Raw genomic sequence first — 57671 nt, forward strand, 5'->3', positions numbered from 1 at the left:
CGCGCAGTGCCTTGGCGTCGTCAGCCGCCTGCAATTCCTCAACGATGAGGCCGGGAATGATGGCCTGCGCCTTGCTGACGGGCATGCCGAGCCGCAGGCCCACTGCCGTTGCGGCTGCATCCTGCGCTGCAATGACGCGTCGGCTTCCCTGTCTGGCAATCATCACGACTGGCCTATCAAGCGCTGGCGCTTGTTTGCCAAGCGCCCTGCGGTATCGATCCGTCGACCATGTCGGCAGGTAGAGCGAGACGACCCTTTGCATCACAGGCTTCCACTTCAAAATCGGCACATTCGCCACCACGACAGCGCAAAAGCTCCAGAAACCAGCGCGCCCGCCCTACTCCCTGCACGGGTAACGGCGTGGAGGGCCGCACGGAAATACGCCAGCGGGTCACGGCAGCGGTCGGCTGCCCAAACTCCACGGCACCGGATGGATGACGCCAGCGGCGAATGGCAAGGCCTACGACACCGGAGGCTTCCGCCGCCAGTTGCAGACGCCGGGACGTGTTCATCGGCAGCTTCGAGATCTCTCCCACCACGGCCCCGAAGCCGTTGCAGCGCAGGCCTTCCTCGAAACAATCCAGCACGCCCTTCTCATCGCGACACTCCACGATGATCAGCCGGTTTTGCGACAGGCCTGCCTGCGTCAAGGCAGGCATGAACAGATCAGGCCGCGTCACGCACCACAGGATTTTGCCTTTCACACGCGCAGCGATGCCTGCCGAAAACAGGGCCGATGCTGCACCATCCACCGCGCCATTGCCGCCGCCGCTGACCTCATGCAGGCTGCCAAGCTTCAAACCGCCGCCCGGCAGATGGTCATCAAGGGCGGGAACACCGAAGGGCAGAATCTCCTGGTGGCGGGCCGGGCCTTGCGTGATCCGCTCCAGCCTTTCCCGCAATTCTTCCACAACAAGCTGTTCGGCGCGTTTATGCATGACACAGATTTCTACAGAGCATTGACGCTGAAAAACTAATTGTTCACTTTTTGTTCCTTTTTCGGCAAAGAGTCAACAACCGCTATGATTCATTTGTGGAGAAGGAAGACGAGCTACATCCTGTGAGGATCAGGACCGGTAATGGGGCGCATGTTGACGCCGGGGAATGCACGGGCACTGACCATCGCATGTTGAGGCAATGTCAGCTTGCCCGCTGCATAATAAAGCAGGAACGAGCCAATCTGATAGGCGAATATGATGTCGATTTCCACAAAGGACCGCACCACGAAGAGCGCGCATAGCGCGCACAATATGAGCCCTTGCGGATCATCTCTTTTCACAAGAATGGACCGCAAGTGACCGAGCAATGTGCCGTAAAGCACCATTGCCAGCAGGATCATTCCAACAAAGCCGTTTTCGACAACCGTTTCGATATAGGTGTTGTGAAAGTGAAAGCCTGTGCGTGTGGTGATGAAGAAATCCTCCCAGAGGCGCTCAGCATCGTAAAAGCCCATGACCCAGAAGCCTTGATATCCAACGCCCAGAATGGGAGAGGCCTTGGCCGCTTCGATACCCTGCTGCCACAGATAGGTACGACCTGTCAGCGTGGAATCCTTGCCGAAAATACCGAGCACAGCATCCAGCAAACCGAATTGCAACGACGCCACGACAACGAGGCCGCCAACACCCACCAGCGCCAGAAAGATCATCTTTCGGTTGGCGGGAGACAGCATGTTCATGGGCAGGAAGCCGATGATCATTGCCACAACCGCAGCCGTGGTAATGACAGACGTGGCCGATTGCGACGCAAGCAGGCAATAGGCCGAAAGCAAGCCAGCCATGCCGGCTACACCGAGCCAAAACACATCACGCTGCCGCAACACCAAAACTGAAGATGCCGCAAAGATGACCCCGAGAGAGGCATAGAAACCGAGCTGGTTTTTGGAAGAAAATGCACCGACGAAACTCACGGTACCATCCAAAGCGTCGAACAGATAAAGCCCGAACAGCAACGAATATAAGAGAACAACGATGATGCCGATCAGCGCGCCGCGCGTCAGTGTCCTTATCGAAATTACGCGCATGGCAATCAGCGCGCAGACGATGTGCGTCATGTACTGAATGGAGGCGCGCAGGGTGACAGACATGGCGTCCGACCAGAAGCTGGAAAGGATTGCCAGAATTCCAAAAGCAAGAATCCAGAGATATTTGAAGTAATTTCCAAGGACCCGACGATAATCCACGACAACAAGCGGCAGCCACACGCCATAATAGGCGAGCACCGAGATCATACCGAACTTGGATGAATAGGCGAAGACAAAGAACGACAGCGCTACCGCCGCCGTTCCGTAAAGACCATTTCTATCCGGATCGATCAGAGCCGACTTGGCAATCCGCATGCTTTGGCCTCACTGCATCAGAATTTCTGATGACACCTTTATCACGTCGCCGGGCTGGATGGACGTCGTTTCATCGGCCTTGATTTCCTTGGCCTTGCCCTCTTCCTCACGCACGATGATGTAGGTGATGGTTGCCGACTTGCCCGATGGATCAAAGCGGATGGCTTCCGCAGATTGCGCCAGCGCTTCGGAAATCAGTTCACGGCTTGTGCCCAGTTGCAGGTTCAGTTTCTGCAATTCGGCTTCCGTGTCCTGCAATTCCTTGGAGCGCTGAGCGACCCAATCATTGCGCAGATTGATCTCGTCCTGTGTGGCCTTGTTGATGTCCTGCTTGGCGCGGAGCGAAGACGTATCGATATCGAGAAGTGTGGACTCCACCTCGGCGGCGCGCTCCTCCGCGGAAATGCGACGCTGGGCAAGGGCAAGACCCTGTTCGTTCAGGCGATTGACCTTCTCGCGGTCCTCATTGGCCAACTGCAGCTGGCGGTTCTGCGTTTCCGATTTCTTCTGCAGGGATTCGACTTCCGTTTCCAGAAGTTGGCGCAGATCGGTTAGGGCCTTCAACTGAAGCGTATAGCGCTCGGTGCGGGATTTCATAAGAGCGGTTTCGCTTTCCAGAAGCGCATCGATGTTGACGATCTTTTCGAGCGCAGGTGTCTTCTTGATTTCCGTGTCGCCGCGAACCTCGGCCTGAAGCCGCGCCTGCCTTGCCAGAAGGCGACCACGCTGGTCGTCGTAAACGGCGGCATCGCCCCGTGCGTTGATGAAATCACGGGCAAAGCGCTGTCCTGCATCCGACCGGCGCAAACCACCGGACAGGCTGACAGCCTTCAAGACGGTAAGATTGGGTGCGTAGGGATATTCGCCAGGCTGCTGCACATCGCCCGTGAGAAATACAGGGCGGAATTGAGAGACCTCGACGGACGCAGATGGAAGATTGCGAAGCGCGAACTTGCTTTGCAACTGCGCTCCGATCTGCTCACCGACTTCACCTGTGGTCTTACCGGCCACATCCAGTTGCCCGATAAAGGGCAGAGACAGGAAACCGGAAGCGCCGACCGAATAATCCCCGTTGATCGCTTCCCAGTTTCGGATGGTACCATCGGCGGGCTGCCATTCGGCGACGCGTATGCGAAGCTTGTCTGCAGTGCCGAGACGGTATTGATTGTCTTGAGAGAAGGCTTGGAACGGGCTTGCTGCGAAGAGGGAGGCAGCAACGATAAGCGCAGGGAACTTGCGCCAGGCAACATTCAAGGAAAATCCGGCGGCACTGCCAACCATATTGAACTCCATATTTACGACCGCATACACACGGTCGGATACGACCAGCCTTGAAGCTGGTCGCAATTGCCACTCATGAGTAGCCGCAATAATTTAATGCTGCAAAAACGCCAGAGAACGGAAATGGTTCAATAGCTGCCGCGTGACATGCACACAGCGGGAATGGTTTTGAAGATAATGGAAACATCCTGCATCATCGACCAGTTACGCACATAATGCGTATCGAAGTCGACGCGTTCCTTGTAGGACACGTCATTGCGACCACTGATCTGCCAAAGACCCGTCAGGCCTGGGCGCGTGCTGAGATAATAGGAAGCAGCATTCTCATAGTAATTCAGCTCTTCGTCGACCACCGGACGGGGACCAACGACACTCATCTCACCACGAATGATGTTGATGAGCTGCGGAAGTTCATCGAGGCTGAGCTTGCGCAGAACATTGCCGATCGCCGTTACGCGGGGATCGTCCTTGAGTTTGCGCGTCGCTTTCCATTCCTCTGCAGCTTCAGGATTGGCTGCAAGGTACTGTCGCAGCACTTCATCGCCATTCGTCACCATCGTGCGGAACTTTAGGCAATGGAATGTGCGTCCATTGTGTCCGACGCGGCGATGCCCATAAAAGGCAGGGCCGCGGTCAGAGAATTTCACCAAAGCCATGATCATAAGAAAGATCGGGCTGAGTATGAGGAGTGCTAGCAGGGCTGACGAAACGTCAAAGCTGCGTTTAGCGATTCCTCCGATCGGAAAGCTCATATCAAATTCATCTGAGCTACTAAGCGGCGAAACAGCCGATCGAGTCGCGGACTTCATAGAGAGGACTCCATTTATGTTTTGCGATGGTCGGTACCCGTTGGGCGCGTCAATTCGAGTTAGATCATTCCGTAAGGCTGTGACGAGAATTTGGTGCTTTTAAATTTTTTATGAGGCACTGCGCCTTAGTCTTGCCCTCAGGCATTTCCGAAAATACTCACAAAAGAACGGTCAATAATATTAAAATACCGATAAACAACAACGCCACGTGGCAGATCTTGCGGCTTACCCGCAAAGACGGTGTTTCCTTATGTATTAAAGGGCCGCCTACATTTCATTTATTCTTATAGCTTGCTCCAATACGGCAAAATTCGAGATGAATCCGCAACGAAGACCAAGCTTAAAAGCAAAAACAGCTATTGTGCACCGCAATAAAATTGCGGCGACGCACACTCAAAAAGACACTGAATGTCTCTAAATTTATGAAGAAAAATTCATCTTGTTTGCAAATGATCACAAAAACGGGTTCAAAGTCGACGCAATCGTGACGCAATTAAGGCAAAAGAATGGCAAAACGCATTTGCCTAGCTGTCAATTATGTTCGGCGAGTTCTCATAAGAAGATATAATCGATTCAGCTAGTGACGATTGCGTGATTCTGTAATCATTTTTCTGTGGCCCCTAAAAATGCAATCAAGGTTGGCATCAACAGCCATTCCGACATAGCATGTCAAAACCAGCTCGATTTGCGCCAAATCTAACGCAGGGAAGAGCCGGTAATTGATAGCCGAGATCGCTGGGAGAGCGGTCGAGGAAGTGCCTGAAACCGGAGGAGCTGTTTCATGTTCAGCAGCGCCATGAGCTTCGAGCTTGGCGAAGACGTCGGCGCATTGCGCGAAACGGTTCATCGCTGGGCGCAGGACCGGGTGAAGCCTATTGCGGCAGAGATTGATCGCACAAACGCCTTTCCACCATCGCTGTGGTCTGAAATGGGGTCACTCGGACTTTTGGGGATCACAGTTCCGGAACTCTATGGCGGTGCCGATATGGGATATTTGGCCCACACAGTCGCCGTGGAGGAAATTGCCCGCGCCTCGGCCTCCGTCAGCCTCAGTTATGGTGCCCACTCCAACCTGTGCGTCAACCAGATCAAGCTTAATGGAACAGACGCACAAAAAAGCAGATATTTGCCAAAGCTGATTACCGGCGAGCATGTTGGCGCTTTGGCGATGTCTGAAGCCGGTGCCGGATCCGATGTCGTGTCCATGTCCCTGCGAGCAGAAAAGCGTACGGATCACTACCGGCTGAACGGTACCAAATACTGGATTACCAACGGACCGGACGCGGATACATTGGTTGTCTATGCCAAGACCGATCCTTCAGCAGCAGCAAAGGGCATCACTGCTTTCATTATCGAAAGGACGATGAAAGGTTTTTCCAGCGGCCCACACTTCGACAAGCTTGGCATGCGCGGTTCCAACACCGCAGAACTGATCTTCACCGACGTCGAGGTGCCACTGGAAAATGTTCTCGGTGACGAGAATCGTGGGGTGCGGGTTTTGATGTCAGGTCTCGACTATGAACGTGTTGTTCTGTCAGGCATTGGCACGGGTATCATGGCCGCCTGTCTTGACGAAGTGATGCCCTATGTGAAATCCCGGAAACAGTTCGGTCAGAGCATCGGAAGTTTCCAACTGATGCAGGGCAAGATCGCCGACATGTATACGGCGCTCAACACCGCACGGGCGTATCTTTACGAGGTCGCACGCGCCTGCGACCGGGGACGGATCACCCGGCAGGATGCCGCCGCCTGTGTCCTCTACGCGTCAGAGCAGGCAATGATCGTCGCACATCAAGCCGTCCAGGCGATGGGTGGCACCGGCTTCATGAACGAAACACCGGTCAGCCGTCTCTTCAGGGACGCGAAGCTGATGGAAATCGGCGCGGGAACCTCGGAAATCCGCCGTATGCTCATCGGTCGTGAACTGCTGGAGAGCCAGTCTCCATGAGTATTTTGAAATCCTCCGTCCTCACCAGCAGTGAAACCTTTGAGACAAACCGACAGGCTCACTTGACCGCACTTGCCGACATCGAAAACGCCGTCGGTCTCGCCATGGCCGGTGGTGGACAGACAGCGCGGGAGCGCCATCTGGCTCGCGGCAAGCTGTTGCCCCGTGACCGCGTCGCACGTCTACTCGACTCCGCATCGGCGTTCCTTGAAATCGGCACAACGGCGGCTCACGGGCTCTATGATGATGCCGTTCCGGGCGCAGGACTGATTACAGGCATAGGTAGGGTCAGCGGACAGGACTGCATGATCGTGTGCAACGATGCGACAGTGAAGGGTGGCACATATTTTCCGCTGACCGTTAAAAAGCATCTTCGTGCTCAGGAGATCGCACAGGAAAACCGGCTGCCCTGTATCTATCTGGTGGATAGCGGCGGCGCAAACCTGCCAAATCAGGATGAGGTTTTCCCAGACCGGGATCATTTTGGCCGCATATTTTATAATCAGGCCCAGATGAGTGCCTCGGGCATAGCCCAGATCGCGGTGGTCATGGGGTCGTGTACGGCGGGTGGGGCCTATGTGCCAGCGATGTCGGATGTTACCATTATCGTGCGCAATCAAGGCACGATTTTCCTCGCAGGACCACCACTGGTGAAGGCTGCAACAGGCGAGGTCGTCTCTGCCGAGGACCTCGGTGGCGGCGACGTCCATACCCGGTTGTCCGGCGTCGCGGACTATCTTGCTGAAGACGACGATCATGCTCTGGCGCTTGCCCGACAGGCAGTGGCAGGGCTCAACCGCAGGAAACCGCAAACGGTGGCCTGGCAACCCGCGGAGGAGCCGATCTATGCCCCCGAGGAAATCCTCGGCATCGTTCCGGCCAGCTTGCGGACACCCTACGACATTCGCGAAGTCATTGCCCGCGTCGTCGATGGATCGCGGTTCGACGAATTCAAGGCGCTCTTTGGTGAAACCCTTGTGACCGGCTTTGCCCATATCATGGGCTGCCCGGTGGGTATCGTCGCCAATAATGGCATTCTCTTCAGCGAGGCGGCGCAAAAAGGCGCGCATTTCATCGAACTATGCTCGCAAAGGCACATTCCGCTCATCTTCTTGCAAAACATCACCGGCTTCATGGTCGGGCAGAAATATGAAAATGAGGGGATTGCTCGCCACGGCGCAAAACTGGTGACGGCGGTGGCAACCACAGCCGTGCCGAAAATCACCATGCTTGTCGGCGGCTCCTTCGGAGCGGGCAATTACGGCATGGCGGGCCGTGCCTTTTCACCGCGCTTCCTCTGGACGTGGCCGAACAGTCGGATTTCCGTCATGGGCGGCGAGCAGGCCGCAGGCGTTCTGGCAACGGTGAAACGCGAAGGCATGGAGCGTGCCGGAAAAAGCTGGGCCCAAGACGAAGAAGCCGCATTCAAACGCCCAACCATTGAGATGTTCGAACGCCAGAGTCACCCGCTATATGCCTCAGCCCGCCTTTGGGACGATGGTATCATCGATCCGCGAAAGACGCGCGAGGTCCTGGCTCTCAGCCTCTCCGTCGCGTTGAATGCCCCCATCCCACAAACCCGCTTCGGCCTATTCCGGATGTAAGGAGAAGCGATGTTCACGAAAATTCTGATCGCCAATCGCGGAGAAATAACCTGTCGGGTCATTGTGACAGCGCGACGCATGGGGATCAAGACCGTCGCAGTCTATTCCGATGCGGATGCCGGTGCCCTCCATGTACAGATGGCGGATGAAGCCGTGCGGATCGGACCGCCTGCCGTCGCCGAAAGCTATCTTAACGGAACCGCCATCATCGATGCGGCCCTGAAAACCGGTGCGCAGGCCATTCATCCCGGCTACGGTTTCCTGTCTGAAAACCCTGAATTCGTCGAGGCCGTCGAAAAAGCCGGGCTCGTCTTCATCGGCCCGCCACCGGACGCGATCCGCGCCATGGGTCTGAAGGACTTCGCAAAGGCACGGATGGAAAGCGCCGGGGTTCCAGTCGTGCCGGGATATCATGGCCCCGTACAGGATGCCGACTTTCTCGCGGAACAGGCCCGAAAGATCGGCTATCCGGTGCTGATCAAGGCCCGAGCCGGCGGCGGTGGCAAAGGCATGCGGCTGGTGGAAAAACCGGATGATTTCGCGAGCGCACTTGAAAGCGCACAGCGCGAGGGCACCAAAAGCTTTGGTGATGCAGCCGTTCTGGTGGAAAAATACGTCGCCTCGCCTCGCCACATCGAAATGCAAATCTTCGCTGACAACGCGGGACATGTCGTTCATCTGTTCGAGCGCGATTGCTCGCTCCAACGCCGCCATCAAAAGGTTATCGAAGAAGCACCGGCCCCCGGCATGACGCAGGAGATGCGCCATGTGATGGGCGAGGCGGCAATCGAGGCGGCCCGGGCAATCGGATATCGAGGCGCTGGCACCATCGAATTCATTGCCGATAGCAGCCGCGGTCTGCGCCCTGATGGCTTCTGGTTCATGGAAATGAACACGCGTCTGCAGGTGGAGCATCCCGTTTCGGAAGCGATTACCGGGCTGGACTTCGTGGAGCTACAATTGCGTGTCGCAGCGGGTGAACCGCTTCCATTCACCCAGCAAGATCTTTCAATTACCGGCCACGCTTTCGAAGCACGTCTCTACGCCGAAGACCCCGCAACCGGATTTTTACCTGCAACGGGAAAGCTGGACCATCTAAAATTCCCCGAGGCTGCAAAATTCGAGCAAGCGTCCCTTCGTATCGACAGCGGCGTCAGGGCCGGGGACACCATCACACCTTGGTACGATCCGATGATCGCCAAAGTTATCGTACACGGGCAAGACCGGGAGGATGCCCTGCATAAACTGGCGGATGCTTTGACATCTGTTGAGATTGCAGGGACCGTTACCAATCTGACCTTTCTCGCCGCGCTTTCACGCCATGACGGTTTTAGACGTGGTCAGATCGATACGGGTCTCATCGGCCGCGACCTGACGCAGTTGCTCGAGCAACCACCCGCCCCGGCCTTCGGCGCCGTCGTGGCTGCCATGATGTTTGGCGAAATGTTCGACAGCCCTACAGGGCGGGATCCGTTCGATCTTACGAAGGGCTTTCGACTGTGGGGGCCAGCCGAGCTGCATGTCACTTTGAATTCCGTGAATGGTAGAGAGGCCGTCGATTTGATGATCAATGGGGCCATGGTCGAAACCGCTGACGGCGCGACATATCGCATCACGAAGAATGGTGATGACATAACGATCGACGAAAATGGATACCGACAAAGGCTTCGCGCTGTCCGCATCGATGAAGCAGTTCACCTGTTTATCGATGGCCATGTATTTTCCTGGACCCGACCGGATGCCCTTACCCGGATCGACGAGACCCATGTCGGGAGCGACACCGTCGCCGCACCCATGCCGGGGCTCGTTGCCAAGCTTTTCGTATCTCGAGGGCAGGCGGTGAGCAAAGGCGATGCCCTGCTGGTGCTGGAGGCCATGAAAATGGAGCATGCCCTGAGCGCACCGCGCGACGGTGTCGTGCAAGAGATTAATGTCGCAGCCGGACAACAGGTGGCCCATGGCGATACGCTGATAGCTCTTGAGACTGACCATGGCTGAGAGCGTCATGATCTTCGAAGTCGGACCGCGTGATGGCCTTCAGAACGAAAGACACTGATCGACCTCGCCGCCGTCGCAAATTTCGCCCGACAGATTACGCGGAGCTCCCATGACCTATGAGACATTGAATGTTACGCGTGACGAACGCGGAGTCGTGACGCTGGAGCTCAACCGGCCCGATAAACGAAACGCCATGACCGCGACCATGATCGCCGAGCTCAACGATTTCGCCAAGGTCATCCATTCGGACGAGAGGATTCGCGCTGTTATTCTGTCCGGGCGTGGCGACATGTTTTGCGCAGGCGGCGATCTTTCTTGGATGATGGCACAGATTGAGGCCGACCGGCCCAAGCGCATGCAAGAGGCCCGCATGCTCGCCGAAATGCTGCGTGCAATGAACGAACTGCCCGTACCGCTGATCGCTAAAATTCATGGCGCGGCCTTCGGGGGCGGCGTAGGGCTAACCTGCATTTGTGATGTCGCCATTGCGAGCGAGAATACGAGGTTTGGATTTACGGAAACAAAACTCGGGATCATCCCGGCCACAATCGGCCCCTACGTCATTGCCCGAATCGGCGAAGGTGCAGCCCGCCAGGTCTTCATGTCCGCAAGAGTTTTTCAGGCAGACGAAGCTGCACGCCTCGGGCTGATCAAAATAGCATGCCCAGGGCCGGAGCTGGATGCCACCGTCGAAGCGGAGGTCGCCCCCTATCTTGGTGTCGCTCCCGGAGCGGTCGGTCGGACAAAAAATCTAATTCGGATGCTGTCGGGAAAAATCGATGATGCCACGATCGAAGCGTCTATTCGTGCACTCGCGGACGCATGGGACACCGACGAAGCCAGGGAAGGCATCTCGGCATTTCTGGAAAAACGAAAGCCGCAATGGGCAGATAAGGAGTAAATGTTTGCGCGAGCGCTGCTGAGCGCGAAACGGCCGCCACGGTCAGTCCATGGCGGCCTGTTCTGTTACGCGGCACGGCGCTCGTGGCGGCCTTCTTCAATTTCTTCGACGATCTTCGCCACGAAGGCATCCAGATCGTCTGGCGAGCGTGAGGTGACGATACCCTTGTCAGTCACGACCTTTTCGTCCTTCCAGATGCCTCCGGCGTTCTTTACGTCGGTCTTGATGGAGCCGTAGGATGTGACCTGACGACCCTTTACAGCGTCAGCCTCGATCAGCAACCAGGGCGCATGACAGATTGCAGCAACGACCTTGCCGGATTTCACGAATTCCTTGACAACGCGCATAGCGTCATCGTTGGCGCGAAGGACGTCTGGATTGATCTGACCGCCTGGAAGGACCAGGGCATCGAAGTCTTCGATGCGAACATCCTTTGCAAGGAGATCGACGCCGATGGCATCGCCCCAATTCTTCTCGTCCCAGCTCATGATCTCGCCTTCTTCCAGCGAGGCAATCCTTACCACTGCGCCCTTTTCCTTCAGTTGCTCATAGGGCACGCGCAATTCAGACCGTTCATAGCCGTCCGTTGCAAGAATAACGATTTTAGCAGCGTTGATAGCTGTCATGGCTTTCTCCTTTGCTTTGTATATTGGGGTAGAAGCTTAGTTTTCCTCGTCGGAGTTCACCGACGGGAGGAAGAACTCGACGTCATCGCGGCGGGCTTTGTCGAGGACTTCGATTTTTTCCTGCCAGAAACGTTCCGCTTCCTGCGGCTCGTTTTCATATTGACGAACGAAGGTCTTGTTGTCGTCGATCATGACCTGACGGGTGCCGCCAAGGAGCATGTATTCTTCCGCAAGCTTTCGCGTTTCGGTCTTTTCCATATCTCTTCTCCATGGGCGGGAGTTTCAATCTATCGGAGAGCACCGGATGGGTAAGAAGCTCGTCTGCCGTTTCGTTGGCCATCAGAAGAAAACGGAAAAATCCTGATGTTCTTCAGCGCCATCATATCCGTTTGACACGGCGGCTCTCCTGCCAAGTGAACGTAGCCCTTGGACAATGGTTCCTGAAAAATAGAACTCGCAAAGAACGGAACGATTACGTACCAAGAGATTGGATTTGGTCTAGGAGACGCTCAGTCGACAGGAGAGCGCTGCCGGTTGCCACCACCATTTGCGGCAGAACCAGCCACTCCAGCATCCAGGCCGCACCGGATCGCTCCTGCTCATGAACCATGGATTGGTGCAATGCCGAGACCTGCACCGCGTTGAAACGGGCCAGTGTCACCAGAGTTTCCGCCGCGACCGGATTTTGCTTGTGCGGCATTGCGGACGAACCGCCTCCCCCCGACAGCTTTATCTCCGTGCCTACCTGTGCAAGCAGGGCGATATCCTGCCCGATTTTCCCGAGAGATCCTGTGATCAGAGAAAGGATATTACCGAACTCCGCAATATTGTCTCGCTGGCTGTGCCATTGTTGTGCATCGGTCAACTCCAGACGGCGCGCCAGTTCTGCCCGGACATCTGCGCCTTTGCCGCCAAGTTTTTCAAGTGATCCTGCGGCACCTCCGAACTGCACTGCAAAGCCGGTCTGCGTAAAGGCCGACAGCCGCGCGCGATGACGGATCAGCGGCTGTTGCCAGCTTGCCAGCCGATCCGCAACAGTGATCGGAATAGCCGCCTGCATGCGCGTATGTCCCATCAGACTGCGCGTTCCATCCCGCGCTTCCATAGTGTCCAACTGGGAAATGCAGGTTGACAGTCGCGTGAGGACAATATCGGTAGCGGCCTTGAGACGAAGCATGAGGCTGGTATCAATCACGTCCTGGCTGGTCGCCCCAAAATGGACGCTGCTGGCCGCTTCCCCGCCGATAGCCGCTCTCAATTGCCGGATAAGTTCCGGAATCACCACACCATCCTGCGCCACGCCGCGCCGTAGCGCGTCATAATCCACCGACACAGCTGCGATCCCCGCGACGATGGCCTTCGAAACATCTTGTGAGATGATCCCGACATCGCTCTGGGCCTGTGCGAGCGCTCTCTCAAATCGAAGCATCGCTGCCATATCGGTCTCGACCGAAAACAGCGTCGCAAGATCCGCATCACCGAAGAGTCCACCGAGATAAGGATGTTCGAATGGGGTAAGGCTCATAACAGTCTCAAATATCGAAGAAGACGGTTTCTTTTTCGCCCTGAAGGTGGATGTCGAAGCGATAAACGTTCCCTTCCTCTTTCTTCGCGATCAATGTTGCAAGACGCGTCTTGTGTTCTACGCGGGCAAGCACGGGGTCGGCGGCGTTGGCAGCCTCCTCTTCCGGGAAATACATGCGTGTATGCAGCCCGATATTGATACCACGTGCTACGATCCAGAACGTGATGTGCGGTGCCATCGGGCGACCGTCATTAAAAGGAACGACGCCTGGCTTGATCGTCTCGAAGGTAAACTCACCGGTGTCCATATCGCCCGGCGACCGGCCCCAGCCTGAAAAGTTCGGATCTGCCGTGCCCCGTGTTTCGCTGGGGCTGTTATAGAGACCGGCGGCATCCGCCTGCCAGACTTCAATCAAAGCGTCCTTGAGCGCATTTCCGCCGCCATCGTAGACAGTCCCGCGAATGGTAATGCGCTCGCCCTTGGTGCGGTCATTATAGAGTGCGCCAGAGCCTAGGTCTTCGGAGAAGACACCCTTGATGCCTGCGAAATTGGGGGTGCAGCCAATATGAACATAGGGGCCTGCGGTCTGTGACGCGCTTTCCTTGAAGTAATGTAGCGGTTGGACCATGTCAGTTGCCCTCCATGCGGTTCTCGAACAGGGTGGAACGACGCCCGCGTAGTACGATATCGAATTTGTAGGCGCGCATGTCCATAGGAATGGCCGAGGTCATGTCGAGTGCGGCAACGAGCCCCTCGATGGCGGTCTTGTCGGGAATGGTCTTCACGATGGGACACTGCCATATCATCGGGTCACCCTCGAAATACATCTGCGTGATGAGGCGCTGCGAGAAACCGTGACCAAAGATGGAAAAATGGATATGGGCTGGACGCCAGTCATTGACGCCATTGGGCCAGGGATAGGCACCTGGCTGGATCGTCTTGAACCAGTAATAGCCGTCAGCATCGGTAATGGTGCGTCCCACGCCGCCGAAATTCGGGTCGATCGGTGCCAGATAGGTCTCCTTTTTGTGAAGGTATCGTCCGCCGGCATTGGCCTGCCAGAACTCCACGAGAGCACCGTCGACGCCTCTGCCACGCTCATCGAGCACGCGACCATGCACCAGAATGCGAGGTCCGATGGGCGATTCACCGGGGCGGGCATAGTTGAGGATGAGATCGTTATCGAGCGGGTTCAACATGCCGTGGCCGAACACCGGGCCGGTTATCTCGCTTCTGGTGCCATCAAGCGAAATCAGCGCGCGCTGCGGAGAACGCAGGATCGACGTCTTGTAGCCTGGTGCATAGGCTGGTGGATGAATGCTGCGGTCTCTGGCGAAAAACGGTCCGGTTTCGGGCGGTCTGTTGGTCATTTCTCTTCCTCCTCACGCAAAGAACCAGCCTGCATCTCGGCAAGCGCAGTCTTGGCAATCTTGAAAGCATGATTGGCGGCGGGAACACCAGCATAAATCGCGACATGCATCAGTGCCTCGCGAATATCCTCCGGTGTGGCTCCGGTGTTGGCTGTGGCGCGCACATGCATGGCGACTTCCTCGTCATGCCCGAGCGCGGCCAGCAAAGCGATCGTGACCATGGAGCGCTCCCTTTTGCTCCAGTGCGACCCCGACCAGACATTTCCCCAGGCTGATTCCGTAATCAGACGCTGAAAAGGTTCATCGAACGGCGTGGCCGCAGCCTGGGCGCGATCAACATGACCGTCACCCAAAACCTTGCGGCGCGTCTTCATGCCCTCATCAAATCTGTTGGACTTTTCGGCATCGGCCATGGTCAAAACTCCGGCAGCGAGGTCAGGAAAGCACGCGCCACCAGTGCGTAGGCAGCAGGTTGCTCGATACAGGGAATGTGGCCGCAATGGTCGATGATCGCGAGGCGACTATCGGGAATGAGCGCGGACAGCGAGCCGACGAGGTCCGGCGGCGTCGAAGCATCGCTATCACCGGCAACACAAAGTGTGGGCACAGCAATAGTTTTCGCGGCCTCAGAAAAATCGGCATCCCGGATGGCGGCGCACGTCGCCGCGTAACCGTTTCTGTCCTGACGCGCCAGCATGGTGCGCGCACCGAGATAGGCGCCATTGTCAGAACGCCTGAAAGCAGGGGTGAACCACCGCTCCATGACGCCGTCGACAAGCGGCGCGATACCATCTCGTTGAATATGATCGATGCGGTCGTTCCACATGTCGGCATTGCCGATCTTGTGTGCGGTGTTGCTGAGAATAAGGGCTTGGACCCGGTCGGGACGACGCGCATAAAGCCCCTGCGCGATCAACCCACCGACCGACAGGCCCCAGACAACAGCCTTGCTGATCGAGAGATGATCCAGAAGCTGTAAAACATCGTCGACGTGGTCATCGATCGAATAGGGCGTAGTACCGGCATCGGAAAGTCCATGCCCGCGCTTGTCGTGACGAATGTAGGCATAAACATCGCCAAGCTCTGCCATCACCGAATCCCAGATGCGGAAATCGGTACCGAGAGAATTGATGAATACGATGACCGGCTTTCCCTTTGCCAGACCCCGCGCTTCATAATGGATCGCCCGAGAACCGGACAACAGAAACTGCATGCGACACTCCTCCTGCGCAGGATATTGCAAGATCGAAACAGTTAAGTAAAATGAGTTTACTGACCATAATTCATAACCGTTAGATTATATTTCATGATCGACGCCCGCATAAAATTCCGCCATATCCAGACTTTCGTGGAGATCGCACGCCAGAAAAGTGTGGTTCGCGCTGCTGCCATTCTGCGTGTCAGCCAGCCAGCCGTAACGAAAACGGTGCGAGAGCTGGAGGACGTTTTGGGCGTCACCCTTTTCGAGCGAGACGGGCGCGGCATCAGGCTTAGTCGCTCTGGGGAGATATTCCTGAAGCACGCGGGTGCAACCATGACAGCGCTTCGGCAAGCCGTCGATTCCGTTTCACCTGACGCCGCAAGAATTGGTACACCGGTGCGTATCGGCGCGCTGCCTACGGTTTCCGTCAGCATCATGCCAGAGGCCATGGCCAGCTTCCTCCTCGAGAATACCGGCAGCACGGTCAAGATCGTGACCGGAGAGAATGCGGTCCTGCTGGAACAATTGCGCGTCGGCGATCTCGATCTGGTCGTGGGACGACTGGCAACACCGGACAAGATGACCGGATTTTTCTTCGAGCATCTCTACTCAGAAAAAGTCCGTTTCGTCGTGCGCGCCGGTCACCCCTTGCTTACCGAAAGCACCAGCATTTTCGAGCGGCTTCACGAGTTTCCCGTCCTGACGCCAACGCGAAATTCGGTGATCGGACCGGTGGTCGATCAGTTTCTGCTGGCACATGGCGTTGCTCCCCTTCCCACCCGCATCGAAACGGTTTCGGATGCCTTTGGCCGTGCGTTCTTGCGTACGAGCAACGCGATATGGATCATTTCGGAAGGCGTCGTGGTTGCCGATATCGCTGACGGGGTATTGGCCGTCCTGCCTCTCGACACTACAGACACCAGCGGCCCTGTGGGATTGACCATGCGTGCCGATACGCAACCGTCATTACCACTTTCGCTCTTGATGCAGGCCATTCGCGAGACGGCGGCCACGCTTTCCGCATCTCGGAACTGACGTGGAACGGCTCAATACGGCAAGCCGACGTAATTTTCAGCAAGCGCAGTGGATGCGGCACGCGATTGGACGAGGTAATCGAGCTCGGCCTCCTGAATTTTCTGGCCGAAATCACCTGTATCAGGGAAACGATGCATCATCGTCGTCATCCACCATGAAAAGCGAACGGCCTTCCAGACACGCGCCAGAGCGCGCACGGAATAGCCATCCAGTCCGCTTTGGGAATTATCATTGTAATGTTCGATCAGAGCTTCGCTCAGATAGTAGACGTCACTCGCAGCCAGATTGAGACCTTTTGCGCCGGTTGGCGGCACGATGTGGGCCGCGTCTCCCGCCAGAAACAAACGGCCAAATCGCATCGGTTCGGCGACGAAAGAGCGAAGCGGCGCAATCGACTTTTCAAATGACGGGGCTGTCGCCATGGCCTGTGCATGGTGCGCAGGCAACCGAAGACGAAGCTCGTCCCAAAAACGGTCGTCACTCCAGTTCTCGACCTTCTCATCCAGTGAGCACTGGATGTAATAGCGGCTTCGGGTTGCCGACCTCATGGAGCAGAGAGCAAAGCCGCGGGGATGGTTTGCGTAGATGAGTTCGTGATGAACGGGCGCAACCTCGGCAAGAATACCGAGCCAACCGAAGGGATAGACCCGCTCAAACTCCTTGATCGCCCCTTTGGGGATAGCCTTTCTGCTGGCACCGTGAAAGCCGTCGCAACCGGCGATGAAGTCGCAGTCTATGCGATGCGTCGTGCCGTCCTTGTCAAAGGTGACATAAGGACGATCACCGCTGAAGTCGTGCGGTTCGACATTTTTGGCATCATAAATCGTGATCGCCCCGGACCGCTCTCGCTCATTCATGAGGTCATGGGTGACTTCGGTCTGTCCGTAGACGACTACCCGCTTGCCGCCGGTCAGATCATGCAGGTCGATACGGTGATTTCGCCCGTCGAAGGCGAGAGAAAAGCCGTCGTGCGGCAGGCCCTCTCTCTGAAGCCGCTGCGCAACGCCCATCTGTTTCAGGAGATTGACCGTTCCTTCTTCCAACACGCCGGCGCGGACGCGACCGAGGATGTAATCTTTTGCAACACGATCCAGAATCACACTGTCGATACCGGCATTGGACAATATCTGCCCCAGCAACAGTCCGGATGGGCCGGAGCCGATGATGACGACCTGCGTGTGCATTGTTTCCTCCTGCGTTTTCTCCCATTTCAAAATTGACACTTCGCAATCCATGATCAATGGACTTTATGCAACGCAGATTGCACTATCCGACCATAACAGTGACTGAGGAACAGATGCAGAAACCAGTCGAGGACCAGCTTTATGGGGAAGTTCGAACCACCCAAAGGGCGTTCCGCTTTCATTGTGAAACTCTTTTTTCCCGCAGCAGCCTGCATCGCTTCGAGATCGAGACGCACAGACATGAAAGCTTCCTGCAAATTCTGTGCTTCTCCGGTGGAGATGGAGACGCAACGCTGAACGGCAATGTCGTCGCGATAAGGCCCCCGGCTATCGTCATCGCCCCGCCAGGTTTCGAGCACGGCTTTCGCTTTTCAAAGGATATCGCCGGGATCATCATCACGCTGATTCCATCCGCGCTACCAGCGGCAGCACAGGCGGCGGCACGTCAATATCTAAAGCGGCCTACGCTGCTACCGCTGGCTGGAGAGGTTACACAACGGGCCATTCTGGAGTGCTGTGCGACAATCTGGAACGAGTACTCCAACACGTACCCCGGACGTGATGCCATGATGGAAGGGCAAATCACGACGCTGATCGTCCAGCTGTCTCGGCTCATCCAGCAGAAGGAAGGCGATGGGCTTGCCGACAGGAACGAAAGCCGGTTCGAACGGCTTCTAAGCCTGATTGCGCGGCATATTCGCGAGCATCGAAATGCCCAATTCTATGCTCAACAACTCGGAATGTCGCAGACCCACCTCAACCGGTTGGTGCGCCTGCAATGCGGCACTAGCCTGCAACGGTTGATCGCACAGCGCCAGCTCGAAATTGCCAAACAGGAGTTACTGTTTACGGTGTCGACTGTTCAGATGGTCGCCTCAGGGTTGGGCTTTCATGACCCGGCTTATTTTTCCCGCTTTTTTCTGCGGGAAACGGGCATGACACCCCGCGCTTGGCGAATGGCAGAGCAGCAGCGGCTTGCAGCTTCGTCTACGAAGGATCGTCAGACGAGCATTCTGCCAAGTTCCGACTGAACTGAAAGAAGAGATGGGAGAAAGCGCTCCACGACATCGTCCATGGGTGCCGCCGATGCGGGTAGGCCCACATTCAGGGCGGCCACGACCTGCCCGCGTATATTGATGAGCGGCACCGCTATTGAACGCAGGCCCATTTCTACCTCCTGGTCGATCACGGCATAGCCGCGTTCGCTGCTCTCAACCAGTTCCGCCAATAGCGCATCGATATCCGTCATGGTCAGAGGCGTCCGCGATCGCAGATCGGAGCGCTCAAGAGTAGCGCGCCTGTCCGGCACATTCAGCGCGGCAAGCAGGACGCGCCCCATTGAGGTACAATAGGCAGGCAAGCGAGAACCAGGCATGAGTGAAATGGACATGACACGCCGCTGGGAGGCCCGGGCCACATAGACGATTTCCGTTTCATCCAGAATGGAGACAGAGGTGCTATGGCCAATGTCTTCGGAAAGCTTGTCCAACACCGGTTGGACGATGCGCGGCAGGGGCATAGTGGCAAGGCAGCCGGTGCCAAGTCGCAAAACCTTAGGCGTGACGGTGAAATATTTTCCGTCATAGGCAGCGTAACCAAGCTCGTTCAGCGTCAGCAAACACCGCCTGGTCGTCGCACGATCAAGGCCCGCAATATCGGCGGCCTGCGAGATCGACAGGCGCGGGTGTTCAGCGCTGAAAGCTTCGACCACCCTCAGACCTTTCGCAAGACCGCTCATCAAATCCCGCTCACCAACCATAAATCACCCACTATTTTGTGCGATATACGAACAAAAATCATATAACGCACAAATTCATTGCAGTCGAGATGGTGCTCGCTCTAACTTCGGATAAGCGTATCAGCGAATTCGGACCTCAGGAGCTGTTTGCATGGACAAGACAATCAGAAGCGCTGCCGATGCGGTTTCCGGCATTGGAGACGGCGCCACAGTGATGATCGGCGGATTTGGCGGATCAGGTGCGCCAATCGAGTTGATCCACGCACTGATCGACAAGGGGGCGAAGAACCTGACCGTTATCAATAACAATGCCGGAAACGGACGCATCGGCATTGCTGCGATGATTGATGCCGGGTTGGTTCGAAAGATGATCTGTTCTTTCCCACGATCGTCTGATCCACGGGCATTTACGGACCGGTATCTGGCAGGCGAGATCGAGCTGGAGCTCGTGCCACAGGGTACGCTTGCCGAACGGATCAGAGCAGGCGGAGCAGGCATTCCCGCATTCTACACGCCGACGGCCTATGGTACCGAACTGGCCGAAGGTAAGCCGATCGCTCAGTTCGATGGACGTCATTACGTGCAGGAGCGCTGGTTGAAGGCCGACTTCGCTATTGTGAAAGCTCATCTGGGCGACACCCACGGCAACCTGACCTACAGCAAGGCCGGTCGTAACTTCAATCCGCTGATGTGCATGGCGGCGACGACAACGATCGCGCAGGTATCCCAACTTTTGCCTGCTGGCGGGATTGACCCGGAGCTGGTCGTCACACCGGGCATATTCGTCGATGGTGTCGTTCAGATCGACAATCCACAACAGGAAGAAGTCTTGATCCGCGCAGGAGTGGTATACGCATGACCGAAGATCACGCTCTCGATACGTTTGAAGAGATCAAGCTTTCCAATGCCCAGATTGCATGGCGGGCAGCACAGGACATTGCGGACGGGGCCTACGTCAACCTCGGCATCGGCTTTCCCGAAATGGTGGCGCGTTACCAGCCGCCAGGACGGGAAGCCATTTTCCACACAGAGAACGGCATCCTGAATTTCGGCGAATCTCCTGCAGAAGGCGAAGAAGACTGGGACCTCATCAATGCGGGCAAGAAGGCGGTCACGCTGAAACCCGGCGCTGCGTTCTTTCACCATGCAGACAGCTTTGCCATGGTGCGCGGCGGGCATCTGGATGTCGCCATTCTCGGTGCCTATCAGGTCGCGCAAAACGGCGATCTGGCCAACTGGCGAGTCGGTTCCAAAGGTGTGCCCGCCGTTGGTGGAGCCATGGATCTCGTCCACGGTGCAAAACAGGTTTTCGTCATTACCGAACATGTCACCAAGAAGGGCGAACCCAAGCTCGTTGAAAAATGTGCTTTCCCCCTCACCGGCGTGGCCTGCATCACCCGTATCTATACCAGTCACGCAGTGGTGGATGTGAAGGACGGCCATTTCGTCCTGCGTGAAAAGTTGGCCGGCATGAGCTTTGACGATCTGCAGGCAATGACTGGCGCAAAGCTTCACACCGACGGCCCCGTCGCCGATCTCGTTGCTCCCGAATTGTAAGGTTCCGAACATGACAGACGTTTTCATTTGCGATTACATCCGCACTCCGATTGGCCGTTTTGGCGGTGCACTCTCATCCGTGCGCGCAGACGACCTCGGTGCAATCCCCCTGAAAGCCCTGATGCAGCGAAACCAGACGATCGACTGGGAAGCGGTCGACGACGTTATTTTCGGCTGCGCCAATCAGGCCGGAGAAGACAACCGCAACGTGGCGCGCATGTCGCTTCTTCTGGCAGGATTGCCGGTCTCTGTGACAGGCACCACCATCAACCGTCTCTGCGGCTCTGGCATGGACGCGGTTATCACCGCGGCCCGCGCAATCAAGGCAGGCGAAGCCGATTTGATGATCGCTGGCGGGGTCGAAAGCATGAGCCGCGCACCATTTGTCATGCCGAAGGCCGAAACGGCCTTTTCCAGAGCTGCTGAAATCTACGACACGACCATCGGCTGGCGTTTCGTAAACCCCGTCATGAAGTCCCTGTACGGCGTCGATTCGATGCCGGAGACGGGTGACAACGTTGCGATTGACTACGAGGTCTCCCGCGATGCGCAGGACGCATTCGCAGTGCGCAGCCAGCAGAAGGCGGCACAGGCGCAAGCCAACGGTCGGCTTTCCAGGGAAATTACTCCCGTCACCATTCCGCAGCGCAAGGGTGACGCCATCGTCGTCGACAAGGATGAGCATCCGCGAGAAACGAGCCTCGAGGCGCTTGCAAAACTGAAGCCCGTCAACCGCATGGAAGGCGCGACCGTTACTGCCGGAAACGCCTCCGGCGTCAATGACGGTGCCGCCGCGTTGATCATCGCGTCAGCAGCTGCAGTGAAGAAATATGGTTTAACCCCAATTGCCCGCATTATTGGCGGCGCAACGGCTGGAGTTCCGCCGCGTGTGATGGGCATCGGTCCGGCCCCGGCATCGCAAAAGCTTCTGACCCGGCTGGGCTGGAAACAGGAAGAGCTCGATGTCATCGAGCTCAACGAGGCATTCGCGTCGCAGGGGCTGGCGACACTGCGGCAACTCGGCATCGCAGACGACGATCCCCGCGCGAATATGAATGGCGGTGCCATAGCGCTTGGGCATCCGCTGGGAATGAGCGGTGCACGCATTGCCGGGACTGCGGCACTCGAACTTTCACTGTCGGGAAAGAGCAAGGCGCTGGCGACGATGTGCATCGGAGTGGGCCAGGGCATCGCAATCGCGCTGGAAGGGGCCTGATGGTTTCAGGCTAACAACGGCCCTGCCCGGCGCTATTCGATAGGCGTCGGGTGGGCAAGTGCCTTCTTCAACATGTCACTCATCGGCAGGTCGATGTTGATACCAAGTCCCGGCGCTGAAGTTTCGAACCACCGATGGTAAATTTCAGACATCTCAGGACTTTTGTAGATTTCCGTCAAAGCTTCGTTGACAGCTGAAACGAAGGGCTTGTCGTTCACGCGCATCATGAAGCCAAATGGCTGTGCATCGGTAAGTTTATCGGTAGAGATGCTGTATTCCGCAGGATCTTTTGTACGCGCGATCATGGTGCCGAGCAAGACCTCATCCATGGCAAAGGCGGATACACGCCCATCAGTGACCATATCGAAAGCCGCCTGCAAGCTGTCTACGGGGATAACGGAGACGTTGAGTTTCTTCGTCCGGTTTGCCTCGGTTATGTCGCTTACATTGACGGTGCCGAGAGCAACGCTGACAGAGCGTCCCTTTAGATCATTGAGCGTCTTGAGATTGTTCTTGGCCAGAGACACATAGCGTGTTGCACTATAAAAATGACTGACTGAGAAAGCAGCGCTTTTTCTGCGCTCTGCAGTGTTGGTGCTGGCGTTACATTCGATGTCCATCTCGCCGCTATTCAGCAACTGGACGCGATTGCTGGGCGTGCGGGGTACCAGCACAACTTCCACTGCTGGCATTTCAAGCCGGAGCCTGAGCTTTTCAGCAAGCCGATTACACAAATCGATGGAATAGCCTATTACTTGACCGTCTGACGCCGTAAAGGAGAAGGGTGCCGTAACACCGTATCCAACACGAATCTTGCCCGTTTCCTTGATCCGTTCGAGGGTTGGCTGCGTGAAATCCTCCGCGACAGCGTCCGACGCGACCGGAGCTATCGCAGCCAGAACGGCAAAGAGCGTTTGGACCATGCGGCTCATTGCAGATACTCCTTGGGTTCGCGAAAGGCCGCCTGTAGTTCCTGCGACATCGGCAGATTGAAGTTGCGGCCATCTTGCGGCAGGGGCGACATGAACCATTTGTCATAGATACGGTTGATGTCGCCGCTGACGAAAAGCTGGCGCAGCGCATCGTTGACGACGGTGCGGAAAGGTTCATCGCCCTTGCGCATGAGAATACCATAGGGTTCCGGCGGCCCGAAGGTTTCCGACGAAACCATATAGTCATCCGGTGACTTGGAAAACGCCACCTGCGCCGCCAGCAGGACACCATCCATAACGAATGCCGTTGCCTTGTTGTTTTCAACGAAGGCAAAGCCATCCGAGTTCTGACGCGCCAGCATAACCGAGATATTGAGGTTGTCGGTGCGATTGATGGTTTGCAATTGCTCGATATTGACCGTGCCAGTCGTGGACGCAACGGTGCGTCCTGCCAAATCCTTGATGTTCTTCACCCCACTGGATTTTTTCGCAACGAAACGGGTGGCTGTGATGAAATGTGGATAGGAAAAGGAGACCTGTTCCCGCCGTTCGGCATTATTGGTGGTCGCGCTGCATTCCAGGTCGATCTTGCCAGACTTGACCAACAGGAAACGAGTGGCCGGGGTTGCGACAACGTAGTTGATGTTGATCTTATCCAGGCTGAGCGTCTGCCGGACATGTTCAGCGATATCCTCGCACAGTTCGACCGAGTAGCCTATCGCCTGGCCCTCGACCGACTTGTAGGCGAAGGGAACCTCGTCTTCCCGGTAACCGATCGAGATCGTCTTAGTCCGCGCAATCTTGTCCAGCGTGCCGCTTTCCTGCGCCAGCGCCACAGACACGCCGTTGCCCATCAGCGGCAACAGGGCAAGGGATAAAAACGCACCGCGAAACGCAGTGCTGAATACGCTTTTACTCACACATCGATACTGAGGATTTCGCATTTCACGCTCCTAGCGATGACACCTTCCGGGGATACAAATTTGAATAAATGCGCTGAATGTCTTCGATTTTGGCAGGCCGACCGAGATGATACCCCTGCCCTGACGTGCAACCCGACAGGCGCACGAATTCCATCTGGTATTCGTTTTCGATGCCTTCCGCAGTGGTTTCAAGTCGTAGACTTTTTGCCAGTTGCAGGAGGTTCGTCACGACGGCCCGGCTCTCTGCATGATGCTCGACATTCATGATGAAGCTGCGGTCGATCTTTATCTTTGTGATGGGCAGGGTCAGAAGATAGCTGATGCCGGAGTAGCCTGTGCCGAAGTCATCGAGCGCGATGCGGATACCCAGGTCGCGTAGCTCTTCCAGCATTTCACGGCATTCGAGCGAGCATATCTGCGCGCTTTCCGTCAATTCCAGTTCAAGCCGCCTTGCCGGGATGCCGCAGGCAGCCAGAGACGCCTTGACCTTTTGGGCGAAATTGCCCTGCTGAAGTTGCAGTGGCGACACGTTGATCGCGATGAAAGAATCTGCTGGCAGCCTTGCGGCACCGGCACAAGCAGCTTTCATGACCCAGTCGCCGATCGCAACGATCTGCCCGGTCTTTTCAGCAACGGGAATGAAATCCGCAGGCGATACCCAGCCGAGCTTGGGATGTCGCCACCGCAGCAAGGCCTCGAAACCGACCGGGGCCGAACTCATGACGGAGAAAATCGGCTGATAATGCAGTTCGAATTCATGGTTGCGCAGAGCAGCGTCAAGGTCGTGCTGGAGGACATGACCCCGCTCGCCTGACATTTCCATGCCTTCCTTGAAAAAGCGGAACGTGCCTCGGCCTTCGGATTTCGCGGCGTAAAGCGCGATATCCGCTTTTTTCAAGAGCTCCGATATATCGACACCCTTGGACGTTTCGGTACAGATGCCGATGCTGGTACCGACAGAAATTTCCTTGCCCAGCAGCATGAAAGGACGCGTAGCGGAACGGATGATGTTGGAGGCGAGCTTGCTGGCTTCGACCAAAGCGTCCTTGCGTACCATCTGAAGGATAGCAAATTCGTCGCCCCCGAAGCGGGCGGCAACATCGCCTGGCCTCATCAGCAACGACAGTCTTTCTGCAAAGGAGACCAGAAGCGCGTCACCGCTGGCATGGCCCAGTCCGTCATTGATGGATTTGAAACGATCAAGGTCCAGCAGCATGATATTGAAGCGCTGGCCTTCTTCCGCCATCCGAACAAGAGCCTCGTCAAGCTTCTTTCCAAAAAACGCCCGGTTGGGAAGCCCGGTCAGAGGGTCATGGTGCGCGAGATGCTCCATGTGCTTGGCAACATCGCGGACCTGTCGCAAATGTTCCCGCTCGGCAACCGCTTCACGCAGGGTTTCGATTGCCACTGCCAAGCGGCCGATTTCATCATGCCGGTCCTGAAACGGGGTGATCGAACGCGTATCGTCGCGAGCAATCCGGCTGAGTGCACTGACCAGATCCGGCACAGGCTTGAAAACCTTGCGCATGATCAACGTTACGGCCACTCCGGTCAGCAACAGAATTGTTACCAGCAGCAGGAAGGAGTTGCGCAGAAGCTTGTTCTGGCTTTCCTGAAGGGCATTGGCCTCGCCGATGGTCGTTACGACCGCACCCTGAAGCTCATTCTTGAGGTTGACGATAGGAACATAGGCGACGAAATGCTTGATGTCGGCGATATCTGCAAAGCCGACGAAAAACCTGCTCGTGTCGACATAGTCGGGAAGCGTCAGAGAAAACCCGTTATCTGACCCCAGCGCCTCGGCTGAACTGATAAAGGGTTGATCGCTCGCGGCTTTCTGAAAGAGCCAGATGTTGTTCTTGGTCTGCGCGGCAGCGAGGCCCAACACATCAGACGGATTGAACCCGGTATCGAGAATGGAAGCATCGTCGCCCAGAGGACGTTCGCTGATGATCTTGGTAATCTGGCCATCATCGGCACTGTCGATTGCGATGAAGGTGTAGATGGAGCGGATGGCGGAGCTTGTCACCTGTGCGTTGAGTTCGGCCTGACGACGCCACTGCTCCAGCGAATCCCGCTCGACCATGACCCAGCCGATCGTCGCTCCCATGATGTAGGCCAAGACAACGCTGGAAACGAGGAAAACATTGATTTTCCAAAAAAGCGAATGATACCAGACAAGCCTTGGCTGGCCTGCCTGCAACTCACCACCCTCCCGTTCAACCTTACGTGCGTCATCGACCATTTGGCCTGAAACCTTTTCCCCGAAGGTCCAGACCCTAGCCTTTCATGCATTAACTCATGCTTTAAAAGACGTACCAAAACGCTATTCGCCACAACCATTCCGAGACATGGCAAACAAAACCTAAAAATCATGCGCCAGATTTTATGGCCGAAGGGAAAGCGCTGCTGTCACTAATGAAGAAGCGCGCTGCGATCACGGTATATGAGCCGGATTTTCGAGTGTTGCGAGCCCATGCACGACAGCAGATCAACGCACCTTCGAGCGCCAGCTGTAGGGGGCGTCCTTACGCGCCCAACGTGCATAAGGCGTCGGCGAAATACGGCTGGCCGTGTCGCTTGGTCAAACGGGCGCGGTTCCCAGATAGCTTTCCATGAGTGCTGGATTGCTGGACAGTTCGGAAGCCGGGCCCGACAGCTTTACCTCTCCCAATTCCATCAGGTAACCGTAGTCTGCGATTTCCAGCGCGGCGCGGGCATTCTGCTCCACCAGCAGAATCGATACACCACTCTCGCGAAGTTCCGAAACGATCTTCAATATATCCGCAACGATGCGCGGAGCGAGACCGAGACTCGGCTCGTCCAGAAGCAGCAGGCGCGGCTTGCTCATCAGTGCACGCGCAAGGGCCAGCATTTGCCGTTCCCCGCCGGAGAGTGTTCCGGCAAGTTGCTTGCGTCTTTCGCGAAGACGCGGGAAGCGATCATATAGCTGTTCGCTGGTTTCGGTCCTTTCGCGACGGGAACGCAGGAAGCCGCCCAGTTCGATATTATCCTCCACCGTCATGGTCGAAAACAGTTCCCGCCGTTCCGGCACGAGGCAGAAGCCTGCCGCCACACGCGCCTCCACTGAAGGGGGGACGGCTTTGCCGTCGTAAAGAACCGACCCGCTGCTGGGAATAATGCCCATGGCCGCGTTGAGAAGCGTCGTCTTGCCCGCACCATTTGCGCCGATGACGGTCACGATGCTTCCTGGCTGCATCGACAGCGAGACGCCCTGTACCACTTCGGCATGACCATAGGACACACGGATATCTGTCAATTCCAACAGGTGTCCGGTCATGCGGTGCCTCCCAGATAGGCGGCGATGACGGCAGGATGAGTTCGAACCTCCTGTGGCTTTCCATCCGCAATCAGAGTTCCGAAATCCAGAACCACGAGCTGATCCACCAGACCCATCACGAAGCCCATATCATGTTCGACAAGCAGCACGCTGACACCCTCCTGTCGCAATTTCTTGAGCAAAGCGGCTAGCTCCTGCTTTTCCGCGTGGCGCAAACCTGCGGCTGGCTCGTCCAGAAGAACGAGCGCAGGGTCCGCCGCCAGTGCGCGCGCGATTTCCAGAATGCGGATCTGGCCAAGCGCCAGATCGCCCGCCGGCCGGTGCATCAGGCTAGACAGACCAACGCGCTCCACCTGTTTTGCGGCTTCGGCCAGCAAAGTCGCCTCCTCCTTGCGCTCTGCCCGAAGGAAACTGCGCAGGACACCGGCAGAGCCCCGGAGATGTGCACCGAGGGCGACATTTTCCAGCACCGACATTTCCGGCAGAACCTTCGCATGCTGGAATGTTCGGGCGATGCCGAACCGGGCAATCCTGCGCGGATTGAGGCCCGATATGGACTGTCCGCGATAGGTCACGGCACCCGCCGTCAGCCCGAGGATTCCCGTGATGAGATTGAAGGTCGTGCTTTTTCCGGCCCCGTTTGGCCCGATCAATCCGACGATTTCGCCCGCATTGATACGGAAGCTGACGTCGTTGACCGCGACCAGACCGCCAAACTGCTTGCGTGCTTTTTCCACCGTCAGCAGTGGCGCACCACGCTCGGGCATCGGGCGGCGGTCAAGATCGCTTTCGCTTTTGGCCAGGCGTCGTTCTGTTCGGCGCGTGCGGACCCACTGTATGACAAGCGGCCATAGGCCTTCGCGAGCCACCTGGAGAATGGCCACCAGCAACAAGCCGAAGACGACCATCTCGACATTGGTCGTCGTGCCGACGAGATCGGGCAGAAAGCGTTGCAAAACCTCTTTCAGCACAAGAATGACGGCAGAGCCGAAGATCGCACCCCAAACATAGCCTGCACCGCCGACGACGGCCATCAGCAGATATTCGATGCCCATGTTCAGGCCGAAGGGTGTGGGATTGACCGAGCGTTGCATATGCGCGTAGAGCCAGCCCGAAAGGGCTGCCAGCAAGCCAGCAAAGACAAACACCGTCAGCTTTGCGCGCACGATGTTGACACCGAAAGCCTCCGCCGCCTGAGCACCGCCACGCAGAGCGCGTATGGCACGACCGACACGCGAATCCAGCAGGTTAATCGCGCCGATGGCGACCAGGATAACGAAGCCCCAGATGACGTAGAAAATGGATTGGCTGCTGAGAAACGCGTAGCCGCCGACCGATAGCGGCGGAATTCCCGTAATGCCATCATAGCTTCCAAGCAAATCCATCTTGCCGAAGAGATAGTAGAGCGCCAGGCCCCAGGCGATGGTTCCGAGCGGCAGAAAATGGCCGGACAGGCGCACGGTTATGAAGCCCAGAAGAAGGGCCATGCCAGCTCCCATCAGAAGCGATAGTGGCAAGGTCGCCCAGGGGGAAAAGCCGTATGCTGTCGTCAGCACCGCTGTCGTATACGCCCCGAACCCGCAAAAGGCGGCTTGGCCGAATGACGTCAACCCGCCGACGCCCGTCAAGAGAACCAATCCGATGGCGACCAGCGAAGCAAGGCCGATATTGTTCATCAGCGTCAGCCAGAAAGGCGGCACCGGCAAAAGCGGAAAGATCGCTAGAGCCAGCAAGGCAGCAAGCGGGAGGATGGAAAACGTACGCCTGCTCATTTTCAATCCTCTTCGTGGTGTCCGGCACCGAAGGAAAGCCAGACCAGCACGGGTATGATCAGGCCGAACACGATGACTTCCTTGTACGCACTGGCAAAAAACGATGAAAAAGCTTCCACCAGACCGACACCGATGGCTGCCACCGCCGTCAAAGGAAAGTTGCCCAGACCTCCAAGGATGGCGGCGACAAATCCCTTCAAGCCGATCAGAAACCCGGTGTCGTAATAGATGGTGGTCACCGGAGCGATCAACACGCCCGATATCGCGCCAATGATCGCCGCGAGTACCAGTGCTGTCACTCCGGTCAACTGGGTTCTGACACCGACCAGCCTGGCACCCAGGCGGTTGACGGCGGTTGCGCGCAGAGCTTTGCCCAACAGTGTTTTCTCGAAGAAGAGATAGAGCCCGACGATGATCAGGATCGTGACGCCGTAGATCCAGAGGCTTTGCGTCGTCACCACCAGCGGACCAAGCGGGAAACTGCCCTCTGCCAGAGGTCTGGCCCGCAGACCTTCGGGTCCGAAAAAGACGAGACCCAGTCCCATCATGAACAGGTGGACGCCCAGCGAAGCGATCAGCAGTACCAGCACCGAAGCGTCGACCAACGGTCTGTAAACGATCCGATAGATGTAATAGCCCATGGGCGCGATGATGAGAACCGCGAGTCCGGCGCGCAAAATGGCGGGAAGCTCAATAGGGGCCATGAGAGCGACCAGCCCGTAGATTGCTGCCGGCAAAGCCAGATTGACGACAAGCGACCGGATGAAGGATGTGAGGTTGAAACCACGACGCAGAGCCCACAGGTCCAGCGCCATCGCCGCCATGCCGAAAGCGATCAGCATCGGCGCAGTGCCAGGAATTTTTCCCGAATCCAGAAGAGCGAGCGACAGAGCGCCATAGGCCACGAACTCGCCTTGGGGGATGAAGATGATGCGCGTCACCGCAAAGACCAGCACCAGCGCCAGCCCCAACAACGCATAGATCGCGCCATTGGTAACGCCGTCCTGAATCAGAAAGGTTGCAATCGTGGCGTCCAAATCCATTCCCCAATCCGTTGGTGTTCATGCGCGATCCAAAGCGCGGGAGGCTGCGTCTCACTGTTTCTTTCGCAGCCGCCCGGCCATTGAGATCATTTCAGCAGATTGAACTTCCCGTCCTTTGCCGTCAGCAAAACGACACCCCGATCATCGAGACCATAATGATCGGTGGCTGAGAACTGGAAGACGCCGTGGGTTGCCGGGAATGGACCGCCAGTTTCGATGGCGTCACGCAGCGCATCGCGGAACTCCTTGGTGCCGGGCTTGGCCTTTGCAAGGGCGACAGGGACGGACTTTTTCAGAATGATCATCGCGTCCTGCATATGAGAGCCGAACTGGGTGCGTGTACCCGCACCGTACTTGCCTTCATAGGCGGTGACATAAGCCAGGCCCTCGGCCTTGGTCTCCGATGTATCCGGCTGATCTTCCGCAACCATCACAGGCCCCGAGGCAAAAACGGTGTTTTCAGCACTCTTGCCGGCAATCCGCAGAAAATCGAAGGTGACGGCGCCGATCGTCTGGTAGATTGGGCCGGTGAAGCCTCGTTCGCGAAGACCAAGCTGCGGCAGCGCTGCCCCCGTACCTGAAGCGCCAATCAGGACTGCATCCGGTCTCGATGCCACCACTTTGAGGACCTGACCTGCAACGGATGTGTCGGGACGTGCAAAGCGCTCATCCACCACCATGTTCAGCCCGTACTCCCCACCAAGCTTTTTGAACTGGTCGACCCACTGGTTTCCATAGGAGTCGGAAAAGCCGATATAACCGACCGTTTTGACGCCATCTGCCTTCATTTTTGCAAAAAGGTGGCGAGACACGAGTTCCGCGCTCTGCGGCAACACGAAACTCCAGCCCTTGGCAACCGGGGGCGGCAACGGCGATGGAACCAGATGCGGTACGCCCGCTTCGGCAGCCACGCCCGCCACGGCAATGGCACCCGGTACGAGCGCAGAACCGATGATCACATCGGCCTTGTCGTCATTGGCAAAGCGCCGGGCATTGGTCGTGGCAAGAGAGGGATCGCCAGCATCGTCGAGCAGGATGACACGAACCTTTTCACCTGCGATTTCCGATGGCCACAGCTCGATGGAGTTTTTCAGTGGAATACCGAGTGCCGCACCGGGGCCAGTGGTGGGTATCGTAACGCCGATGGTGATGTCGGCAAGCGCTGGAAGCGTGGAAAGCGTCAACGCGACGCTGGCCAAGGCGGCAACTCTGCTCAGTGAATGTCTCATGTCGTTCCTCCCGTTAACATGCGAATGTGAATGGTCGAGCGCCTGTGATGACGGCCTCGCCGTGACTATGATGATCGCAACCGTGATTGGCAGGCAGGCGCAGCGAAAGCCACGCCGCCACAGCACTCCAAGCAGCCCGCATGTAGCCATCGGCCATGTAAAAGGCGGCCTCAGGCTCTGCTGAGAGGCGGGTCATTTCCTTGCTCATCGTCAGCAGGTTTTCGATTGCGTTCGTCGCATGGCTGGACGAGGGCTGATCTGTCGCGGCTTCGATATCGCGTCTTGCCAGCGTTTCAAAAGCGGCAAGCCCGCGACCCTCGTCCCGCCACAGGCGGCGGGTCAGAAAGTCAAGCGCCTGCATGCCGGTCGTGCCCTCATAGATCGACATGATACGGCTATCGCGAAGATACTGTTCGACAGGCCATTCGCGCGTATAGCCCGCGCCGCCGAGAACCTGCATGGCACGGCTAGCCGTATCGAAACCGATTTCCGCCCCGAAATTCTTGACCAGAGGCAGCAACCATGCCGCAAAATCTGCGTGGAAAGCCCGGTCCGCGTCATCGCTGGATAATGTTGCCAAATCCATTGCGGCAGCCAGTTCCAGAACGGCAGCGCGCAGAATTTCCGTCTGGCGGTCGAGAACAGCCAATTGCCTCTGCACGTCCGGGTGCGCCGCTATAGCGACGGGCTGATGATCCGCCGGCCCGCCCTGTCGCCGCTCCAGGGCGTAGATGTGAGCAACATCGCAGGCCGCACAGGCTATGCCCAAACCCTGACAACCTGTCGAAAGCCGCATGCGCTCGATCATCGTAAAAAGCTGCGGCAGGCCGCTGCCTTCACGGCCCAGCATTATGGCCCGCGCATTGTCGAAATGAAGAACACAGGTGGGCGAACCGTGCAGACCCATCTTTTCCTCTATACGGTCTACAGCGATACGGTTCCGAACTCCCTCGAAATCGTCAGGCACGAGAAACAAGCTGAGCCCTCTGGTGCCCGGCTGGTCGTTCGTTCGCGCCAGAAGGCAGTGACCGATGCGTGTGGTAATGTCGTGATCGCCAAAGGATATCCAGGATTTGACCCCGGAGATTTGCCAATGGCCATCCTTGAAAACGCCCCGTGTCCTGATCCGCCCGACATCGGACCCCGCATCAGGCTCCGAAATGCAAATCGTCGCGGACCACTCTCCCGCGATCAACTTCCCGACCCACTCCTTCGCCGTATCTTCGTCGGCGGCTTGCGCCAGCAGAAACCCTGCGGCGCGGGAGGAACCTGCCAACATCATCAGCGAAACACAGGCACGTTCGAAGAGCGGCGCGCAAGCAGCCTGAAGTGTCTGAGGAAGACATTGCCCGCCAAAGGCATGCGGCAAATCCATACCGAGCCAGCCCGCCTGGCAGAAACGACGATAAGCGTCCGCAAAACCAGATGGTGTGCGGACCCGGCCATCGACCAATTCGCATCCTTCCCGGTCACCCACGCCATGCAGCGGCGCCAGCACCGTTGCGGCAAAAGTCGCCGCCTCCGACAGAATGGCTGAGACCGTACTGTCGTCCAGATCGGGATGGACGGCGCGGACCGCCCGCCAGCCGGGCGTCTTGCCCAGCAGTTCGATCGTCTTTTCAACCTGCCGATCGAAACCCGTCATGGCCCGACTACCGTGCCTGCATGCGAATGGCGCCATCGAGCCGGATGACTTCGCCGTTCACATATCGGTTTTCGATGAGATATCGCACCGTATCGGCGAATTCCGCCGGATCTCCCAAGCGCGCCGGATAAGGAATTGCCGCAGCCAGACTGTCCTGCGTTTCCTGCGGGAGGCTGTGGAGAAGGGGCGTCAGAAACAGGCCCGGAGCAATAGTATTGACGCGAATGCCAAAGCGCGAAAGTTCGCGCGCCGCAGGCAGCGCCATCGAAACGATGCCGCCTTTCGATGCGGCATAGGCGACCTGTCCCACCTGCCCCTCGAATGCTGCAACAGAGGCCGTATTGACAATCACGCCACGCGCCTTGTCGTCCCGCTCCTCGGCTTTGGCCATGTGCGCCGCAGCCAGACGCATCATATTAAACGTGCCAACCAGATTGACGTTGATGACGCTCTGGAATGCCGCAAGCGGCATCGGCCCCTCGCGCCCGAGAATGCGGGCTGCAGGACCTATACCGGCGCAATTGACAAGAATGCGCAGTCCGTCGCCCGCCTGAACCGCTTGCGCAACCACCTTTTCCGCGTCTTCTTCACTGGTCACATCACCAGCAATCGCAATGCCACCAATGTCTCTGGCGACCTTGGTGGCCGCATCGGCATTGCGGTCGAACACATGCACGATCGCGCCCGTAGAGGCCAGAAGGCGGGCGACGGCCTCTCCCAAACCGGAGCCACCGCCGGTAACGACTGCGCTGGAGCCCTCGATCTTCATGCTGCAACTTCCTTTTCGGTCATGATGACATCAGGCGACCCACGATAGAGTTGCTCCACCATATCCTTTCGCAGGGACAGCATGGCCCTCTGATTGAGCGACCCTTTGTCGGTAATTTCACCCTTGTCGAGACGTGGTGCGTCCTTGATGACGAGTATCCGGGAGACCCGCGTTGCAGAACCCGTGGCCCGCTTCTGGTGCCGCTTCAAAGCTTCGATAAGTGCGCGCCTGACCGACGGATGCGTCAGGATGTCCTGCTCCTTCATCTTGGTCGCAGCCGGGCCAATGGCTTCTTGCAGTGCCGGAATGGACACGATCACCAACGCACCCAACTCCTGGCGATTTTCACCTGTGATCACCGCATCGCGGATGAGACCCGCGAAGTCATCGACAAGCGTGGCCCGGAGTTTGCCGACAGAGACCCATGTTCCTGTCTGAAGCTTGAAGTTCTCTGCGGTGCGACCATCAAAGTAAAAGCCATGTGAGGGATCGCCAGCTTTTGCAAAACGAACCGCATCACCGATCCTGTAGAAACCCTCTTCATCGAAGGCCTTCGCGGTCAGTTCCTCGTTGCGCCAATAGCCGGGGGTCACGTTCGGGCCCTTCAAACGCAACTCGTATTTGTCCTCGAAAGGGACGAGCTTCATTTCCATTCCCTGTGCGGGGATACCGATATTGCCCGGCTGGTCCTGCGGAGCGGTACAATAAAGAGAGAAAGGCCCGGTTTCCGTCGCACCGAGACCCGTACCCAACGGCACGCGGGTGCCAATGGTCTGCTCGGCCAGTGCATTCAGCGCATCCCATGTGTGCTGGGCCATTCCGGCTCCCGCATACATCATCAGCTTCAAATCCTTGAAAAAGCTTTTGCGCAGCACATCGTCGTTGCGCATCGCCTGCACAAGCATTTCGTAACCTGCAGGTACGTTGAAATACCAGGTGGGAGAAATCTCGCGCAGATTGGCAATCGTCCTGCCGATCAACTGAGGGGACGGTTTGCCGTGGTCCACATAGTAGGTCCCGCCGTTATATGTCGCGTTGTTGAAAAGCTTGTTGCCACCGGCGGTGTGGTTCCATGGGCTCCAGTTGACGAGGACCGGCGGCTCGTCCTTGAGAAACGCATAGCAGTCGACAATCATTTCCTGGTTGGAACACAGCATGCGTTGCGTCTGGATGACGGCTTTGGGTGAACCTGTTGTTCCTGAGGTGAAGAGGAACTTCGCTATCGTATCAGGGCCTGTCCGTGCGAAAGCGGCATCCACGAAAACGGTCGCTGCCGTTTGAAGGATATCTGCGAACAAATATGTATTGGCCCGCCCCACAGGCGGATTGCGCAAAACGACGACCGGCATCGCCGCACCGAATGCATGATCGACGGCATCCATCAACCGATTGCCATCCTCAACGAAAACAAGTCCGGGCGTAACCTGCCTTGCGATATCACGCAGCTTTTCAAACTCGCCAGCAAACGCAGCATAACTCGGTGAAATGGCGACTGAGGGAATGCCAACATGCTGCGCACCCAATGCCATGAGAGCGTGCGTGACGGAGTTTTCTGCGAGGATAACAAGCGGGCGCTCGACACTCAGCTGCATGTCGAGCAGCGCCTGCCCCGTGCACCTTATATGATCCACGGCGTCGCGATAGGTCACTCGTCGCCAGCCGTCGCCTTCGCGTTCCGCCATCCATGTACGCTCAGGCGCAACGCCTGCCCAATGGAGCAGTCTTTCATTCATTTTTTCGGGATAGGGGCCGAGCGGGTCTTCACGCCAGACCTTGATCGATCCGTCGTCATCCGTTTTCCAGCCGAGTTTCGGCGACCAGAATTTGACGCGTCGAATTGCCCTCTCGTTCATGACTCCTCCCAGACGTCAATCGCGTGATGTGCGGAGTTGCGCTTTGTCAGCTCCTTAAATTTTGTTTACAAGGAAACAATCTATCTGTAAACAATCAAATCCACAGAACCTGAATTTGTGATGTGCGGAGGCTTCAACCGATGAGCGATCATCAGCAACGGGATTTTGTGACCTACGAGCTGCGGGGTGATATTGCACTTGTCGGCCTCAATCGACCTGAAAAACGCAATGCAATCAGTGACGCTTTCGTGGAAACCATTGCCAAGGCGGTGGAGCGCGCACAGAACGAGGCAAAGGCAGCCGTTCTGTTTGGCCACGGAGATCATTTCTGTGCGGGTCTCGATCTGGCCGAACATGTGAAGAAGAGCCCGATCGAGGGCGTGCGCGGCTCACGCCGTTGGCACGCCGTTTTCGCGGGGATCGAACATGGCACAATCCCCTGGTTTTCGGCACTGCATGGTGCGGTCATCGGCGGCGGGTTCGAGCTGGCTGCTGCGACCCATGTACGGATCGCCGACCGGACCGCTTTTTTTGCCCTGCCGGAAGGCCAGCGCGGCATCTTCGTCGGCGGCGGCGGTTCCGTGCGGGTTGCGCGTCTGACCGGGGTGGCGCGCATGACCGACATGATGCTCACGGGACGGGTGGTGTCTGCCGACGAGGCCGAACGCTGGAACATCACGCAATATGTGGTGGAAGCAGGCGACGCCGTCGAAAAGGCCATGGAGCTTGCACGAAAAGCTGCGAGCAATGCGGAAATCTCGAATTATGCTGTCATAAACGCCTTGCCGCGCATTCAGGATATGGCAAAGGAGGACGGGCTTTTCGTCGAATCCTTCATTTCCTCGTTTACGGCAACAAGCCCGGAAGCGGAGGAGCGACTTCGGGCTTTTCTCGAAAAGCGGGTTGCCAAGGTGAAAGCGCCAGGCGCAACCTGACCCTTATAGCGCAGACCAAGGATGAGACATGGATACGCTGGTTCGCACCTGTGAAAAAGTCGATCTCGAGCGGTTGAACACTGCGCCGGGATTTTTGCTTCGACTGGCACAATTGCGGGTCTACGAGCAGTTTTTCTCGGAAGTCGGCGAACGCGGGCTGAAGCCCGGCGAGTTCTCCGTGCTGTGGGTCATCCGCAACAATCCAGGCATCAGGCAAAGCATCCTTGGCCAGAGCCTGATGATCAAGCGCGCACATATGACCAAGCTGATCCGCGCACTGGAAGATCAAGGGCTGTTATCGCGGCACATTCCTGACGAGGACCGTCGGGCGGTAGAACTCACCCTGACGGCGAAGGGCGATAAGGAAGCGGAAATCGCGTCCGATTGGTTCTTTGCCTATGAGGAGGGCGTGGGCTCCATGCTTAGCGAGGCGGAACGGCAGCAGCTCCTGGTCTTGTTGCGAAAATTTATCGGTATCTGACAAAAGTTTTCATGGGAGGACATGATGAACATCGATGAGCTCGTTGCCATCGACGTGCACACGCACGCCGAAGAGCCATGCGGTTGCCAGCGTGATGATGGCTATCACGAATTTCAGGCCGGCATGGCCCGCTATTTCAGAAACCCGGCCGGTGCACAGGGCATGTTGCCCACGGTGCAGGAAACGGCCAGCTACTATCGTGAGCGCAAGATCGGCTGCGTGATCTTCCCCGTGGATGCCGAGCGCGAAACGGGCTTTCGTCGCTATGACAATGAGGAGGTGGCAAGGATCGCCGCAGAGAACAGCGACATCATGATCCCCTTTGCCTCAATCGACCCGGCAAAAGGCAAGATGGGCGCGCGTGAGGCTCGACGTCTGGTCCGCGAGTTCGGCGTCAAGGGCTTCAAGTTTCATCCGACAATGCAGGGTTTTTACCCCAACGATCGGAGTGCCTATCCGCTCTATGAAGCCATTCAGGAAGAGGGAGCGATCGCGCTGTTCCATACCGGGCAGACCGGTGTAGGTGCAGGCCTTCGTGGCGGTATGAGCATGCGGCTGAAATATTCCAACCCGATCCACCTTGACGACGTCGCAGTCGATTTTCCTGACATGCCGATCATCATGGCGCACCCCTCCTTTCCCTGGCAGGAAGAAGCCCTGGCTGTCGCCACACACAAGCCCAATGTCTACATCGACATGTCCGGCTGGTCTCCGAAATACTTCCCCCCCATTCTCGTCCAATATGCCAACACACTGCTGAAGCATAAGATGCTTTTCGGCTCCGACTGGCCCGCCATCACGCCGGATCGCTGGCTCGGCGATTTCGAGAAGATCGATATTCGCGACGACGTTCGCCCCCTCATTCTCAAAGAAAACGCCCGCAAGCTTTTCAAGTTGTAAGAGTGTTGCCCGGTGCAGCGCGCTGCCGCACCGGGCAAAGTATTAAAGCGTGCGCTGTGGTGAAGGACCGATGTATCGCGATTGCGGACGGATGAGCTTTCCGACCCGGTCCTGTTCCAGCACATGGGCGGTCCAGCCCGCCATGCGTCCTGCGGCAAAGACGTTGGTGAAGCTCTCCCGTGGGAAACCGACGGATTCAAGCACAAGCGCAGTATAGAATTCGACATTGGTTTGCAGCGGTCGCAGCGGTTTCTTCTGTGCCAGCAATGCCAAGGCCTCGCGCTCGACCGCCTCGGCAAAGCCTATACGTCCACCGCTATCGCGCAATGCAGCAACTGCGGTCTTGAGCACATCTGCCCGCGGATCACGAACGCGATAGATGCGGTGACCAAAACCCATCAAACGCTCCCCTCGCCCAAGCGCATCCGTAAGCCACGACTGAATATTGTGTTCGGCGCCAATGGCGTCGAGCATGTCCAGCACCGGGCCTGGTGCGCCGCCATGCAATGGCCCTTTGAGCGCGCACAAAGCGCCAATGACCGAGGAGAACATGCCCGCTTTCGTCGATGCTATGACGCGTGCTGTAAATGTTGAGGCATTGAGACCGTGATCCGCCACCGTGACGAGATATGTATCGAGCGCGCCGACCAATTCCGAACCAACCTCTTTGCCGTGCAGCATTTTCAGGAAGTCCGCCGAATGGCTCACGTCTGGATCGGGCGCGACAGGGTCGAGGCCAGCGCGACTGCGGGCGATGGCAGCAGCAAAGACCGGAACCGCAGCAACCGCGACGATATAGTGATAATCTGTCTCCTCATCTGAGAGCTGCGAAAGAAGCAGTCGCAACGCTTCGACCTGCGTGAGCTCTGCTGTGGCTGCGAGACCGTCCTTCACTAAGGGGAATATTCGGGCTCTCGCCCGGCCCAGCGCAGCGGCTATTTCCGCCTCGCTACTGGGACCAGCAGCAAAGTCCCTCCAGAGAAGACCGAGAACTGCTTCGAAGCTGCGGCTGGAAAGTTGAGCCAGATCATACCCCCGTACGATCAGCCTGCCTTCCGCACCATCGACATGACTCAACACGGTTTCGGCAGCGACGATGTTTTCCAAACCCGGGCTGAGCGTTTCTGGAACGGCGGCAGAATGCGAAGTATTCGATAAGGTGTTCATGATTATCCTCACGGGTTGACTTTCGTAAGGATGATGATTGAATCAATATAATCAATCTTGATTCAATCAATCAATGTCGAAATATGAGCAGAACTGACCAATTTATCGACGCGGACACCGCCTCCAGAACACTCGGCATTAGCCGAGCAACTCTTTAAGCCTATGTCAGTCGCGGACTGGTAAAAACGATTGAAGCGCCCGACGATCCGCGGCGGCGGATGTACAGCAATCATGACATAGAGCTTTTGAAAAAGAACAAAAGCGTGGGACGAAAACCGCGTGAAGTGGCGGCTACCACGCTGGATTGGGGGCTGCCGGTTCTGCCGTCCGGCATCACTTTGATTCAGGATGGCAAGCTCTTTTATCGCGGCAGCGACGTGCAAAAGCTCGCAAAGACCAACACGCTGGAAGATCTGGCGCGCCACCTGTGGGAATGCGGCGAAAGCGATCCTTTTGCATCGGTCAGAACCTCGCCCTGGAACGAAGCGCTGCTAGCATTGACGCGGCCTTTACCGCTGACGGAACGATGCCACGTTCTGCTGTCCTTCGTGGACGCGGCCCGAGTGACCGCATGGCAAAGAGACAACAAAACGCTCTGGCAGAGCGCCGCCGCACTTCTGCGTGCCATGACGGCTGCCGCAATTGCAAGCCAGCCTGCAAACGAAGCCACCCACCATCACCTTGCAACCTGCTGGGGCCTTGATGCTGCTGGGGCAGACATCATCCGCCGTGCGCTGGTGCTGCTTGCCGACCATGAGTTGAACGCCTCAGCCTTTGCCGTACGTGTGGTCGCCTCGACCGGTGCATCGCTGGGTGCATGTCTTGACGCCGGACTTTCTGCGTTGAGCGGACCTTTGCATGGTGGCATGACGAGCCTTGTGGAAATTCTGTTCGATGAAATTGAAGGGGCGTCCGACGCTGCAACTGTCGTGGAGCGAAGATTACGGCGCGGCGACACCCTGCCCGGCTTCGAACATCCGCTTTATCCAGATGGCGATCCGAGAGCGGCAGCCCTTCTTGCTCTGTTGCCTCACCATGAGAAAAGGCAATCGCTGGTTCAGACGATGGCCGAAACCACCGGCAAGCTTCCGACGATCGATGTCGCGCTCGTTTCCGTTCGCCGTGAGTTGCGACTGCCGCCGGGCGCCGCGTTGACGCTGTTTGCCATCGGGCGCACGGTGGGCTGGATGGCACATGCCTTCGAGCAGTTTCGAGAGAAAAAACTGATCCGCCCGCGGGCCCGCTATTGCGGACCGTCGCCGCAAGGTGATGAAGGATAATTGTTTCTTCTCGAATATATGTTGAAGACCATGTAATTCGGGATGTTGCACCGGCGCTTCACTTGCCAGCATCGTAAATGACTGCAATGAAATCCTCCTGAGTTGACCTTACGGGAGGGTGTTGCATGACAACGATGACAGAGGCGAACATAAGACTTGGCGCTATTCTCGCCGAGGCTGAAAATAAGCAGTCATCCCTCAGCGTGGCGAAACTCGAAAGCAGCGGTCTTGTGCCGGATACGCTGGAAACCGGCATGGCGGCGCAGGCCATTGCGACAGCCGCGATCGGAAAGGCGGTCGGCGGCTGGAAGATCACGTCCAACAGCGGTCGCGTCGTGGCGGCCCCACTTCTCGATGTCTACGATACCGATACGCCGACCGCGCTCGAAGTCCCCAAACCGGGCTGCGTGGGTGTCGAGATCGAACTGTGCTTCGTGCTTGCAAACGACATTCCCCCACCCGCGCCAGGCCAGGAGTACAGCCGCGAGGACATCGTCTCTCATGTGGCATCCGTGCACCTGGGAGCGGAACTGGCAAGCTACCGCCTCATAGAAGAAAACAAGGCACCTTTCCCCCTGTTTCTGGCAGACCGGCTCGGCAATCATTCTTTCGTTCTGGGGCCAAAAATCGAACGTGACCTTATTGCACGCGTTGCCAACGAGGATGCGACGCTCCCTGTCCTTGTGCTGGAGGGCGATGAAACCGTACTGTTTGCCGCGCAACCGAAACACCCACAGGGTGATGCGCTGGCACCCCTTCTTGCCTATGCCAATCGACCGCTTGACCATCTGGGCGGATTGAGGCGCGGTCAGGTCGTGACAACCGGCAGCATCTGCGGGCTGCTCAGACTATCCGGCCAGAGGTCAATCAGGGCGGCATGGGGCGACATCGCGGAGCTGGCAATCAGCCTGCCCGCCTGAACCCAAGCACCTTCCGAAAACAGCCTGAAGCGCGGTAATGAACGTGAGACCGCGCTGCGTACCCATGACTTTTCACAGGGTGCGAAAGCCAATTATTCTCATTTCCGCCACAAACGAAATCCGCATCGCTGTTACACTCTTCGCAGGAGGAATTGTCTGGGAGGACAGTTTAAACAGGAGATACGTCGATGGCGAATTCGATCATGAATGCTCTTGGAAAGCCGCTCTATTACAGCGACACATCAACAGGCTTCTTTTCGGCAACCGGCTCCGGTCCAGACCTTTACGGAACTGCGCGGAACGATTCGATGTGGGGCGACAGCAGCGTCAATGTGACGATGCGCGGCGGCACCGGTGACGACATCTACTATCTCTATTCGACCATCAACCGCGCCGTGGAAGCGCCCGGCGAGGGTATCGACACGATCAATACGTGGATGAGCTACACGCTTCCCGACAATATCGAAAACCTGATCGTCACCGGGGACGGGCGGAACGCATTCGGAAACGGTCTCGACAACATCATTAGTGGCGGGTCCGGCAAACAGACCATCGATGGCGGCGCTGGCAACGATGTTCTAATCGGAGGGGGCGGAGCCGATACGTTCGTTTTTGCCAAAGGCAACGGCACGGATCTGGTCACCGATTTCGGCTCTGACGACATCATCCGTCTGGACGGTTACGGTGTAACCTCGTTCGACAGTCTGATGAGTGCTTCCACCCAGAAGGGCGAGAATCTCTGGCTGAATTTCGACAATGGTGAAAGCGTGGTCATGGCCAATACGACGGCGAATGATCTCTCGGCCGATCAGTTTCGTCTCACGCTGGATCGATCTCAGCTAACGAGCACCTTCACCGACGAATTCAATTCGCTTTCGCTCAGCAACGGGCAAACAGGCGTCTGGGAACCCAAATTCTGGTGGGCGGGCGACGAAGGCGGAAGCCTTCACACGAACTCTGAAAAGCAATGGTACATTAATCCGGCCTATCAGCCGACATCGTCGGTCAATCCCTTCTCCGTCCAGAATGGGGTACTCACCATCAAGGCCGCCCCGACACCGGATGCGATTTCTGACGCTGTGAACGGTTATGACTACACGTCAGGCATGTTGACCACCCATCCCTCCTTTTCACAGACTTATGGCTATTTCGAAATCCGCGCCGACATGCCGAGTGATCAGGGCGTGTGGCCAGCTTTCTGGCTGCTGCCCACGGACGGACGCTGGCCGCCCGAACTGGATGTGGTGGAAATGCGCGGCCAAAACCCAAACACGCTGATCCTGTCCGCCCACTCCAACGCATCGGGCCAGCAAACATCGACCATCAACAACGTCACCGTAAGCAGCACTGAAGGCTTCCACAAATATGGACTTCTATGGGAAGAAGACCATATCACCTGGTATTTCGACGATGTCGCCGTGGCACAGATCGACACCCCTGCGGATATGCATGATCCAATGTATATGCTGGTCAATCTGGCGGTCGGCGGAATTGCCGGGACACCCGCAAACGGGCTCCCCAATGGTTCGGAAATGAAGATCGATTACATCCACGCCTATTCGATCGATGATCCGGCAGCGACGTCCGTCGGTCAGTCGACCGCTGCTGACCATTTGCTGGTATGACTCATCGCGCGTTCCGGTCTGCCGAAACGCGCGTCACAGGCCCGCCGTCTTGGCACGAAGAGCATCGTTGGCGTAGTGCGCTTTCTTTTGCTCGTACATGTTGATATCCGCACGCCTGATCATTGCTTCCAGCGTCTCTCCCGGTTCGCTGGTAGCAACGCCGATGGAGATACCGAGCGGTGCAGTCGAATAGAACTGGTTGTTGATCTTCAGTAATTCATAGATCGTATCGACCATCGTAGACGCTGCCTGCTTGTCGGCACCCGGCATCAGAACCGCGAATTCGTCACCGCCTATTCGGGCTGCATGGTTGGGTGCCGTTACAACACCATTCAGAACCTCCCCCAGCCGACGCAGAAGCTGATCGCCCGCGTCGTGACCCAGCGTGTCATTGGCCTGTTTGAGGGCATTCAGATCGATGATGATGGCTGACACGGGACGCAAACTGTTGCGCTCCAGACGGTTCAGTTCGTCCGAATAAAAGGCTCGATTGTAGAGCTTCGTCAACACGTCGTGTTTGCCGAGATATTCCAGATAGGCTTCCGCCTTCTTGCGCGCGGTAATGTCGGTCAGCGCAACCTGCACCAGCGACCAGTCATGTTCATGACCTGGAAAGACCGAGAAGTGAAGAAGTAGATGGCGCTCCGAGCCATCGAGCGCATAATTGACCACTTCGCGCTGCTGAAACAGGACGCCATTCCACAGATCGATCAACTGTTCACGAAAGGCCTTGTCCATCTCATCGCGAAACACGTCGCCTAGCCGGTGCATCAGCGTCTGCTCATCGGCAGCGCAGAAGAGATCGAGAGTCGCCTTGTTGACCTCGATCACCCGGATTTCGCTCATGCACTGACGTACGAATTCTGGATGAACATCCATGAAAATACGGAAATCGACAATGCCTCTGCTTTTGATGTCTTCGATCAGTCGCTTGATGTGGCTGAAGTCCTCGACCCAGAGCGATACCGGGGAGTGCTCGAACATACCTTCGGCATAGCGACGGTTGCTTTGCTCGAGCCGCCGGGCTTCTTCGCGCTCTGTCACGTCCTCCGTGGTGATAAGGATGCGCTCCAGCGTATCTTCGTAACCGGGGATGACCGCACCGCGCAATTGTATGTCCAGCCTCTGACCGCTGAGCGAATAATTCACAGCATGGCTCGAAAATCTGGATTTCCCCTGCCAGAGTGCCTCGAGCTCCGTGATGTGGCTTTCGAGCATGTCGTCGCGGAAGACCCGCTGCAGATTGGCAAGCAGGTGGTCGAAATCACGCGCGGCGAACAGTTCAAGCGTCTTGTCGTTGACTTTCAACACCCGGATTTTCTCAGAGCAGGCCTGCACGCGACCGAGGTCTTCGAGAAGGTAGGCCCTGATATCCGCCACACCTTGCTGACGCCAGATATCGAACTGCCGCTTCACGTCTGAAAAGTCCTCGATCCACATCGCAACGGGAGCGAGGTCGAAGATATTTGCATCAAGTGACTGCGTCATGGGCATGGTCTCGGATTTACGACTTCGGAGTCGTTCGCGCGACAAACATCCGCGAGAACCGTAAGCGAGATGGCCTTGTAGAGCAGAGGCCACATGGCTGGTGCAGTGCACCATAGGCACCAGTTTTACGCAATTGCGAGAAAAAGCAAATTACCAAAGCTTAACATGGCGATTGACGTCTTTGTACAGAAGGTAGCGGAAGCGACCGGGGCCACCTGCATAGCAGGCTTGGGGACAAAAGGCTCGCAGCCACATGAAGTCTCCAGCCTCGACCTCCACCCAGTCATTGTTCAGCCGATAGACCGCCTTGCCTTCCAGAACGAAGAGACCATGCTCCATGACATGGGTCTCCATGAAGGGAATGGTCGCACCGGGCTCGAAGGTGACGATGTTGAGGTGCATATCGTAACGACCGTCGGCAGGATCTATAAAGCGCGTCGTCGCCCATTTGCCATCGGTCTCCGGCATCGCCGAAAGTTCATGCTCATCCTCATGGGTGAAGATGGCTGGCGGCAACTCCAGTCCCTCGACCACATCGAAGACTTTGCGGACCCAATGAAATTTGGCAGGGCTTTGCCCCGTGGCACGGATTTTCCACGCATTGCCAGCGGGGATGTAGGCAAAGGAACCGGCTCGCATCGAATGGTGCGATCCCGCATGCTCGATCGTCATTTCACCCTCCACCACGAAGAGTGCCGCCTGCGCTCTTGCGTCGGGCTCGGGCCTGTCGCTGCCACCTCCCGGCATGACCTCCATCACATATTGAGCAAATGTCTCAGAAAAACCGGTCATCGGTCGGGAGATGATCCAGGCGCGTGTCGCGTCCCAGTGCGGAAGGACGCTGGTGACGATATCCGACATGACCCGCTTTGGAATAACCGCATAGGCCGTCGTGAATGTGGCTTTGCTTGAGAGAAGCTCCGTCTGACCGGGAAGCCCACCGAAATCCGCGTAGTATCGATTTTTTGCCATGATGCACTCCAACCTCATGCTAATTTCATGGACTGCTTTAATGCCTTTCGGGATCAAATGGAATCGCCCTGAAACAGATTTCGCAGCGAGAACGCCGCACCGCCGTCCGGGCAGTTCGACGTCCTCACAGCCGTGGCAATCAGACCTTCTTGCGGATGACGCCATAGACGATATTGCGATTTTCGCCGAAAAACACTTCTGCCTCGATCATCAAGGGGTCGGCACTCGAATTGATGATGTTCCACATGTCCTGCTCGGTCCTTAGAAGCAGCGCCCAGTTCATGAAGCTTTCCATGTAGCCATCCACGCCGATATCCTGCGAGAAATTGGCAAAGAGGAACGTGCCGCCCGGTTTCAACATATCGAGGCAGCGCTGGGTCAGCTTTATGGAAACTTTGTCGGTGAGATAGTCATAAAGGCCAGCGGCGTAAACGAAATCGAATAATCCCAATTGCTGGCGACCGGACAACAGTCCGCGAACGGAACCATCGATCGCCTCGATGCAGGTATGACCGAAATCGCGGGTGATCGCGCCGATGCTCAGCGGGTCCTGATCGAGCGCCACCCAACGCTTGATCCCGCCATTCCCCAAGGCAACAGATCCGTTGGCCTCCCGCAGGTGTCCTGCGGCAATCGTCAATATCTCCGTTTCTGACCCCACCTTGCCAGCGATGTCGTCGACGTGCCGCGTCAGGATATCCCGACGCTCTCTGACAGCGACTGAAGAGGAAGCATCTTTCGTATATTCGTAAAGGGCAGCGCCGATCGGGGACGCTGTGTCAATTCGGTGCTGAACGCTTGGATGACCGTAAATGAAGTCCAGCAATTGGGCATCGCCGGAGTAACCCCGGGGCTTTTCATGGGACCAATAGGTAAAAGGGTCCTCGAGGAAATATTCGGATACTTCATGGCTTTGAATGAGAGGGATAAGCTCCTTCCACACTCCTGAGTCGTACTTTTCTCTGATTTTGTGTAACCGCCCAGCGACCTGATGTATAATTTGCTGGGGTGGGCGTCCATTTTCGAACTGTTGGATTGCGACGCTCAGGATAAGAGCGACATCTGCTTTTCCACTGCTGAAATGCTCTTCAAAATTGTCATTTCTGTCTGCAAAAATTTCGCCGGATATTGCTTCTGGAGTAATAAGACTTTCGCCATCAAAACTTCTATTCACAAGTTGGGACACTCGTACTCTCCTGATTAACACCTTGTTAATGCTAAAACAATTCAGACGTAATCAAGTGCAGAGTCAATCAGACGAAAGCCCAAAAAAAGTTCAATTTCGGGAAACCTTTTATTAAGGTAAACGCCATTTCGATTGTAGTTTTTGCGCCTCTTAAAGAAACTTAAAAGGATACGATCCATTCTTCGCAGGCTTACAACCTGCCACTGCGTTCACGACGACGGTGGAAAAGGAGTAAAGAAACCGAATTCGGTAATAAATTTGCGCTGTTGAAAGTAATCCAACCGATAAATTTATTACAACCTATGGAAAAGTGCATGACGCACACTTTAGTGGATGTGGTTGAACTTGATCTCCTGGGAGACGAGACCCGGAAGCAGTCCAAAGACTCGCTGCGGTCGATCTTCCTTGAAGAAGCCGATGCCAAGAGGCGCAAGGCGATCCGCCAGGGCCTTTGGCTGGCCGTACCGATCTATTTGATGTTTTCGATCACGGATCTTCTGCTCGTGCCGGATGTTGCCGCGCACACGATGTTTGCGCGTTTTGTCGTTGGAATCGCCGCATTATTGACGCTGGAAATGCAAATCCGCGCCAATGCGAAGACCAACCATATGGATATCGTGTGTGCGACAGCGTTGATCTGCGGATACATCGGGTGGGTCATACCTGCCATGATGACCACCTATTCGCTAAACATGTCATACTATATGGTATTCGGCGCGATCTTCATGATGGGCGCCAACCTGTTCTTCACCTTCAATTTCCAGCTTTCGCTGTTCGCTTCGAGCCTTGTGCTGGTGATCTATTTTGCCGCGCTCAGCTATATCCACGAAGACATCTACTATCAGATCTCGTTCGGCACATTCTACGTCTCCTGCTTCATCTTCACATCATACGTCAACCTGCGACTGAACCGGGAACGTTACCAGGTGTTTCTCAACGCGGTCGAAGCAAAGGTTCAGCAGCGACAGGCCGAACAGCGTGGTGAAGATTTGTTGCGCCTTTCCAACACCGACCCACTGACGGGGCTGGACAACCGGAGGGCCATCGACGGTCGCCTGCGCCAACTCTGGGACGGTTGGATCAACGAACAGCGCAACTTTGCAGTCTTCCTGATCGATGTGGATTTCTTCAAGAAGTACAATGATTATTACGGGCATCAGGAAGGTGATCGCTGCCTTATTCAGGTCGCCCGAACCCTGCAGGACAGCATGAGCCGCTTCGATGCAGTGATCGGCCGCTATGGCGGAGAGGAATTCATCGCGATAGCCCGTTTTCAAACGGAAAGGGATATCGAAGACATCGCCGAGACGTTGCGGCAGACAGTAGAAGACATGTCGCTTGTTCATGAGCGTCGCAGGGACGGAACCTCTGTCATCACCGTCAGCGTCGGCGCATCTTACACGCGCCATCAGGCCGACCCTAAACTCGAGCGTCTTATCAACGAAGCCGACCGGGCCCTTTACCTAGCGAAGGCAAATGGCCGCAACACCGTCAAGCTGTTTGATCCCAAAGACCCGCTCAACAGTGATGATACGGAAAATGTTGCAGCACTGCTGAACATTGCCATCGAAAAGAACCTCGTATCGCTTGTCTACCAGCCCATCAAAAACCTTTCCTCCGAGCAGATTGATGGGGCCGAGGCACTGATGCGTTTGCGCCTGCTCGACGGAACGCTGGTGCCCCCCAGCATTTTTATCCCAATTGCTGAACGGACGGGTGTCATCATGGATCTCGGTCTGTGGGCCATTCGCACCGTTTGCCAGCAGGTTTTACGATGCGACTCGATTTCCGTCGTCAGCGTGAATGTTTCACCGATCCAGCTGAAAAGCCCCGGCTTTGCTACATCCGTCGCGGCCATTCTGGGCGACGTCGGGGTTGCGGGAGGACGTTTGGCCTTCGAGATCACTGAAGGGCTGGAAATGGATATGAATTCCGATGTTCTGCATTGCATCAGCGATCTGAAAACGCTCGGCATCAGAATATGGCTGGACGATTTCGGCACCGGCTTTGCAGGCCTCTCCTGGCTGCGTCTCATCGATTTCGACACCGTCAAGATCGACAAGTCATTCCTTCATGACGGTCACACCGCCCGTGGCAGAGCCATGCTGAAAGACATCATAGGACTTATCCGAAATTGCGGGCACAGGATTTTGGTGGAAGGTGTCGAAACCGCCGAACAACTGACATTATTGAGGGAGCTGAATATCGATCAGGTCCAGGGTTACTATGTGGGTCGCCCCGCTCCGGTGGAAAAGTTCCGTCTGGAGAAAGGTTCATATTTACCAAGAACCGGTTTGATGCGTCCTCTCTAATGCAAAACCCGGCATTGCGATGCCGGGTCTTTCTTCAGACAATTGGCCTTAAAAGCGTTAGTCCAAGCTACCGGGCACTTCGGACAGGTCCCGTTCACCCACGATGATCGAGCGCTTGCCGACATGGTTGGCGGGGCCGACGATGCCTTCCTGCTCCATGCGCTCCACCAGTGATGCGGCGCGGTTATAGCCGATGGACAGGCGGCGCTGGATATAGGAGGTCGAGCACTTCTTGTCGCGCAGAACCACCTTCACGGCCTTCTCGTAGAGATCAGCGGTGTCGTCTTCTGCCATAGCCGTCTTGTCGAAAACGGCGCTGTCTTCTTCCTCGCTGTCGTCAGCTTCATCAGCGTCTTCGGTCACCGTGCCCAGATATTCGGGACGACCCTGCGTCTTCAGATGCGCCACGACCTTCTCCACTTCCTCATCAGAGACGAATGGACCATGGACACGGGCAATGCGTCCTCCGCCAACCATGTGCAGCATGTCGCCTTGGCCAAGCAGATGCTCGGCACCCTGCTCGCCCAGAATGGTGCGGCTGTCGATCTTCGAGGTCACCTGGAAGGAAATACGCGTCGGGAAGTTGGCCTTGATGGTGCCGGTGATGACATCGACCGATGGGCGCTGCGTGGCCATGATCAGGTGAATACCGGCGGCACGCGCCATCTGCGCCAGACGCTGGATGGCACCTTCGATTTCCTTGCCAGCAACCATCATCAGGTCGGCCATCTCATCGACGATGACGACGATGTAAGGCATGGCCGTGAGGTCCATTTCCTCCTGCTCGTAGACGGCCTCGCCCGTTGCGCGGTCGAACCCGGTCTGCACGTTGCACATCACCGTCTCGCCCTTGGCGCGAGCGGAAGCTGCACGGGCATTGTAACCATCAATGTTACGCACACCCAGACGCGACATCTTGCGATACCGGTCTTCCATTTCGCGCACGGCCCATTTCAGCGCCATGACGGCTTTCTTCGGGTCGGTCACGACAGGCGTCAACAGGTGCGGAATGCCGTCATAAACGGAGAGTTCCAGCATCTTGGGGTCGACCATGATCAGGCGGCACTCTTCCGGCTTCAGGCGGTAGAGCAGCGACAGGATCATCGTGTTGATCGCCACCGACTTGCCGGAACCCGTGGTGCCAGCGACCAGAAGATGCGGCATCTTCGCCAGTTCCGCTACGACAGGCTCGCCGCCGATTGTCTTGCCGAGGCAAAGCGCCAGCTTCATGCGCGTTTCGGCATAATCTGGAGACTCGATCAGTTCGCGGAAATAAACCGTCTCGCGAACCGGGTTCGGCAGTTCGATGCCGATGACGTTACGGCCGGGCACCACGGCGACGCGGGCAGAGAGCGCCGACATCGAGCGGGCGATGTCATCTGACAGGCCGATGACGCGGGAAGATTTGACGCCGGGTGCAGGCTCGAACTCATAGAGAGTAACAACCGGGCCGGGGCGTACATCAATGATTTCACCCTTGATGCCGAAGTCTTCCAGCACGCTTTCCAAGAGGCCCGCGCTCTGTTCCAGCGCTTCCGGCGTCATGGTCGTGGTTTGCAGAACCTGCGGCTGCTGCAACAGGTCGATGGGCGGATATTCATATTCGCCTTCGCTGAACACGGGCGCATCGAGGAACATTGGCTGGTTGTTGTTACGGGCAACCGTGCGCATTTCCCGACGCGGCTCGGCAACGGGCGCGACAACAGCGACGGGTTGCTCGACAGGGGCGGCAACGGCAATAGGTTCTTCAACTGGGGCTGCCGCCTCCACCTCAGCAACCGGCTCAACCTCAACCTCGCGAGCAGGGCGAATTTCTACCTGCCGATAGAGCGAGACGGCTGATCCCTCGGGTTTGGTGAAAACAGGCTTCTCAATGACCGGTAGCGGCTGGCGAACCACCTGCACAGGCCGAGGCGCTGGCTTTGCAGCAACGGGCGGAACTGGAATTGTGGTAGTCACGGCAGCGGCGCGCTGCGCCTTGATCCGCGCAAGTTCCGCAAGCCGCATGGGCCGTGACGGTGGCAGGATCGCATCACCGACGTCGAGGCTCATCACCTCCCAGAACATTTCGTCGGAGAGAGCGTCTGCAAAAGCTGGCACGTCAAGCGTCGCCGGGCCTTTTTGGCCGTGCTCGTCAGGAAAGCATGCGACATCGATCTGCGCTGCATTGCCAGCGTCCAAAGGCATTTCCGCCGTATTTTCGGCAACGGGCTCAGCCGGGGCAGATGCTTCCTGCTGCTGCTTCAGCGCGAGTTCACGGCGCAAACGATAAGTGAGAGCAAGCGCACCCGTTGCCCCCGGCGGCTGTGGCAACACGGCAGGCTTGGCGATGCGGCGTTCGACAGGCGTCGGCTTCGACGCGGGCTGCTTTTCGGAGATGGCTTCAACCGCGACGGGCCCAGCGATGGCTACGGCTTCCTCATCGGCCTTACCTGACGGCGTGACGGTAGACTGCTTTCCAGCAACGATGTTTTGCGGGGTGCGGGTGAAGCGCACATTGGGGCCAAGCGTGAAGGCGTTCTGCCACAGCGGCATCTCATCACGGCCTTCGATCGCATTGGCAGCGATCTGGTCGGCATTGTGTCCCATAACCGCACGCTGGTCTGCCGTTAACGGAATCATTCCGCGGGCGGCACTTTGCGGGTCTTTCGGCTCCGCATTGGGCTGGTTCTGTCCCCTCTCTTCTATCGTATTGACGGAATTATTTAAATTTGAACGGGGAAAACGCATCACAGCCTGTACACTCATCATAAACGGACATTTGGCACAGCAAATGAGATAGAAAATAAAGGTTAATCACATATTGCCAGCGGGCTCTCAAAAGCGAATTTTCACAAGCTTCTTGGCCGCTGTGTCTGTGCAGCCACGCATCGAAGACGATGGCGAAACTGCCAAAAATCGTTGAATATCAGGCGTTTTTACAGCTTTTAAGCCTCACCAAGACCTGACAGCGCCCCTTGCCGCTCTCTTTAATAAAAACTTCATGTGAACTGACAGATGCCGGCTTTACAACTAACATGTTAATGGCGTATCAAGTTGCTGTCAGTTTTTGGAGGAGCAGGCAATTGACTGGGAAATTCGGCCTATCGGCAGCACTTACGACACCCTTCGCGCAGGATGGAAGCATCAACATCGCGGCCATGATTGCGCAGGCTAAGCGCTCGCTTGCCGCTGGTTGCAACAGCGTCACCCTGTTCGGCACCACGGGTGAAGGCAGCTCCATCGGCAGCCGCGAACGCACGCAGGTACTGGCCGCTTTCCTCGACGCGGGCGTAAGTGCGAACAATCTCGTCGCTGGCGTTCTGGTGGATTCGGCGCAGGACGCTGCCGATCAGGCCGGTGAAGCCCTGAAGGCCGGTGTCCGCAACATCCTACTCGCCCCTCCATCCTATTTCAAGAATGTCAGCGATGACGGCCTGTGCGAATGGTTCTCATCGGTTTTCCAGCAGCTTGGCGCTGATGCTCGGGATATTCTGGTTTACAACATCCCATCGGTGACGACGGTCGCACTCTCCGTGGAGTTGATCGGTCGGCTACGTCAAGCCTTTCCGGGCGTCGTAACTGGCGTCAAGGACTCCTCCGGCGATTGGCCTTATACGCAGCGCTTGCTGGCCGAACATCGCGATCTCATCATCCTCATCGGTGACGAGCGACATCTGGCACAGGGCGTTCGCCTTGGCGGTCAGGGCGCGATTTCCGGCTGCGCCAATTTCCTTCCCGCGGAAATCCGCGCCATGGCCGTGGACGGTGTGGAAGACAAGCGGATCGAAGACCTCGTCGTTGAGCTTCTGAAATATCCGGTAACACCTGCCGTCAAGGTTCTGGTATCGCATGTCACGGGTGAGCCGATCTGGCACGCCGTTCGCGCACCCCTGGTTTCCATTTCCGCTGAAAACCGTAAAAAGATCGAAGCGGCATTCGAGTCGCTGTTCAGAAGCAAGGCGGCTTGAGAAGGACGGTTCATGGATGACACCGGCGAACAGACAACGTTGAGGGAGAAGGCGTATGAGAGTTTTACGCACCATCTTCTCGCGCGCGATGTTCGCCCCGGCCAGTTCATCTCCCAGCGCCGCCTTGTGGAATTGACCGGATTGCCGCTTGGCGCAATCCGCGAAGCCATTCCACGGCTGGAAGCAGACGGTTTGATCATAACGGTTCCGCAGCGCGGGTTGCAGGTTGCGCATATCGACATCAACCTCATCCGCGAAGCCTTCCAGTTTCGTATTTTTCTGGAAAAGGAAGCCGTCGCGATCTTTACCCGCACTGCATCAGACGAGACGATCGCCGGGATGATAAAGGACCACCGCGATATTGGAGAGGCGGCCCAGAGCGGTAAGACATCGCCGGAACTGGATGCTCGCGCTCAAGCGGTCGACTGGGGCATGCACGACGCCTTTATCGACTCACTCGGCAACTCCATCATCTCGAATGCCTACCGCGTCAATTCGATCAAGATGCGGTTGATCAATCAGGAACGGTTCCGCATCGCAGGTCACGTCAAATCTGTCATGGCGGAGCATCTGACCATTCTCGAAGCCATCGAGCGTCGCGCACCCGACGAGGCCGCCGAAAGGCTGGTCGCCCACATTCGCAACGCGCGGGACAGGGCTCTGGCGGTTTAGGAATACAGCATAAGCAATCGGCCGGGGGTGAGGAGATTTTCGGCCAACACAAGAGGAGGAAGAACATGACGCATTCACTGCTCAATCCTACACGCCGTGGGTTCATGGCCGGCACAGCCGCCATTGCGGGCACCGCCGCATTCGGCATTCGCCCCGCATCTGCTGCCGTTGACTGGAAGAAGCACGCTGGCACGACGCTGGAAGTCAATCTCGTCAAGAGCCCGCGCAGCGAAACGCTTCTGAAATACATCAAGGAATTCGAAGACCTGACCGGCATCAAGGTCAATGCCGAGGCGACGCCGGAACAGCAGCAGCGCCAGAAGGTCGTCATCGAACTGTCCTCCGGCAGACCAAGCTTCGACGTGGTTCACCTGAGCTATCACGTCCAGAAGCGCCAGTTCGAAAAGGGCAAATGGCTGGCCGATATCAGCGGCTTCCTGAAAGACCCGTCACTGACCGATCCATCGCTTACCGAAAGCGATTTTGCCGAAGCGGGCATGCAGTTTGCCAAGGATAGCGACGGCGTTCTGCGCTCCCTGCCCTTCTCCGTGGATTACTGGATCCTCTACTGGAACAAGGAACTCTTCGATGCCAAGGGCCTGAAATATCCCCAGACCTTCGACGAACTCGTCACCGCCGCAGAAGCGCTGACCGATCCGTCCACCAACACCTATGGTTTCGTGGCACGCGGGCTGAAAAACGCCAATACGCCGGTCTGGACCTCGCTGATGCTGGGTTACGGCGCAGCTCCAATCGTGAATGGCAAGATCGACACCACGACGAAGGAAGCCGTCGAAGCAGCAAAGCTTTACCAGCGCCTGATGACCAAATCGGCACCTCCCGGCGTTTCCGGCTTCAACTGGGCCGAAGCACAGTCTGCCTTCCTTCAGGGCAAGATCGGCATGTGGTTCGATGGCGTCGGCTTTGCACCGCCGATTGAAAACCCAGAAAAATCCCGCGTCGTCGGCAAGGCTGGCTATGGCGTGATGCCGAAGGGCCCGGCGCAGCAGGCTGCCGGTACTTTCGGTGACGGCCTAGGCGTGGTCGAAGCCAGCACCAAGAAAGAAGCCGCATACCTCTTCTGCCAGTGGGCCATTTCCCATGAAATGGGTGCGCGGCTGTTGCAGGCCGGTGCGGGCGTGCCGTTCCGCCAGTCCATTCTGGAAGACGCCAAGGTTCGCGAAGGCGTGAAGATGCCTGCGGAATGGCTGGATGCCGTGGTCGGTTCCGGCAAGGTTTCAAAGCTTGCCCTGCCCGTCATCATTCCCGTCACCGAGTTCCGCGATATCTACGGCGTTGGCCTCACCAACATGATTGGTGGCGCAGACCCGGAAGCCGAACTCAAGAAAGCGACCGAGCAGTTCGCCCCTGTTCTGGCACGTAGCGAGGGATAACGGTGTCCGTCAGCATCGAAAATGCCGCAAGGCCAACGAAACTCGTCAGAAGGAGCAAGCCCACGCGGCTTGCTCCCAACTACTGGCCTTTCGTCATTCCCGCCCTCGTCGTTATCGCAGCGGTGATCGTGTTTCCATGGGTCTTTACCCTATGGATGAGCGCGCAGCGCTGGACGCTGGGGCAGGAACAGAGCTTCATCGGTTTCGACAACTACATCCGTCTGGCAAGCGATGCGCGGTTCTGGGAATCGCTCTGGCACACGCTTGTTTATACGACGCTGTCCGTTGTCGCGCCCTTGTTCATTGGTACGCTGGCGGCTTTGCTGTTCGATGCGCAATTTCCGCTGCGCGGCTTTCTGCGCGGCGTCTTCGTCATGCCCATGATGGCAACCCCGGTTGCCATCGCGCTGGTCTGGACCATGATGTTCCACCCGCAACTTGGCGTCTTGAACTATCTCCTGTCCTTCATCGGCATCGGCCCGCTGGAGTGGATTTATAACCAGTCCACCGTCATCCCCTCTCTGGTGCTGGTGGAAACATGGCAGTGGACACCGCTGGTCATGCTCATCGTACTCGGCGGACTCGCCGCCGTGCCGCGTGAGCCTTACGAAAGCGCCGAAATCGATGGCGCAAACGCCTGGCAGAAGTTCCGCTATCTGACCATGCCGATGATTGCGCCCTTCCTGATGATTGCCGTCATCATCCGTTCCATCGATGCCGTCAAAAGCTTCGACATCATCTACGCGATGACGCAGGGCGGACCCGGCACGGCATCTGAGACGATCAACATCTACCTCTACAACACAGCCTTTGCCTATTACGACATTGGTTACGGCTCGGCCATGGCCGTCATGTTCTTCATCGTCATCATCGCGCTGTCCTTCGTGCTTTTGATGGTGCGCGCCCGTACACAATGGAACGAGATGGAGGAGCGCTGATGAAACGCAAGACACTCGACAAGATCGGCCTGTTCTTCGTCGCATTGGTGATGATTTCGCCGGTCATCCTTTTCTTCCTCTGGATGATCTCGCTGTCGCTGAAATATGAGATCGACAACGGTGCCTATCCGCCCATCCTCATTCCCGAACGTTTCGCTTGGTCGAACTATGTGAAGGTGTTCGAGGAGAACAATTTCTTCCTTTATTTCTGGAATTCCGTTCTCGTCACCGGTGCGGCGACCTTCCTTGCCCTCGTTATCGGCGTTCCCGCCGGCTATGGCATCGCGCGGCTAAAGGCGGAAAAGGCAGCCATCGTCATAATGATTGCCCGCATGACGCCCGGCCTGTCCTTCCTTATCCCGCTGTTTCTCCTGTTCCAATGGCTGAACCTGCTCGGCACGCTGTGGCCGCAGATCATCATCCATCTGGTCGTTACCGTGCCCATCGTGGTCTGGATCATGATCGGCTATTTCGAGACGACACCGAAGGAACTCGAAGAAGCAGCCAGCATCGACGGTGCATCCTCGTGGCAGGTCTTCCGGCTCGTGGCTCTGCCCATCGCCAAGCCCGGCATCGTCGTGTCCTTCATTCTCGCCGTCATCTTCTCGTGGAACAACTTCGTCTTCGGCATCGTGCTGGCCAGTCGTGAAACGCGCACCCTGCCGGTCGCGGTCTACAACATGCTGTCCTTCGAGCAGGTCAGCTGGGGTCCGCTGGCTGCAGCAGCGCTGATCGTCACGCTGCCGGTGCTGTTGCTCACCATGTTCGCACAGAAACAGATCGTAGCCGGTCTAACCGCTGGCGCCGTCAAGGGCGGCTAACTCATCAAATTCATTACGGGATCAAAACCATGGCACCGGTCAATATTCAGAATGTTCAAAAGCGCTTCGGCGCAGTCAACGTCATCCACGGCATCGATATCGACATTGGCGATGGCGAATTCGTCGTGCTCGTCGGCCCCTCTGGCTGCGGCAAGTCCACTCTGCTGCGCATGATCGCGGGTCTGGAAGAAGTCAGCGATGGCGAAATCCACATCGGTGCGCGTGAGGTCAGCAACCTGCCCGCCCGTGATCGCGATATCGCCATGGTGTTCCAGAATTACGCTCTTTATCCGCACATGACGGTCAAGGAGAATATGGGCTTTGCCCTGAAGCTCAAGAAGGTCAGCGCCGATGAAACCGCCGCCAAGGTCAACAAGGCCGCTGGCATTCTGGGTCTCGACAAGCTGCTGGACCGTTACCCGCGCCAGCTTTCCGGTGGGCAACGTCAGCGCGTCGCCATGGGCCGCGCACTGGTGCGCGACCCGCAGGTTTTCCTGTTCGATGAACCTCTGTCCAACCTCGATGCCAAGCTGCGCGTGCAGATGCGCGGCGAGATCAAGGCCCTACATCAACGCATCGGCACCACCACCATCTACGTCACGCATGACCAGGTGGAAGCCATGACCATGGCCGACAAGATCGTCGTGCTGCATGATGGCGTTATCGAGCAGATCGGCGCGCCGCTGGAGCTTTACGACCGCCCGGCCAACCTCTTCGTCGCTGGTTTCATCGGCTCCCCTGCCATGAATTTCATTCGTGGCCATGTCGAGGAAGGCGTGTTCCGCACCACCAAGGGTCTTACCCTGCCCTTGCCGCAGACCGCAAATCCGGC

At 57.0% G+C, this 57671-nt stretch carries 51 protein-coding genes (2 of these 51 cut by a window edge); 22 read left to right on the forward strand and 29 right to left on the reverse strand.

Annotation, left to right across the window (positions count from 1 at the left end; genetic code table 11):
• The 5 genes from ASF29_RS13650 to ASF29_RS13670 form a co-directional block, all read right to left on the reverse strand.
• Window positions 1-262, reverse strand: partial view of a DNA polymerase Y family protein gene (locus tag ASF29_RS13650; RefSeq protein WP_082453505.1) — the start only. The gene continues 1256 nt to the left of window position 1, outside the view; only the first 262 of its 1518 coding nucleotides appear in the window; it begins with the start codon at window positions 260-262; the stop codon falls past the left edge of the window.
• Window positions 177-938 carry an ImuA family protein gene (locus tag ASF29_RS13655; RefSeq protein ID WP_062451211.1) on the reverse strand — a complete coding sequence of 254 codons (762 nt, stop codon included), beginning with the start codon at window positions 936-938 and terminating at the stop codon, window positions 177-179. Before ASF29_RS13655 ends, ASF29_RS13650 begins: the two co-directional genes overlap by 86 nt.
• 113 nt (window positions 939-1051) lie before the next feature.
• Window positions 1052-2338: an O-antigen ligase gene (locus ASF29_RS13660; protein WP_062451212.1), complete on the reverse strand. Its 1287-nt coding sequence runs from the start codon at window positions 2336-2338 to the stop codon at window positions 1052-1054.
• 9 nt (window positions 2339-2347) lie between these two features.
• Window positions 2348-3619, reverse strand: a complete 1272-nt coding sequence (locus ASF29_RS13665; RefSeq protein WP_062451213.1) for a polysaccharide biosynthesis/export family protein — start codon at window positions 3617-3619, stop codon at window positions 2348-2350.
• A gap of 128 nt (window positions 3620-3747) precedes the next feature.
• A complete protein-coding gene (locus ASF29_RS13670; RefSeq protein ID WP_062451214.1) occupies window positions 3748-4428 on the reverse strand; it encodes a sugar transferase in 681 nt (226 codons plus the stop codon).
• Window positions 4429-5209: 781 nt separating this feature from the next.
• On the opposite strand from ASF29_RS13670, the gene ASF29_RS13675 reads away from it, so the two are divergent.
• The 4 genes from ASF29_RS13675 to ASF29_RS13690 all read left to right on the forward strand — a co-directional run bounded on the left by ASF29_RS13675 (window position 5210) and on the right by ASF29_RS13690 (window position 10879).
• Complete coding sequence (locus ASF29_RS13675) at window positions 5210-6376, forward strand: isovaleryl-CoA dehydrogenase (protein ID WP_062451215.1); 1167 nt, start codon at window positions 5210-5212, stop codon at window positions 6374-6376.
• Window positions 6373-7980, forward strand: a complete 1608-nt coding sequence (locus ASF29_RS13680) for a carboxyl transferase domain-containing protein (RefSeq protein ID WP_062451216.1) — start codon at window positions 6373-6375, stop codon at window positions 7978-7980. Before ASF29_RS13675 ends, ASF29_RS13680 begins: the two co-directional genes overlap by 4 nt.
• Before the next feature lie 9 nt (window positions 7981-7989).
• Window positions 7990-9978, forward strand: coding sequence for an acetyl/propionyl/methylcrotonyl-CoA carboxylase subunit alpha (locus ASF29_RS13685; protein WP_062451217.1), 1989 nt, complete (start codon window positions 7990-7992; stop codon window positions 9976-9978).
• Between the two features lie 109 nt (window positions 9979-10087).
• Window positions 10088-10879: a crotonase/enoyl-CoA hydratase family protein gene (locus tag ASF29_RS13690; protein ID WP_062451218.1), complete on the forward strand. Its 792-nt coding sequence runs from the start codon at window positions 10088-10090 to the stop codon at window positions 10877-10879.
• A 65-nt stretch (window positions 10880-10944) separates the two neighbouring features.
• Here the strand turns inward: ASF29_RS13690 and ASF29_RS13695 are convergent, their stop codons facing one another.
• The 7 genes from ASF29_RS13695 to pcaD form a co-directional block, all read right to left on the reverse strand.
• Window positions 10945-11505, reverse strand: a complete 561-nt coding sequence (locus tag ASF29_RS13695) for a type 1 glutamine amidotransferase domain-containing protein (protein WP_062451219.1) — start codon at window positions 11503-11505, stop codon at window positions 10945-10947.
• Window positions 11506-11541: 36 nt separating this feature from the next.
• The gene (locus ASF29_RS13700; RefSeq protein WP_062451220.1) at window positions 11542-11763 is read right to left on the reverse strand and encodes a hypothetical protein; all 222 of its coding nucleotides are present in this window, start codon (window positions 11761-11763) and stop codon (window positions 11542-11544) included.
• 214 nt (window positions 11764-11977) lie between these two features.
• Window positions 11978-13030 (reverse strand): 3-carboxy-cis,cis-muconate cycloisomerase, encoded by a 1053-nt coding sequence (locus ASF29_RS13705; RefSeq protein ID WP_062451221.1) that lies wholly within the window; start codon window positions 13028-13030, stop codon window positions 11978-11980.
• Window positions 13031-13037: 7 nt separating this feature from the next.
• On the reverse strand, window positions 13038-13658 hold the full coding sequence (gene pcaG / locus ASF29_RS13710; RefSeq protein ID WP_062451222.1) for a protocatechuate 3,4-dioxygenase subunit alpha: 621 nt from the start codon (window positions 13656-13658) through the stop codon (window positions 13038-13040).
• Window position 13659: 1 nt separating this feature from the next.
• The gene (gene pcaH, locus ASF29_RS13715; RefSeq protein WP_062451223.1) at window positions 13660-14400 is read right to left on the reverse strand and encodes a protocatechuate 3,4-dioxygenase subunit beta; all 741 of its coding nucleotides are present in this window, start codon (window positions 14398-14400) and stop codon (window positions 13660-13662) included.
• Window positions 14397-14813: a 4-carboxymuconolactone decarboxylase gene (gene pcaC, locus ASF29_RS13720; protein WP_062451224.1), complete on the reverse strand. Its 417-nt coding sequence runs from the start codon at window positions 14811-14813 to the stop codon at window positions 14397-14399. Before pcaC ends, pcaH begins: the two co-directional genes overlap by 4 nt.
• A 2-nt stretch (window positions 14814-14815) precedes the next feature.
• Window positions 14816-15613 (reverse strand): 3-oxoadipate enol-lactonase, encoded by a 798-nt coding sequence (pcaD, locus tag ASF29_RS13725; protein WP_062451225.1) that lies wholly within the window; start codon window positions 15611-15613, stop codon window positions 14816-14818.
• Window positions 15614-15706: 93 nt separating this feature from the next.
• Between pcaD and pcaQ the strand changes: the two genes are divergently transcribed.
• Complete coding sequence (gene pcaQ / locus ASF29_RS13730; protein ID WP_062451226.1) at window positions 15707-16636, forward strand: pca operon transcription factor PcaQ; 930 nt, start codon at window positions 15707-15709, stop codon at window positions 16634-16636.
• 11 nt (window positions 16637-16647) lie between these two features.
• Here the strand turns inward: pcaQ and pobA are convergent, their stop codons facing one another.
• A complete protein-coding gene (gene pobA, locus ASF29_RS13735) occupies window positions 16648-17820 on the reverse strand; it encodes a 4-hydroxybenzoate 3-monooxygenase (RefSeq protein WP_062451309.1) in 1173 nt (390 codons plus the stop codon).
• Between the two features lie 113 nt (window positions 17821-17933).
• On the opposite strand from pobA, the gene ASF29_RS13740 reads away from it, so the two are divergent.
• Entirely contained in the window at window positions 17934-18851 is a 918-nt protein-coding gene (locus ASF29_RS13740; protein ID WP_062451310.1) for a helix-turn-helix domain-containing protein, read from the forward strand.
• Here ASF29_RS13740 and ASF29_RS13745 read toward each other — a convergent pair.
• A complete protein-coding gene (locus ASF29_RS13745; RefSeq protein ID WP_062451227.1) occupies window positions 18821-19579 on the reverse strand; it encodes an IclR family transcriptional regulator C-terminal domain-containing protein in 759 nt (252 codons plus the stop codon). The genes ASF29_RS13740 and ASF29_RS13745 overlap by 31 nt on opposite strands.
• 130 nt (window positions 19580-19709) lie before the next feature.
• Here ASF29_RS13745 and ASF29_RS13750 point away from each other — a divergent pair, with 130 nt between their 5' ends.
• Genes ASF29_RS13750 through pcaF form a run of 3 tightly spaced genes read left to right on the forward strand, consistent with a single transcriptional unit; the run spans window position 19710 to window position 22331 of the window.
• Window positions 19710-20417 (forward strand): 3-oxoacid CoA-transferase subunit A, encoded by a 708-nt coding sequence (locus ASF29_RS13750; RefSeq protein WP_062451228.1) that lies wholly within the window; start codon window positions 19710-19712, stop codon window positions 20415-20417.
• Window positions 20414-21115 (forward strand): CoA transferase subunit B, encoded by a 702-nt coding sequence (locus ASF29_RS13755; protein WP_062451229.1) that lies wholly within the window; start codon window positions 20414-20416, stop codon window positions 21113-21115. Before ASF29_RS13750 ends, ASF29_RS13755 begins: the two co-directional genes overlap by 4 nt.
• 10 nt (window positions 21116-21125) lie before the next feature.
• Window positions 21126-22331: a 3-oxoadipyl-CoA thiolase gene (pcaF, locus tag ASF29_RS13760; RefSeq protein WP_062451230.1), complete on the forward strand. Its 1206-nt coding sequence runs from the start codon at window positions 21126-21128 to the stop codon at window positions 22329-22331.
• Window positions 22332-22363: 32 nt separating this feature from the next.
• Here pcaF and ASF29_RS13765 read toward each other — a convergent pair whose 3' ends face one another.
• The 10 genes from ASF29_RS13765 to ASF29_RS13810 all read right to left on the reverse strand — a co-directional run bounded on the left by ASF29_RS13765 (window position 22364) and on the right by ASF29_RS13810 (window position 35798).
• Window positions 22364-23263: an amino acid ABC transporter substrate-binding protein gene (locus tag ASF29_RS13765; RefSeq protein WP_200925539.1), complete on the reverse strand. Its 900-nt coding sequence runs from the start codon at window positions 23261-23263 to the stop codon at window positions 22364-22366.
• Window positions 23260-24207 carry an amino acid ABC transporter substrate-binding protein gene (locus tag ASF29_RS13770; RefSeq protein ID WP_244473555.1) on the reverse strand — a complete coding sequence of 316 codons (948 nt, stop codon included), beginning with the start codon at window positions 24205-24207 and terminating at the stop codon, window positions 23260-23262. The genes ASF29_RS13765 and ASF29_RS13770 overlap by 4 nt, the downstream gene beginning before the upstream one ends.
• 1 nt (window position 24208) lies before the next feature.
• Entirely contained in the window at window positions 24209-26431 is a 2223-nt protein-coding gene (locus tag ASF29_RS13775; protein WP_062451231.1) for an EAL domain-containing protein, read from the reverse strand.
• A gap of 339 nt (window positions 26432-26770) precedes the next feature.
• Window positions 26771-27487: an ABC transporter ATP-binding protein gene (locus ASF29_RS13780; RefSeq protein ID WP_062451232.1), complete on the reverse strand. Its 717-nt coding sequence runs from the start codon at window positions 27485-27487 to the stop codon at window positions 26771-26773.
• On the reverse strand, window positions 27484-29259 hold the full coding sequence (locus tag ASF29_RS13785; RefSeq protein WP_062451233.1) for a branched-chain amino acid ABC transporter ATP-binding protein/permease: 1776 nt from the start codon (window positions 29257-29259) through the stop codon (window positions 27484-27486). Before ASF29_RS13785 ends, ASF29_RS13780 begins: the two co-directional genes overlap by 4 nt.
• Before the next feature lie 2 nt (window positions 29260-29261).
• Entirely contained in the window at window positions 29262-30296 is a 1035-nt protein-coding gene (locus tag ASF29_RS13790; RefSeq protein WP_062451313.1) for a branched-chain amino acid ABC transporter permease, read from the reverse strand.
• Between the two features lie 92 nt (window positions 30297-30388).
• Window positions 30389-31531 carry an ABC transporter substrate-binding protein gene (locus tag ASF29_RS13795; RefSeq protein WP_062451234.1) on the reverse strand — a complete coding sequence of 381 codons (1143 nt, stop codon included), beginning with the start codon at window positions 31529-31531 and terminating at the stop codon, window positions 30389-30391.
• A gap of 13 nt (window positions 31532-31544) precedes the next feature.
• Window positions 31545-33176 carry an acyl-CoA dehydrogenase family protein gene (locus ASF29_RS13800; protein ID WP_082453508.1) on the reverse strand — a complete coding sequence of 544 codons (1632 nt, stop codon included), beginning with the start codon at window positions 33174-33176 and terminating at the stop codon, window positions 31545-31547.
• Between the two features lie 7 nt (window positions 33177-33183).
• Complete coding sequence (locus tag ASF29_RS13805) at window positions 33184-33945, reverse strand: SDR family NAD(P)-dependent oxidoreductase (RefSeq protein ID WP_062451235.1); 762 nt, start codon at window positions 33943-33945, stop codon at window positions 33184-33186.
• A complete protein-coding gene (locus ASF29_RS13810; protein WP_062451236.1) occupies window positions 33942-35798 on the reverse strand; it encodes a feruloyl-CoA synthase in 1857 nt (618 codons plus the stop codon). The genes ASF29_RS13805 and ASF29_RS13810 overlap by 4 nt, the downstream gene beginning before the upstream one ends.
• A 140-nt stretch (window positions 35799-35938) precedes the next feature.
• Here ASF29_RS13810 and ASF29_RS13815 point away from each other — a divergent pair, with 140 nt between their 5' ends.
• From ASF29_RS13815 to ASF29_RS13825, 3 genes are read left to right on the forward strand one after another with little or no spacing between them, the layout of a single operon-like run.
• Window positions 35939-36733 carry a crotonase/enoyl-CoA hydratase family protein gene (locus tag ASF29_RS13815; protein WP_062451237.1) on the forward strand — a complete coding sequence of 265 codons (795 nt, stop codon included), beginning with the start codon at window positions 35939-35941 and terminating at the stop codon, window positions 36731-36733.
• Between the two features lie 28 nt (window positions 36734-36761).
• Window positions 36762-37214 (forward strand): MarR family transcriptional regulator, encoded by a 453-nt coding sequence (locus tag ASF29_RS13820; RefSeq protein WP_062451238.1) that lies wholly within the window; start codon window positions 36762-36764, stop codon window positions 37212-37214.
• Window positions 37215-37235: 21 nt separating this feature from the next.
• Window positions 37236-38114 (forward strand): amidohydrolase family protein, encoded by an 879-nt coding sequence (locus ASF29_RS13825; protein ID WP_062451239.1) that lies wholly within the window; start codon window positions 37236-37238, stop codon window positions 38112-38114.
• A 42-nt stretch (window positions 38115-38156) separates the two neighbouring features.
• Here the strand turns inward: ASF29_RS13825 and ASF29_RS13830 are convergent, their stop codons facing one another.
• The gene (locus tag ASF29_RS13830; RefSeq protein WP_062451240.1) at window positions 38157-39281 is read right to left on the reverse strand and encodes a citrate synthase/methylcitrate synthase; all 1125 of its coding nucleotides are present in this window, start codon (window positions 39279-39281) and stop codon (window positions 38157-38159) included.
• A 263-nt stretch (window positions 39282-39544) separates the two neighbouring features.
• On the opposite strand from ASF29_RS13830, the gene ASF29_RS13835 reads away from it, so the two are divergent.
• From ASF29_RS13835 to ASF29_RS13845, 3 genes are all read left to right on the forward strand, one after another.
• Window positions 39545-40561: a citrate synthase gene (locus tag ASF29_RS13835; RefSeq protein WP_244473556.1), complete on the forward strand. Its 1017-nt coding sequence runs from the start codon at window positions 39545-39547 to the stop codon at window positions 40559-40561.
• A gap of 125 nt (window positions 40562-40686) precedes the next feature.
• Entirely contained in the window at window positions 40687-41481 is a 795-nt protein-coding gene (locus ASF29_RS13840) for a hypothetical protein (protein WP_062451241.1), read from the forward strand.
• A 188-nt stretch (window positions 41482-41669) separates the two neighbouring features.
• The gene (locus ASF29_RS13845) at window positions 41670-43106 is read left to right on the forward strand and encodes a family 16 glycosylhydrolase (protein WP_062451242.1); all 1437 of its coding nucleotides are present in this window, start codon (window positions 41670-41672) and stop codon (window positions 43104-43106) included.
• A gap of 33 nt (window positions 43107-43139) precedes the next feature.
• Here ASF29_RS13845 and ASF29_RS13850 read toward each other — a convergent pair whose 3' ends face one another.
• The 3 genes from ASF29_RS13850 to ASF29_RS13860 all read right to left on the reverse strand — a co-directional run bounded on the left by ASF29_RS13850 (window position 43140) and on the right by ASF29_RS13860 (window position 46752).
• Complete coding sequence (locus ASF29_RS13850) at window positions 43140-44594, reverse strand: sensor domain-containing diguanylate cyclase (protein WP_062451243.1); 1455 nt, start codon at window positions 44592-44594, stop codon at window positions 43140-43142.
• Between the two features lie 150 nt (window positions 44595-44744).
• The gene (locus ASF29_RS13855) at window positions 44745-45566 is read right to left on the reverse strand and encodes a bifunctional allantoicase/(S)-ureidoglycine aminohydrolase (protein ID WP_062451314.1); all 822 of its coding nucleotides are present in this window, start codon (window positions 45564-45566) and stop codon (window positions 44745-44747) included.
• Window positions 45567-45705: 139 nt separating this feature from the next.
• Complete coding sequence (locus ASF29_RS13860) at window positions 45706-46752, reverse strand: class I SAM-dependent methyltransferase (protein WP_062451244.1); 1047 nt, start codon at window positions 46750-46752, stop codon at window positions 45706-45708.
• Between the two features lie 314 nt (window positions 46753-47066).
• On the opposite strand from ASF29_RS13860, the gene ASF29_RS13865 reads away from it, so the two are divergent.
• Window positions 47067-49064, forward strand: coding sequence for a GGDEF and EAL domain-containing protein (locus ASF29_RS13865; protein ID WP_062451245.1), 1998 nt, complete (start codon window positions 47067-47069; stop codon window positions 49062-49064).
• A 57-nt stretch (window positions 49065-49121) separates the two neighbouring features.
• Here ASF29_RS13865 and ASF29_RS13870 read toward each other — a convergent pair whose 3' ends face one another.
• Window positions 49122-51815, reverse strand: coding sequence for a DNA translocase FtsK (locus ASF29_RS13870; RefSeq protein WP_062451246.1), 2694 nt, complete (start codon window positions 51813-51815; stop codon window positions 49122-49124).
• Between the two features lie 314 nt (window positions 51816-52129).
• Here ASF29_RS13870 and ASF29_RS13875 point away from each other — a divergent pair, with 314 nt between their 5' ends.
• The 6 genes from ASF29_RS13875 to ugpC form a co-directional block, all read left to right on the forward strand.
• A complete protein-coding gene (locus ASF29_RS13875) occupies window positions 52130-53014 on the forward strand; it encodes a dihydrodipicolinate synthase family protein (RefSeq protein WP_062451247.1) in 885 nt (294 codons plus the stop codon).
• A 12-nt stretch (window positions 53015-53026) separates the two neighbouring features.
• Complete coding sequence (locus ASF29_RS13880) at window positions 53027-53686, forward strand: GntR family transcriptional regulator (RefSeq protein ID WP_062451248.1); 660 nt, start codon at window positions 53027-53029, stop codon at window positions 53684-53686.
• Window positions 53687-53751: 65 nt separating this feature from the next.
• Window positions 53752-55080 carry a sugar ABC transporter substrate-binding protein gene (locus tag ASF29_RS13885; RefSeq protein ID WP_062451249.1) on the forward strand — a complete coding sequence of 443 codons (1329 nt, stop codon included), beginning with the start codon at window positions 53752-53754 and terminating at the stop codon, window positions 55078-55080.
• A 14-nt stretch (window positions 55081-55094) separates the two neighbouring features.
• Window positions 55095-56018 carry a sugar ABC transporter permease gene (locus ASF29_RS13890; protein WP_244473560.1) on the forward strand — a complete coding sequence of 308 codons (924 nt, stop codon included), beginning with the start codon at window positions 55095-55097 and terminating at the stop codon, window positions 56016-56018.
• On the forward strand, window positions 56018-56839 hold the full coding sequence (locus tag ASF29_RS13895) for a carbohydrate ABC transporter permease (RefSeq protein WP_062451251.1): 822 nt from the start codon (window positions 56018-56020) through the stop codon (window positions 56837-56839). The genes ASF29_RS13890 and ASF29_RS13895 overlap by 1 nt, the downstream gene beginning before the upstream one ends.
• A gap of 29 nt (window positions 56840-56868) precedes the next feature.
• On the forward strand, window positions 56869-57671 hold the 5' portion of the coding sequence (gene ugpC / locus ASF29_RS13900) for a sn-glycerol-3-phosphate ABC transporter ATP-binding protein UgpC (RefSeq protein WP_062451252.1). Its footprint extends 256 nt past the window's final position; the window shows 803 of its 1059 coding nt (coding positions 1-803); the start codon lies at window positions 56869-56871; its stop codon lies beyond the right edge, outside the window.

This window comes from Rhizobium sp. Leaf262 (genome assembly GCF_001422245.1).
Classification (GTDB): domain Bacteria; phylum Pseudomonadota; class Alphaproteobacteria; order Rhizobiales; family Rhizobiaceae; genus Agrobacterium.

Excerpts from the sequence above, each read along its gene's own strand:
- ASF29_RS13840 (WP_062451241.1), top strand. The coding sequence starts at position 40,687 with ATGACAACGATGACAGAGGCGAACATAAGACTTGGCGCTATTCTCGCC.
- ASF29_RS13700 (WP_062451220.1), bottom strand. The coding sequence starts at position 11,763 with ATGGAAAAGACCGAAACGCGAAAGCTTGCGGAAGAATACATGCTCCTT.
- ASF29_RS13855 (WP_062451314.1), bottom strand. The coding sequence starts at position 45,566 with ATGGCAAAAAATCGATACTACGCGGATTTCGGTGGGCTTCCCGGTCAG.
- ASF29_RS13815 (WP_062451237.1), top strand. The coding sequence starts at position 35,939 with ATGAGCGATCATCAGCAACGGGATTTTGTGACCTACGAGCTGCGGGGT.
- ASF29_RS13830 (WP_062451240.1), bottom strand. The coding sequence starts at position 39,281 with ATGAACACCTTATCGAATACTTCGCATTCTGCCGCCGTTCCAGAAACG.
- ASF29_RS13750 (WP_062451228.1), top strand. The coding sequence starts at position 19,710 with ATGGACAAGACAATCAGAAGCGCTGCCGATGCGGTTTCCGGCATTGGA.
- ASF29_RS13670 (WP_062451214.1), bottom strand. The coding sequence starts at position 4,428 with ATGAAGTCCGCGACTCGATCGGCTGTTTCGCCGCTTAGTAGCTCAGAT.
- ASF29_RS13705 (WP_062451221.1), bottom strand. The coding sequence starts at position 13,030 with ATGAGCCTTACCCCATTCGAACATCCTTATCTCGGTGGACTCTTCGGT.
- ASF29_RS13845 (WP_062451242.1), top strand. The coding sequence starts at position 41,670 with ATGGCGAATTCGATCATGAATGCTCTTGGAAAGCCGCTCTATTACAGC.
- ASF29_RS13755 (WP_062451229.1), top strand. The coding sequence starts at position 20,414 with ATGACCGAAGATCACGCTCTCGATACGTTTGAAGAGATCAAGCTTTCC.
- pcaH (WP_062451223.1), bottom strand. The coding sequence starts at position 14,400 with ATGACCAACAGACCGCCCGAAACCGGACCGTTTTTCGCCAGAGACCGC.
- ASF29_RS13690 (WP_062451218.1), top strand. The coding sequence starts at position 10,088 with ATGACCTATGAGACATTGAATGTTACGCGTGACGAACGCGGAGTCGTG.
- pcaF (WP_062451230.1), top strand. The coding sequence starts at position 21,126 with ATGACAGACGTTTTCATTTGCGATTACATCCGCACTCCGATTGGCCGT.
- ASF29_RS13695 (WP_062451219.1), bottom strand. The coding sequence starts at position 11,505 with ATGACAGCTATCAACGCTGCTAAAATCGTTATTCTTGCAACGGACGGC.
- ASF29_RS13805 (WP_062451235.1), bottom strand. The coding sequence starts at position 33,945 with ATGAAGATCGAGGGCTCCAGCGCAGTCGTTACCGGCGGTGGCTCCGGT.
- ASF29_RS13785 (WP_062451233.1), bottom strand. The coding sequence starts at position 29,259 with ATGAGCAGGCGTACGTTTTCCATCCTCCCGCTTGCTGCCTTGCTGGCT.
- ASF29_RS13865 (WP_062451245.1), top strand. The coding sequence starts at position 47,067 with ATGACGCACACTTTAGTGGATGTGGTTGAACTTGATCTCCTGGGAGAC.
- pcaG (WP_062451222.1), bottom strand. The coding sequence starts at position 13,658 with ATGGTCCAACCGCTACATTACTTCAAGGAAAGCGCGTCACAGACCGCA.
- ASF29_RS13880 (WP_062451248.1), top strand. The coding sequence starts at position 53,027 with ATGGATGACACCGGCGAACAGACAACGTTGAGGGAGAAGGCGTATGAG.
- pcaQ (WP_062451226.1), top strand. The coding sequence starts at position 15,707 with ATGATCGACGCCCGCATAAAATTCCGCCATATCCAGACTTTCGTGGAG.
- ASF29_RS13795 (WP_062451234.1), bottom strand. The coding sequence starts at position 31,531 with ATGAGACATTCACTGAGCAGAGTTGCCGCCTTGGCCAGCGTCGCGTTG.
- ASF29_RS13685 (WP_062451217.1), top strand. The coding sequence starts at position 7,990 with ATGTTCACGAAAATTCTGATCGCCAATCGCGGAGAAATAACCTGTCGG.
- ASF29_RS13655 (WP_062451211.1), bottom strand. The coding sequence starts at position 938 with ATGCATAAACGCGCCGAACAGCTTGTTGTGGAAGAATTGCGGGAAAGG.
- pcaC (WP_062451224.1), bottom strand. The coding sequence starts at position 14,813 with ATGGCCGATGCCGAAAAGTCCAACAGATTTGATGAGGGCATGAAGACG.
- ASF29_RS13675 (WP_062451215.1), top strand. The coding sequence starts at position 5,210 with ATGTTCAGCAGCGCCATGAGCTTCGAGCTTGGCGAAGACGTCGGCGCA.
- ASF29_RS13820 (WP_062451238.1), top strand. The coding sequence starts at position 36,762 with ATGGATACGCTGGTTCGCACCTGTGAAAAAGTCGATCTCGAGCGGTTG.
- ASF29_RS13665 (WP_062451213.1), bottom strand. The coding sequence starts at position 3,619 with ATGGTTGGCAGTGCCGCCGGATTTTCCTTGAATGTTGCCTGGCGCAAG.
- pcaD (WP_062451225.1), bottom strand. The coding sequence starts at position 15,613 with ATGCAGTTTCTGTTGTCCGGTTCTCGGGCGATCCATTATGAAGCGCGG.
- ASF29_RS13850 (WP_062451243.1), bottom strand. The coding sequence starts at position 44,594 with ATGACGCAGTCACTTGATGCAAATATCTTCGACCTCGCTCCCGTTGCG.
- ASF29_RS13740 (WP_062451310.1), top strand. The coding sequence starts at position 17,934 with ATGCAGAAACCAGTCGAGGACCAGCTTTATGGGGAAGTTCGAACCACC.
- ASF29_RS13775 (WP_062451231.1), bottom strand. The coding sequence starts at position 26,431 with ATGGTCGATGACGCACGTAAGGTTGAACGGGAGGGTGGTGAGTTGCAG.
- ASF29_RS13680 (WP_062451216.1), top strand. The coding sequence starts at position 6,373 with ATGAGTATTTTGAAATCCTCCGTCCTCACCAGCAGTGAAACCTTTGAG.
- ASF29_RS13870 (WP_062451246.1), bottom strand. The coding sequence starts at position 51,815 with ATGATGAGTGTACAGGCTGTGATGCGTTTTCCCCGTTCAAATTTAAAT.
- ASF29_RS13810 (WP_062451236.1), bottom strand. The coding sequence starts at position 35,798 with ATGAACGAGAGGGCAATTCGACGCGTCAAATTCTGGTCGCCGAAACTC.
- ASF29_RS13780 (WP_062451232.1), bottom strand. The coding sequence starts at position 27,487 with ATGACCGGACACCTGTTGGAATTGACAGATATCCGTGTGTCCTATGGT.
- ASF29_RS13895 (WP_062451251.1), top strand. The coding sequence starts at position 56,018 with ATGAAACGCAAGACACTCGACAAGATCGGCCTGTTCTTCGTCGCATTG.
- ASF29_RS13745 (WP_062451227.1), bottom strand. The coding sequence starts at position 19,579 with ATGGTTGGTGAGCGGGATTTGATGAGCGGTCTTGCGAAAGGTCTGAGG.
- ASF29_RS13885 (WP_062451249.1), top strand. The coding sequence starts at position 53,752 with ATGACGCATTCACTGCTCAATCCTACACGCCGTGGGTTCATGGCCGGC.
- ASF29_RS13770 (WP_244473555.1), bottom strand. The coding sequence starts at position 24,207 with ATGCGAAATCCTCAGTATCGATGTGTGAGTAAAAGCGTATTCAGCACT.
- ASF29_RS13765 (WP_200925539.1), bottom strand. The coding sequence starts at position 23,263 with ATGAGCCGCATGGTCCAAACGCTCTTTGCCGTTCTGGCTGCGATAGCT.
- ASF29_RS13660 (WP_062451212.1), bottom strand. The coding sequence starts at position 2,338 with ATGCGGATTGCCAAGTCGGCTCTGATCGATCCGGATAGAAATGGTCTT.
- ASF29_RS13800 (WP_082453508.1), bottom strand. The coding sequence starts at position 33,176 with ATGACGGGTTTCGATCGGCAGGTTGAAAAGACGATCGAACTGCTGGGC.
- pobA (WP_062451309.1), bottom strand. The coding sequence starts at position 17,820 with ATGCACACGCAGGTCGTCATCATCGGCTCCGGCCCATCCGGACTGTTG.
- ASF29_RS13825 (WP_062451239.1), top strand. The coding sequence starts at position 37,236 with ATGATGAACATCGATGAGCTCGTTGCCATCGACGTGCACACGCACGCC.